The organism is Metabacillus sp. KJ11-3, from assembly GCF_055808295.1.
Genome location: NZ_JBVVRS010000002.1, coordinates 1 through 57,671, shown reverse-complemented (window position 1 = coordinate 57,671; position 57,671 = coordinate 1). Strand labels below are relative to the sequence as shown.

Genomic DNA, 57,671 nt, shown 5'->3' with positions numbered 1-57,671 from the left:
TTTTAGTAATATTTTAGAACCTTCCACTTACTCAAGAGGTTTTTATTAGGAAGAAATGAAAAAACTAAACTGCGAAAGAATTATTCATCAATATGAAGATCCAAAAACAATGATTGTGGAAATTAAGACACAAATAACATATAGAAACAAATTATTTTGATATGATCTGAAGAAGGCTAGTTTCAATTGTAATTTTTAATGAACAATTACTAAAGAGAAGTAGATAACAGGTAGTTCAAGGCAAGGCTATCGCGATATGACGGAGTAGTGGTATACGAACCAAAATGGCTTTTAATTACCGAAAATAAACCAGAAGTTAGAAATATATGGCTAGAGCAGCTCGACCGAATGTAAAGGAAGGAATTGAACTAGAAGAGGAACGCATTAGCCTTACGTGGAAGGGGATAATATCAAGGTTTATAGATTTATTGGAACAAGAAATGCTAAGTACCTTAGAAAAAACCTTTTTTAGAGGACTTCCTTGAGTTCATGGATGTTAATTTCCCGTAATTAAACCCTTATTATAAACTCTCAGTTTGCAAAGATAACAGGCACCTGATGCTAAAGCGTTCTGTAGCAATCATGGAGCAACCATACATAGGGGATATCCTTTATCATAATGGATGGAAGCATTATATTGCTGTTGATAAGAAAAGCAAAACAAATAGCTTTCGGTCAACATTATATAGGGGTAGCAATTGGACCATGCGATGACTGAAAGGTTGGAACAACCGTTTTAATGGTGTAGTTCAAAATTTGGAACATTATTTGAGCTGGTTTCGATTTATAGAAAGCATTAAACATCGTACTGACAGACGCTTCAGTAAGTAAAATGATAGTGGAAAGTTGTCTTTTTCCCACAAATATCACTAACCAAAAGTTAAGATTATCAACGTTTAATAATAATTTAGTAATAAAAGAGTGAGTACATATGGATGTTGAAATTGGTTATTTTCCGAAGCACTATTTTAGCAAGGAGCCCGATGTTGGCGGGATTTCCACTCGCTATTGAAGGGACTGCAAACTATGTCTTTGATATAAGTAACTTTTATCTTCCTGAGTGTGATGAAAACTTCCTGCTTTTATGAATGGAAGATATTAAAGCATTTCCAATTTACTTTTGTACTGAATTTTCTTCACATTGGGAAGAGGATTATGAAACAGCTTGCAAGGAAGCAAATGTTAGTTGTAAATACATGTTCCAACGTCATCGATTATGTGTAGCGGTTACTGAGGTTCAAAATGTAAAGTAATTCCAAGAACTTCTTCCAATCTTCAGATCTATGGGAAGTTCAAATGAAATAGTTTTATGGTCTACAAATAAAGATGTATTTAACGTGGAACAAAGAGAATGGAATGGAAAGGAAAGGACACAGAAACAATAGTGGTTATAATAGAAGCTAACACAAATATCTTTTGGATTGGCTATGACAGGGATAACATTGCAGTTCTCTCAAATAACCTAGAATTCACCGCATATGAAAAGATATGTAGGGCGCTTCCCGACCTTATAAATCCAACTCTGTGCGAATACGGGTGATTATTATGCAAAATGACGAGACCTTTAAACAATGTCTCGTCATTTTGCATAATAACAACAATAAAGTTTAACATAGCCCTTTTTTCAAAACATGTTGTGAATTTTATTATAGGAGGGGTGTGTTGTACGAATGAGCCTAAGTAACGGCCTTTTACTAAAGCATAAATCTCTAAGTAATATCCTTGATGAAATAATCGAGAAAAAGGATTGTAACAATAGGCATAATTTAGATGAAATTATAAATATAAGTAAGCATAATAGCTTTAAAGTCCTTAACTTAAAGGAAGGTAGGTAGTGATTACTTATTTATAGGAGTAAAGGCAGAAAAGTCATATATGTAGGTGAGTCAACTAATTATGGTTTAAAAATCCGTATTCGATAACATATTAGATACCATGATACTGGTACTTAATAAATAACATGATGTATATGGAAGTAAACTATAATGGTTCGCCCAACGAAGTTATTAAATACTTAAAGAAACAACGTAGTATTATCATAACCAGGTCGGTTTGATATTAATATCCAAGCCAAAGTGAAGATGCTTGAAACGCTTGCAATCATGAGTTTTGACCCTAAGTATAACAATATACTTTGAGCATTCTGCTATTATAAATTACGCTTAAATACCGTACCATTCTTTAAAATATTATATAAGCAGAGGACTTCACCAATACTTAAGGTGACATACTCTACAATCACAAGGAAGGATAGGGGATCATGATATAAAATAAATAAGCCCTTATAGAAGAACGAATAAGTCATTAGCATTTAGACATCGTAAACTAAATGACTATGGAATTATGAAAACCTGATTAGTATCCATAGGGGAGTACAGAGTAAAAGTTTTATAAAGTTAATCCTCAAAAGAAAAAGCCAGTATCTACAATATTTGAATTGTAGATACTGGCTTTTCTTATATTAAGAAGTTTGTTGAAAATGGAATAATATCCTCTTCTTTAGGTTTATTATCATCATGATTTTCGTTGCTAATAATTTTTTTGTTATCCATATCATCCTTGGCAGTTTCCTTAGAATCAATCTTTTCAATAGTTTCTACCTTTTTTTCTTTTTCTATATCCTTTGTTAAAGGATTAACAGGAAGTTCTTTTTTTAAATCATTGCTCTTTATTCCACCAGCAACTTCATCATTCTTTAATTGTTCATTTTCATTGGATATCTCTTCAGATTTATCTATAGCAGCTGGAGATTGTTGTTCTTGAAGAGAGTGCTCTTTTGAGTGGTTCACATTTGCTCTTTCATCTTTTATATCCTTTAGATAATGGACCGGCACATTTTTATAATAACTAAATGTTTTATTAAGTTCTTCGCTTATATCCCGTATCCCGTTCTCTGCAATATCTTTTTCAATAAAATATCTTATAGACTCAGAGATTACAGATTGTTTATTAAACCATTCAACAATATGATCAGGTTCATTTTCCTTTAACTTTATACCTATTTGATCGCCAGGTTTTTTTAATTTAGTTCTATGCCTTGGCATGGTATGCCTCCTTTCATAGAGGAAAGGCATAACCATAACAGATTATACCTTTGTTTCTATCTTATCCTTTAGCCACTTCTTTTTTCATGTTATTAAGCAATACTTGAAGCCCCATAGTATTCATAAGTGCTGCATACTCTTCTGGAATCCACAATAACTCTTTACCTAAATCATCAGCCAGTTCTTTTAAAAGAGGGAATAGTGCATCTTTCATTACAATGCTACCGCCACCATAGACCATAAACAGATCTACTTCGTTATCATATGCTTCTAATACTGAACGGAAGTGATCGTAGATAAATTCCGCTTGATTAACCATTGATTCATTAAAAAATTCCACCGCATCTTGGTGGTACTGATGATTTGTATCTTTTAAATACTCACTGAATTTTTGTCTAGTTAATTTAGTTAAACTCGAATGTTTGTCATTAAATTCAACCATTGCTTCCTTAATGGCATGTCCAACACCATTATTACAACCATCAACATGAGTGTGATCTAGATTAAAACCAATCGACACCGGTGTATCGCATGTACCATCACCCACATCAACATGCGCAACTCTTTTGTTTATTAAGTATTGACCAGTAATATCCCTACCGTATGTTTCTTTAAAAAGTCTAAACATTTCACCTTTATGTAATTCACCATCCAGATTATAAATAGCCGAGAAAATTGCAGGTGTACCTTCAGGTGCCACTTTGACAGTTTCAAAATTTATTTTCACTAATACATTCTCAGTATTAATATGAACCGTTACCGTATGAGGACCATCAGTAAAGCGACTTGAAAACTTCTTAGCATTTTCTGGATTCCATTGTTTAACAGGTAAAGCAGTAAGCATATCAACAGTCACATCTAATTCTTGAGGTATCTTTTGGTTCTTGTTGTAAAAATCTTGTACAGCTTTAGCTGCAACTGTACCCAAAGTATTAATAATTGGTAGATCACTATTGTATTTTTTATCTAATGATATATTCATTTCAGTTGCTTGATATTTACTATTTAACGCTCTATTACCAATATAATAGCGTCGATTAAATTTAATGCTAGGCGATTGAACCGTTACATCAATATTAGAGAGTAGGGTTGGAATTAATGACTCACCAGGAACATCCTGTACAAATCCTTTAGATGTAGGTCTTACATAAACGTTTGGTTGTCTAACTAAATCTCCATTGATATATAGAGAATGTTCTGAATTCCCATTATCGTTACTTACTTTCAATTTCATATTCGAAACTTTTGCCATAAATTTTTCCTCCTCAGAAAAGCTTTGGTAATTTTTATTATATAAACAATTATATAAATCTATTATTCTAAGGTCAAGTAAACCGACTTTTTTATATAAACAATTGCATAAATTATTATATAATCTTTTATATAATCGTTTATATAAAAGATTATATAATCGTTTCACTTTAGATCATACTAAGACAAATCCAAATACCCGTTTTAAAAGGAAGTTGAAGATATAAAACTACCTCTCTTTAAATCCTAGAGTCCACCTATTTACTACATTATCTCCTGGTCACTTTTCCATTTTTCCAGATAATAAAGCGGGGGAGAAGGAAACAAAAAACCAAAGCTAATTTTTGAACAATCCCTATCTGTTTCACAAAAATACACCGTGCTGTTATATTACAATTCACACTCGAAAAATTTCAAGAGGAAATCTACGCTTATATAGTACGCTTATATAGTACGGATCTCCGTTCGGGATAAGCGTACTAGGTAAGCGTATAGTATAAGCATATATGTAAACCAATATTCTATAAAAGATGAATCTCTATCATGATCAATATAATATTTGTCTTATTTCCAAAGCGCAATTTAATTGTGGTCATCTGCACTATTAAAGTGTTATTCTATAAACATGAAAAAACAGAAGGTTTTTTTAACATAAGACTTGAAGTTTAATTAGGAGTTTAAAAGCCTGTTACATATATAAGGGAGGATTTAAAAATGCCGAAGGTATTAGGATTTCAACTATCTCCTAAGCAAATAAACGCTCTAGAATTTATGTATATACATAGAGCTGTTACGATGACTCAAATTACCAGAGGTCTCGGCTATAAAAATACATACACTTCATATAAAAACATGTATAACTCAATACTCAAATTAAAGAAGGATAAGCTAGTAGATTCAAACCCTCAGAAAAACACACTAGAACATACATTCTACTTAACGAGTGAAGGTCATGATCTAATGACCAGATATAAAGGCATACATCCAACTAAAAAAGGCACTGGCTTTTTCCACGATCTTGGTTATATTCCTCATGATCTTTACAAATATCCTCAAAAGCAATTTTCTCATTTTAAGCTAATTGTAGATTTGAGTATTGAAGTTCAGGAGTTTAACCGCTTGCCGAGAATGAGCGAAAGGAAAACGAACATACATTCCCTCTCGAAGAGTGAGAGGTTGTCGAACATACGTTTCAAAGTGGCAGAAAGAGGGCTATCGAACATACATTCTTATTCTAGGACACGAAATTTCAGATTACCAAACAACTTCAAAACGGGTTTCCCTGCCTACTCTAGAGTAAATAGTGATGTACACAAGGTTGCCTTCCGAGATAATCTGTATTCTGCTAAAGATTTCAAAGTGAAAGAGAAGAATAAAACAATTAAAGTAAAGTATCGACCAGATGGAGAACTTTTAATTAACGATAAGATTTATTCAGTTGAAATTGACCGTTCGACTGAAAGAAAAAATGCTCTTATAGATAAATTTAAAGGGTATAAACGATACTTCGATTATTTAACGCAAGAAAATCAACCGCTTCCCGCAGCAATTGTTTTCGTTACAGAGGAACGGAATAGGGATTTTGGTTTGGCTATTCGTTGGGAATCAATTAGTAATGCTTTCTTTAGTGGAATAGGAGATTATGCTAATCAAGTGAATCTTAAATTGATAACAATTGATAAAACAAAACAATTTTTATTAAATGAATTATCCAATTCTTTATTTAAGTTAAAGATAGGAATAGAATCGTTAGCATCACGCGGCAATCTCCGATTCGGAAAAACGATTTTACGATATAACGGGCCAATCACTAACAATATGTATGCTGTAAATAAAGATAATCAGTTTTACTATTATTTTGGAAAAGTGGATGGGTTTGAGACTCTTGGTTGGATGAGAGCGGTCGAATTTAAGAAAGACATAGACCATGTGAATATCGAAGAAAATGGAAAAGTGATTGATAACATTGTTCCAGTTCTATTCTTTTCAGATGAATTCTCACAGGTAGCGGGGCAATCCTTATTAGCAAAGAATAAAAAGTTATTTGATAAAACCCTATACTTCAACCTTAAAACATTAGAGTACGATTATATGGATATTCCATAATTGATACACTTATTGACAATAGAGTTTTAAGTTTCTATACTTAAATCAATTAAATAATTAAACTAATAAAACGGAAGCACCGATTTTTGTATATTATTACAAGGATTGGTGTTTCCTTTTTTTGTGAAAAAAGGAGGATTTTGTTTGGAGCAAATCAGTAAATTAAGGGATTTTTGGCTTAACCATGGAGACAGAATTGAGGAATGGACTCGTTTAAAGTTTCACACATATTTCGTAACGGTTCTAATCTCACTTAATACTCTGTTAGGAGTATCCGCTCTTTTGACGTGGCTTAAATTGGGGTTTGGCATCCCCATACCTTTTACTTTTCTCGGTGACATATCTTGGACTAGCTTTAATATTTTATTAAATCTACCGATTATTACTTGGTTTTATTCCACCATTACATATCCAATAAAGAAGGGATATAAAGTTGTTATTGATTGGAGGGCCACAGAGAGAGGAAGAATCCTTTCATTTTTCCTAAATATAAGCTCGACGATATTAATGTTATGGGTAGCGGCTACTAGATATATTCATGAGCATTATGCCGGCCCATTAGAAACCATTTCTTTATCAAAAAAGGAACACCCAGGATTTTTAGTTCATGATTTGAGTTCATTTATTACACTTTTATATATCATACCGCTTATTCTCACACTTATCTTACTTACCATGACATATCGGCACTTTAAGATAAATGAAGAAATATTAAAAAGACAGTTCTTCAGCTGGGAGTTTAAGCCGATTGCTCGTTTTAGTCACTTTCTCGTATATGATAGCTTTGATGTAATAGTAGGTTGGGATAAGACAACAAAAAAACCCCTAGTTTTAAAAGAAGCTGCAAGGTTCATCCATGAATTAGTAGCTGGAGCTACAGGGAGTGGTAAGACTTCTACAACTTTGTTATTAAGGATTGCTCAAGATCTAGTGAAGATTGCTCGTGGTATTCCGGGGGGAATTGTACTTTTGGAACCAAAAGGAGATGCCGTAGATGATGTCCTTAAATTAGCAAAAAAATCAGGTGTACCCGATGAAAAAATACTAGTTATTGACCCTACAAAATCTAACAGTACTAAGTTTAACCCATTTTCAGGACCTTTAGACGCAGCTGCAGCATCCTTTACAGGTACTTTAAATTCTTTAACTGGTGACCAAGACGCCTTCTTCAAAGGTCAACAAGAAGAAACAGCAACTCTTTACACCATGTTAGCAAAATTAGCATTTCCTGAAATTGCTAACATCACGACATTACAAAGAATGTACCAAGATCCTCGTTACCTTGCCAATGTAACCGAGTCTGTTCGTAAAAATCTAGATAGACAAAAATCAAATCCTGATCTATCACCAGAGGATAAAAACTTACTTGAGCGTTATGAACGTGTTGTACGTTATTTCGAAGATGAGGTTTTGGACTATAAAACATATCGTGATAAAGAAGAAATTAGACCACTTACTTATCCAGATGATCACCGCTATGCTGGTAAACAAATAGTTGAAAGTAAAAAAGACAAATATGTTTCAGGAGCTAAAAAGTATCTAAATGATATTGCTATGAATAGTTTGTTATCTGATTTAATGGTTGCTCAAGATGGAGAGAAGGTTCTTGATTTAGATGAATTTCTTAGAACGGGTGGAGTATTGTTAGTTAATACAGCTCTAGGAGATTTAGATGAACTTTCATTACTTTTCGGACAATTTTTCATACGTCAATTTCAGAGTGCAGTGTTTCGCAGACCTAAAGATGGAGAAGAAATTACTGTCGAAGGTAAAAAGACTACTTATAAAAGAATTCCTATTTTTTTCACCATCGATGAATTTCCGCTTTATGTAAACCAATCATTTGAACGTATGTTAACCTTGGGACGTTCTTATAATGTGGGAGCCATTATCGCAATCCAATCGCTAGGACAACTAGATGCTGTTATTCCTGGTTATAGACAAACTATTATGGGTAATGCCTCAACCAAAACTGTTTTCGGAAGAGGACCTACAGAAGATAACAAGATTTTCTCTGAAACATTTTTAGAGGAAGAAACTTATGAAGAATCATTAAATGAAAGTTCTACTCCAGTAACAGTAGAAAATCAAACATGGGGATTACGTCACAACACTCAAAAGATGTTAAAACCAAAGTTTTCACCATCAGATATTGCTTCATTACCTTTTAAACATATGATAGTTCAAATGGTAAATGAGGATAATTCATTAGATGATGCTAGACTTTCTACGGGTGCTTTTGTCTCAGAAGCTAAATTTTTAAAAAAGTACTTCAGAAAAATTGAATTGGCATCAGAAAAAAGTGAAGAACTTGAAATTGGTGAGATTCTAGAAAAGACAAAGTACTCAATAGAATCTTCTGAACATCCCCCAAAAGTTGAGGAGCAAAATCAAACACCTCCCTTTGATGACATTGAGATTATTAGTGAGAGAGAAGCAGAAGATAACACTCTTTACCCACATGATGAAACACACAATTTATTAGAAGGTGATTTCAATGATCAGGTAGATCCTTTAAATGAGACATTTGTTGAACCATTTGATGAAGTAGAGAGCAATACCGAACAGAATTCTAACGATCAAGTAAGTATTGAATTGTTTGAGTTTGACGAGAAGGTAGAAGAGACAGTTTCTGATAAACAAAAAGCTACTGTTAATATTGAGCTAGAGCAGTTTACTTTCGATGAGGAAAAGCCAAAAAGTCAATTAACAATAAACTTTGATTCCTTTCCAGAGAATCTCGATACCGAAAAAGAAACACAACCAAAGAAATTAACTTCTGTATCTAGACTTTCCTATAAAGATAAGAGCAATCAGTCAGTTAATCGAGATGAAGAATCACTGCAAACTGCAAAGAAAGAGATAGCTGCTACTAAACATAACCTAGAGCATAGTATTCCAGACTCAGAGACAGATCAATCAATAAATGAATTAATTAAATATATCTCCGCTGAAGAGAATACTGTTGTTGAAAATAAAGAATCAGGTAGTGAAGCTCAAAATACAAATGAAGAAGTAAACACTAAGAATAGAGACTCTTCAAATGATGTTCTTCCTAAAGGGGTAATGGATATCAAAGAAGAAGTTGTAGATGATTTATAAAAAAGGTTGAGTTTTAAAGATTTTTTCTTTATAGTAAAAGGAAGAACTTTATATCTTACATTTAAAAACAGCGGAAGCACCGCTAATCCATATTGGGTTAGTGGTGCTTTTTTTGTTGTTTTTAACAAAAAATACCAAATTTTGAGGGGTTGTTTATATGTTAGACACTATGGAATATGAAAGACAAAAAGCTACTGCATGGGCAGATATTAAAAACTCACATCGTACAGGTGATGTACTGTATGCTCAAGCAATCGGTATTGAGTATGTACCAGTTGCAGGTAAAAAAGAGGAATGTTTGAAATTAAATTACAACGGAATTTATGGATACCTTCCAATTACTTTTATTGATGACTACGAGTTTAAAGGGCTTCAAAACTTTGTTGGTAAGGTATTTGAATTCTGTGTAGTTCATGTTGATTTAGATTCTCAAATTTTCGCCGCTAATCGTGTGAAAGCTTTAGAGCAATTGGCTAAACGTTTTTGGAAGAGAGCTAAAGTAGGCGAGACTTACAATGCCTTTGTACGCGGGGTTGATAAATTCCATGTATTCTTACTAGTTGATGGTGTGCCGACAAGAATGCACCGTAATGAATTCTCTTATACGTTCTTTGAAGATCTTCGAGAAGAAGTATTTATTGGAGAATCATTCGATGTAGAAATTCTTGAAGTTGTTAAACCACAACCTGATTTAGTAATTGAAGGTGAGGAGCCAACAGAAGAAGAGAAAAAGAAATTAACAGGTTTCCTTTCAGTAAGTAAGAAAACACTTGAAACTGACCCAATGATTTATATAAATGAGTATCAAGAAAAAGCTACATATCTAGGAACTATTACAAAAGTGCACCTAGATTATGGTTTATTCATTCGTTTAGAGCCAAGAGGTATTATTGCTCGTACTGGATTCCCACCAGGTACAGATCATTCGTTACTGAAAGAAGGACAAACAGTTAACTTTAAAATCCAAGAAATTATCCCAACTGAACGTCGTGTCAAAGGTATTATCATTACTCCGCAACAATCAAGAAATAGACAAAGCCAAAATCGGGGAATGAGATATGGCCGATAATCTGTTACAAGTAGATGTAAATGATGTAGGGGATTCGCCATCTTTAAAAAAGATGGCAAGTATCCCAATGGCACAAACAAATCCTTATGACGCTTCGACTAGTCCTAATGACATTTTAGAATTTTTACCACCAGACGGCTCAATGTTTGGCTTGTTTTCTGATCCATATGCAACAATGGTTTATTATCAACCAAAACAAGGTAATCACACAGGGAAGTATTGGTTAAATACCCGCTTAGAAGAACATGCATTTACCGATAATGAATTAGCTTTAATTGATTACCTTTCTATCCATCGAATAGCAACTCGTAATCAAATTCATAAAGTTATCTTTAATGCGAATGACAGACAGGACAAAATTCGTGATTTCATACAAAGATGCCGAAAACATGGTATTATTACAGCCTTTTCATGGAAGACTCCATGTGTTGATGGTAAAAAGAAACCTCTTATTTACGGACTAACAAGAGTAGGATGTGAAGCGGCTGAATTACTATTCCGTAGACAACTTCCTAAAGAGTTTATGTTTCAGCCAATAGAATTCACTAGAACTAGAGGTCCTGAAATGTCAGGTTTCTTCTTTGATTTAGTGACGAATGAACTTTTTTCAGAACTAAAACGTTTAGACCGTGTTATCACTTGGGATCGTAAACCTTCCATCCGTTTAAAAGATAGTACGGTTCACCGCCCTAGTGCAACAGTTGAATTAATCAAAGATCAAGGTGAGTTTTTAACTTTTTGGATTGAAACTCTTCGTATAACAAGAGGATGGCATGAATACGCAGCAAAAGTTTTCAAAAGAACTCAATTAGCTATTGAAAAATTACCATTAGCTTCACAACCTAAAAGGGTGATCGTTATTGTTGATAGTGATTCGCGTATCCCTTACATAGCAAAGATGGCTGAAGAATATATGCCTTCCGTTCAAGTTAGATTTACCACAGATGAACGCTTATTAATGGGATTAAGCCGCGAAACTTTTCTCCTTTACGATAACCAAAATAATCAACTTAAAAAGTCTCCTATCAGTTTCCTTACAGATGAACACGAAGGGATGACCGCTACTGAGTATTTTGAATCACAGAGTTTAGATATAGAGGATGAAGATGAGTTTGAGGAATAATTTAATGCATAAAGAACATATTGAGGAAATCGGCAAAGAGTTTTGGGGGATTTTATCCTTTGAAACCAATTTAAAAGGTCTATATCAGTTTTTAGAATTAGATAAATATAGTATCTCTATTATGACATTTGCAAATTGGGTGATTTTTCCTGAGGAAATGCCACCTGATATACGTAATACAATTAGAGATAAGTTAGTTAATCGAACTCAATCCGCTAATTATGAAGCTATACAATTTATTGATTTAAATGAAGAAGAAGAAAAACTATATCAACACACTAATGAACTTATTCATTTCAAATATTGTAACCGATTTGCAAGTCCACAAAGATTTCATTATCTTTATTTGTTACCAGATGCTGGTTTTATGAGAGTATTACAGCAATTTCAAAAGTATGGATATCTTAATAACGATACGAGTTTCTCTTACTACCTACACTATCAATCACTTAAAAAGGGGGAATAATTAAATGATGCAGCCTATCGAAATGATCTTAGCAAAAGATACTGGGGAAGAAGTAGAAGATGTTGCATTAAGCACTATCTTTGAAGTTGATGGAAAAAGATATGCTCTCCTTCAAATAGAAGAAGATGTTACATTTGTAAGAATAACGTTTGATGAAGAAGGTAACACCTGCTTTCAAGACATCAAAAATGATAAAGAGTTTAAGCAGGTTGAAACGAAATATAAGTCTATTGTAAGTTAAATTACTCGAGCTTAAATATACAACCTGATATGAGTGGTTTTATACGACTACACCTAATGTTCCTTTAGGGTAGTCTTTTTGTTTTTTTAGTTTTTGATTTTTCAATCTTTCTTTGAAACTAGTAATTATGAAGGATATGGAACTTTAGAAAAAGTATATGCCGCTTTACTTAAAAAGAAATTATTAGACTAATTATAAGCATCCTATTTACCGTCATTTTTAGTGATTTGTAGTTTACTAGCCTACTGCTACATGATAATATAAGGTATATTCTATTTTTTACTTATCTAATCTCACCTATGCAGGAGAGACACTTTGTTTAAAAACCACTCAATGAGTGATCGATTTATGTATCTTTTTTATGGATACAAATTCGTACATTCATTGAGTGGTTTTTTTGTGCGCTCAATGACGTTATGTTCATTGGGCGCTTTTTTGCACTCAAAAACTTTTTTAAGGAGGAATTTTAAATGAATATGGTTGGTTTTCAATCAGTTTGGAGTGGATTGGTGAATAAAGAGCCGGTCTTAGAGAATTTGAACGTTCGTGAAAATGCTTTTATTGAGGACCAATTTCAAATTGGAGGAAAGGTTGAGATACATAGACTCGGACCTGTCTTACAAGAAATTGAGCGTCATACAAAAGGCTTTTTACAGAAAGTTGAATGTCGTTTTGAAACTACTATGGGAAATATGCCTATATTAGAGATTCAGAAACTTGGCTTTAACTATGTAAACGGAGCTTTAATTTTTAAGAACACTGATTTTGTTCTCTCTCTTTCTACTATAGAAGATGAGAGTACAACAATTTGGAAGCTGAACCTTCAAATGATAGGTTATTCAGTACCCAATTCTTGTGGAAATGTTTTATCTCGACTTATCTCTTTAGTTAAATATGAGATGGACATCAAAAATCAAAATCGATACCTGGCGGTGGTTTAAATGGAATTGCTGCGAATGATGACCGTTTGGAAGTCTGCAGCTAAGGAGATTGACACCGAGATCATTACTACAATTGCAGGAAATCCATCGATAAGAGAACGAAAAGGGGTATATGGGGATCTCATCACCATTATCTTTGAGAATCTAACTATAGACACTGTACAGACTAAGTTTATTCAAATTAAACGTACTGGTCTTTTACAACAATGTCGTAGCTTGAAGCTTTTCTTTAAAGGACAAGTTCCGGATCTTTCTCATAGAAATATGAAGCAAAAAGGTCCTATTTGGTACTTAGAAGAGGAGAGTGTAAGTATTTGTGCGGTACCTTTTGGACCGAATGAGTGGTGTTTTATGATTGAAAAACGTAGTGGCCATGGAATACCTGTTCATGCCCTTAGTTTTATTCCATTAATGGAGCACCAACTAAAACTGGAGGTTGATGTAGGATGAAAACAAAAATGAGAAAAACTGCGATTCTCGTTGATGAAATGAATGCAATGGTTCAATTTCATCGATTAGGAATAGAAGGAATTAGACCGTGGAGACAATTTTACAAAACGGTAGAAACGTATTTTGCGAGTAACCAAGCTCCAGCAGAATACCATATGTTTGGATGCAACGTTCCAAAAGGCTTAGATGAAGAAAGATTTGAGCTGAGAGAACGTTTTTTTAGTGCCTTATTTCGTGATGGGATTAATGTTCATAAAGGCTTTACTGTCTTGGATCAACAAAATAAGTTAGTGTCTAAAGGGGTTGATGTACTCCTTTCACTAAACTTAGTTGATTTAAGTTTTGAGGGCTATGATGAAATCTTTGTCTTTTCAGCAAATAGTGATATTGTCCCAGCTATTCAACGAGCACGTGAGAATGGAGCGGTTGTAAAAGCAATCCTTTCCTCTAATGTTCCGGCTGGTCGTATGGCTAAAGCTGTTGATGAAATCATTCGTTTAGAAGATATTATTCGTTTAATTCCGTCGAAGCATCTGCCAAGACGTGAAATAAAATCAAAAACTAATTTTAAGGAGAGTGCGTAAGCATGGCAACACCAAAATGGGCAATGGACAAAGCAAATAGTTTAGTGAAGGAAGCGAAAACTCGATATGAACAGGCTAAGAAACAAATTCCTGCTGAATATCACGAATTTATCGTATTACTTCCTCAAAATGTGAAAATCGGTAATAAAGTTGAAATTGATCAACATGCTCAAGGATTAGGAATGTGGGCAACTGAAAAAGGAACTTATGTACCTGTGTCTTATCCTTATATGGCTGTTAATGGTCGTGTGAAAATGGCACGTGATGACCACAGAAAGCATGAAAAACTAATGCATTTTCATGAACCTGTCATTTCAGAAAATGGTTCTTTTTTGAAAATAACCATTGAATCTGACATGTTGGGCAAGGCTACTGGTAGCTCTATTATCCGTACAGGTGATAAAGCTTCAGGAGCTGAGAAAGATAATCCATTAGAAGTAGCTGAAACAAGTGCTATTGGTAGAGCTTTAGGCTTTCTAGGCTATGGCTTAATCGGAACAGGTATTGCTAGTGCTGAGGAAATGATTGATGAAGATAACCATAGTGATGAACCAGGTTCTTATAATGGTGATTCCTCTGGATCAGGAAGTGATAAAGGAAACAGCAGCAATGCTCCTCAACCACACCGCATTAAAGTTACTGCTTTACCTTCTTTTAACCAAGATGGTACAAGTAGCTTTAAAGCGCTCACGACATCAATGGATGAAATTACAGTAATTGTACCTAAAATACACAACACATTCATGAAGTCATTAAAAGTTGAGACGGTACTTAACCTTACTGGTTGGCTGAATAATAATAAATTAAGAATTGCTAATAACTCCGAAATGAAACGCGAAGAGTTTGGTGCAGCTTAATAAAATTCCATAATGGAAGAGTGAGTCGGTACAGATATGTATCGGCTCTTTTTTTATGAAAACTATTAATTTTTTTAAGGAGTGTTTTAATAATGGCTAAATATAAAACAACAAAACTACCAGAATCAACAAGAAAGATGTTCGAGAAGAAAATTGCTGATCAAGTGGAATCTGTCGAATCCTTAACATCTTCTATATCCTACCCGGTATATCGTATTAAGTTTAAAGGTGTTGAGCCTTTTGCTTATATTATTTCGGAAGATCCTGGGAAAAATACTGCAAAGTTAATTCACTATTGTGAAACAAATGAAAAGGGTAGTCAATGTTCTCATTTAGGAGCAGGCTGTGCTATTGGTTATAAATTAGGTCTTGATGTGAACAAACTTAGTTTTGGCAATAATTTAGCTGAAATTGAAGCTATAACAGCGTCTTTTCCAAAAGAATCGAAACATTATTCAAGTATGAATAGTCTATTCGATTTATTAGAGCCAGTAGATGAAGAAGAGGAAAGCACAACTTCCGCTCCAACTACTGCATCTCCAACTACACCTAAAAAGCCAACTCCAGTTCCAACAAAACGTAACTGGAAAAGCGGGTGGAATGAGATTAAGGATTATTTATCAGGCGAGGGATTATCGAATCGTCTCATTGCATTAATCCAAAATAAACGTGTAGCCATCCATGATACTGTTTCTCTTCGTCCTATGACCGTTGAACCAAAGAAACCTTCTTTCCCTTATAGTGGAGAGATGCTTGGTAGAGCCATTCGTCATGTATTAAGCGGTAAAGACCTTATCCTTATTGGTGGAAAAGGTACCGGCAAAGATACAATGATTGCGACATTAAGTTGGATCTTTGGATTGCCTATGAGTATTTATGTAGGGAATAAAGATGAAACAAAGGAGAGCCTTGTTGGTGAACCAGCATTCCGTAATGGTGAGAGTACGTTTGACCCTTCGGAATTTGCTAAAACTATCGAGTTCGGTGGGATAGTCAACATGGCAGAAGTGAACATGCTTGTTGGTGATGTTACATCTATTCTTCACTCAGTAGCAGATGAAAATCGTGTATTAGCTTCTCCTATTGGAGCTATTCATCGAAATGAGCATTCTGTCATTATCGGAAGTATGAATGTAGGGGAAGGATACGTGGGCGTTAAAGAGCTGAACGAAGCCTTTAAGGACCGCTTCGCTATCCTTCGTTTACCATACACCGCTGATTTCAAAAAGATGCTTTCTAGCAAGACAGGTCTAACAGATACTTATGCGTTAGAATTTCTTGAAAAGGTAAAGAAAGCTATCGAAAAGCTCATTTCAGAGGAATCTCAAGGGATGGCTGCTAATACTCTAAGAGGTTATATCGATGCCGCGAATTACTTCAATGAATATGGTGTGACATTTGATACCAAAGTTGAGGTAATCGAGGATTATGTGGTGAACAAAATTGAGGACCTTGATGAATATATGTCAGCACGACATATGATCCGCATTGAAGCATGGAAAGACTTCCCTGTTTCAGCTGAGGAAGAAGAATATGAAAAGGGAGAGATGTAAGATGACGACTAAGTTATCTATTCGCCAAGAAAAGATTAAACAACGAGAAGGAGACCGTTTAAAACGGTCTCTTCGTTCGTTATTCGGGGGAATTGACTTTGGTTTCTTTTGGACTAATGATCAAACCTCTTATACAAATGGTAAGGATATATGGGTTAAATATGATATTCAAACCCCTGCACATCGACCATTTACACCTGAAGAATGTCGTGTGCTGCGTAAATCTCATGGTATTCATGAACGAGGGCATATTGAATTTGATTATTTAGAAGATTATATACAGTGGCAAAAAGATAATGTCTCTACTAAGTTAGAAGATTGGAAAGATAATAAACTCTATCCTGCTAAATGGCTAAAGTTCTTTGGAAATATGTCACTAGATGGAAGGATGGAGAATTTCGTCGTTCTAAAACTACCGTCATATAAGGATTACGTGGATTTTAGCAACTATGAGTGGCGTTTTGGAATCAGAGGTAAGAGTATTGGAGAAAATCCAGTTGTAGATTTCCAAGATTGTTATTCATCTAGAGTATTAGGTATGACAGACCTGGATGATTGGTTACCTGAAGCTGTTGAATTAGTAGAGTCTGTTCAAGAGAAGATTGATGAACTTCGCTTTGCTGGATCAACAAAAGAGTGCCTAATCATTGTTTCAGATATTATGAAAGAAGTTTGGCCACAGCTTATCGAATGGATGGATCTTAACAACATGGAAAAAGATACACCTCCATCAGATTATAGTGGTGATTCCCATGAAGAAGGGCAACAATGGGGCGAACAAAATGAAACATCTGAGAACTCTCAAAGGGTATTAGTTGCTGTAAAAGTAGCTAAGAAAAGTGACAAAGAGTCATCTAAAAAAGGAAATACTGAAGAAGGGAAGGATTCTCCATCTGATTCTACTGTAAAAGAAGATGATTCAAGTGATGAAACAACAAACCAGCCCACAAATTCAGAGTCGGGCGAGCGAGACTCATCATCAAGCGATAATACAGAAGATGATATACAGAGTAAACAACCTGACTTTTCTCATATTATCAAAATTGAAGAAAAGCAAATGAACAAAGATGAAAAAGCGATAGATGAAGAAGTACAAGATTTTGCTTCTCGTACCGAGTCAGTTGAAATTGAAATACCTGATAAGAAAAAAAGATTGAATGAGAAGGTAGTTGTGAAACCTTATCGTAGAAAAGATACCAATCAATACCTTTCATCTTTAAGCGATGTTAAGCGATTAATTAAACCCACTTCTAAGGCTTTAAGAGAGCTTTTAGAAGGGGAACAGGACTCTGTTAGACGAAATGTACGTAGCGGGCGTTTTATGCCTAATCGAGCATGGAAGGCCGTTCATTGTAACGACAATAATGTCTTTCAAAAAAATCGTAAAGGTACGCCTAAGAGCAATGCATTTGTTGCTTTACAAGCCGATATAAGCGGTTCTACATACTCTCAGTTGGAATCCGGCACATTAGTTATTCAGGAGATCCAAAAGGCTATGCAGCTGCTTCTAGAAGCTTGTGTGGAGGCAGGAGTACCGTCAACCGCGCATGCATTTACTGAGTCCGATGATACTATTATTTATCCAATTAAACCAAATCCTCACCGTTATGGTGATGAAGAGAAAGGATACCTCGGTGCTCTTGTTCCTGAATATGGGAATAGGGATACGTTAGCTTTGCAATGGTCTGTTGATCAAATTGCTATGCGAAATGAAGATATTCGTTTAATAATTATGCTATCTGATGGTTTACCTATTTTTGAGCCTGAAGAAAACCCTCAAACGATTCGTAATATGGTGGAAAAAGCGGAGAAACAAGGGATTGACGTCCTTTGTCTTTTCGTGGGGGATCCACAGCAGCATGTTATGAATGTAGTTAAAGAAATGTATCCAGGCCGCGCTATTTTTGCTGATCGGAACATTGCTAGAGAGTTACAGAAGCATGTTAAACGAATTATTCGTTTACGACGTAAATAAAGATTAGACCTCCATATTAGTATGGAGGTCTCAGATTGTTGAGAAAGTACGTGTTTTTTTTAACACGTGCTTTTTTATGTTATTTAATGTTCACTATTGGACAGTAATTATAGGTTATTTTATAAAGAAAAGGTTCGTCATACACCTATGCTAGATTCGCTAGGTGTGTGGCGATCTTTTTCATATTCTGACAGGCTGCGGTGAGTAATACTTGCTCACTCGCATTCTGTAATCCCCGTAACCGGCAATAGCGAAGCCCATGCAGTTCTTTTGAATCTGCAAAGCTTCGCTCTACTTTTTCTTTTCTAAATTTATAAAGTTTCTTTCCTGATTCAGAAAGACGATTGAGTCGAACCTGATCTTTATGGTCCTCCCAAACATGTCGTGTAACGACTTTTTGTGTATTCTTAGATCTTGTGCAATCTTTTAGTAAAGGACAGTTTGCACATTTTTTAGGATCAGACTTATACTCGCGGTATCCTTCTCTTGTCGTTGTACGATAAATCAATTCTTCTTTGTTTGGGCAGATATATACATCACGTTCTTGATCATAATCAAACTTCCATTTTGGGAATAGACCTTTTGTAGGGTGATACCTCCTATGTGCAATAACACCAAATATCTTACGATCATTAAGCCCTTTACATATAGGGTTCGTTAAATAACCAGAATCAAGACCTACTGCTTCAACATTAAAGCTAAACCGTTCAACTTGTCTATCCAATCGTGATAGGTATGGAACAGAATCATGAACATTTCCAGGAGTAACATACGCATCGGTTATAATATTAAATTTCATATCGGTCGTTCTATGGTCAAGATAACAGAACATTTCCTGCTTATTATCTCGAGACATAAACCCGCAATCGGGATCAGTTGTACTTTGACGGATTTTCTTAGTTTCTTTCACCTCCTCTTTTTCCTTTAGAGGCTTTTTTCCATGAAGCTTCCTATCTTCATCAATAGCATTATTTAAATCATCAATATATTCCCGAGTTTCCACTTCAACATCGATACGTGTAAATTTATGTTTATTTGCATTGGCCTTTAAGTGAGTAGAGTCTGAGAATAGAACCCTTCCACCTACCATCTTATGTTTAATAGCTTGAAAGACAATTTCATCAAAAATCTCCTGAAAGATATTTGTATCTTTAAAACGAGTACGACGATTCCAACTAATAGTTGAATGATCAGGAACTGGATCAGTAAGCCTTAACCCCAAAAACCATCGATAAGCAATGTTCATTTGAATTTCTCGTTTTAGTTGGCGTTCTGAACGAATCCCGTAAAAATAACCGATAAACATCATTTTAAAAAGCATAATAGGATCGGAAGGACGGCCATTATTTTCGGAATATAAATGACGAACCCTTTCATTAATAAAAGAAAAATCTATGTATTTATCTACCTTTCTCAAAAGGTGGTCTTGAGGTACTAATTCTTCAATCATTACAAATTCAGCTTCATTTTGTAATTCTCTTTTAGGTCTAAACATTTTATTCACCGTCCAATGATTAATTACTTATATTATAACATATTAACGCGGTGAATAATTAAAGTTATTAGAGATAAATAAAGGCTGTCGAGGGTTTCTCGACAGCCTGAGACCTCCATATTAGTATGGAGGTCTTTTTGTATATATCACTATTAAACACTAATGTATTGTTGCTGTATGGAATTCTTGATTACTGTCATGATACCCAACATAATCAAAGTCCCTCCCAAATTCCTCTCTACTTACAACAATTTCAGATTGAACTTCATCATTTAGACCCTATAAATATCCCATCTACTTAAAGCATCTTTACCATATAATAGATCCATATTCTTGTCCTCTACTTTTCTGTTATCATAATACTTTGAGATAATACTTTCAAAGAAAAAACGTTCTAAAAAATAATTAATTAAAATCCTCAATGAGTAAACCAGTTATTCGTTTGCGGAATTATCCCAATTTCTTATGTGTACCTTCTAAGGATAAATCGAGAAAAGGATATGGAGGAAGATGAGTAACCAGCTATTATAAAGGAATATAAGCATCAATGATATCAATAGTGATTAAACAAGTTCAGTTCAATTGGCAGTATAAATCCCTTTTATTAATCTGTACGATTTATGGAGGATAGTTTATAATCTTTTTTTATTTTATCTCTGCAAACACATATGTTTCACCATCATTTTCTTTGTAGAACACAACAACATTTGTTAATGCAATTGGTACTTATTAGGTAAGTGAAGTGAGCTTTAAAATAATAGTATTTTTGGAAACATTTGTTTTTTGACAAGTGTTTGCTTCTACACTATATTTATTTAGATGTATATAGCATAATTTAAGGAGACCTCATTTAAATGAAAAAGAAAATCATCTTAGCGATTACAGCAGTTGTTGTTATTTTAATTGTAGGTTTAGTATTTTGGATTAATGATTCTAACAAAAAATCAGAAGAGTTTGTTGCTTTTAGAGAGCTTTTAGATGAAGAATACTTTCCTATCTTAAATGAATCAGGTGACTATTTTGATACTTTAATTGAACACGAAAATGATATTGGTACCTACTTTGTTGAGGAAGGCTTTGATGTCAATTTAGATCTTCAAAATCGATTAAAAGAAGCTAATGATATCATTATAAAGACAGATGTAAAATACGAGGATACTCATGCGCTGAAGCAAAATATATTAACAACTATTTCTGATTTGGAAGACCTTCTTGATACGCTTTATACTATGTCCCCATCGGAATATGAAAATGAAGAAATAGAAGTCTTTTATGATATGTTGTCTTTAGGTGCAAATGACTTATCAAAACAGGTAGATGAAATGAACGAGATATTAGGGGAATACTACGAGTAAACAATATTGAAAAAATAGTATCATAATGAAAGTATCACAATGAATTACTAAGTAAATTAAAACCCTCATTTTTTTGAATGAGGGTTTTAATTTTTTCGTTGAGTTTAAGTACGACATAAGTCCTTCTATTTTTAAAAATACATTCTCACACCCTGTCATTCTAAGTAAAAAGAATTATCAAGGGGAGGGATGGTCATAACCACTTTATGTCGTTGAATAGAATCACAAACAATAACACTTACATCTTTTGCTAAAGCTTTATTTGTAACCGCCCAATTGTTGTTGAGCTAGAGATACTAATCGTTTTGTAATTTCTCCACCAACGGAACCATTTGCTCTAGATGTTGTTTCTGCTCCAAGCTGCACCCCAAATTCAGAAGCGATTTCTAACTTCATTTGATTGATTGCTTCTTGTGCTCCATTTACAACTAAATGATTGCTATTGTTATTTCTAACCATTTGTAACACCTCCTTGTTATAATCTGTTGTTATAAAACCTTTAAAGGTAGTATGTAAATGTTCTTTGTTTCTTATGCATTATTTTTTAAAAAAACTGCTTTATTTATTGTCTAAATTTCTTTGAAAAGGAAATAATAGATTAACAGAATGAAGCGAGCGCTACATCTTGTTAATATATTCAATATAAGCTCCTTTATAAAAATAAACAGGAGTGAGATAAATGATAACTAATGTTGAAAAAGATTTGATCACGACAACAGTTTCAAGTAATAGAGAGAAGGGAGACATTGAATATATTTCTGCTAAGATGGTTATTTTTAGATCGATTGATGATGCTGATGAAACTGAGATACCAATAGGTCACTTAAAATGTACAATATTTAACGCACAACGATACTCTTCTGATGAAATAATAATTCAATGTGACGGCGTTACAGATGATGTCTATGAAACTATCCATTCTGTAAGGATTTTTTCAGATGAATTCATGAGTCTAGAATTCGAAGAAAGTGATGATAAAGATTTTTTTGAAGATATGTTCGAAGGAAACACTTATCATGATAATACAGTCAATGTGTTTGGTGTGATTGCTCTTATATCAGATGTGAAGATACAAGAGGAGTATCGGAATCTAGGTATCGGAACAAAATTAATATCAGAATTCATTAATTACAGCAAGATTGCCGGTATAGATTTCCTTATGCTAAAGCCGTATCCCACAGAACAAGAACACTTGAAATTAGCAGAAAACTCAAGGGAACTTGATAATAATAAATTAAAATATGAAGTCGATAGGTTAGTGAAATTCTATAGTCAATTCGGATTCACCCAAACTATTGGAATGACCTCAGATGGTGTGTATCTTGCATTGGATAATAGATAAGAATTTTGTTGAACTATATAACAAAGAATGACAATAAAAATGGCATGTAAACTGATACATACTAGTCTACATGCCTTTTTCTTATGGTTAAGGATTATTATATTCAATTAAACGTAACGATTAAATTTTTTTATTTAGTTTAAAACTTCCACTTTCTTTTGCATTGCACTTATAATTTCATCCCGAAGCGGCATTTCATGATAGATGGAGTAGGACCACTTTGCATTATTAAGATGTTCTTGACGATCAAAGTGTTCAGTCAAACGATTTCTAGATCCTATAGGGGGAGCTATTCTTTGTAACTCGGCCATCGTAGATAATCTTTTATGAGCTAACAATACATCCTGTGAACACTCATTAACCTTCATAAAATGCATTTCTAACTTAGCCCTTACATCATTCCATTCTTCCTTTTTAGACGTTCTAAAATAGGTGTTCTCCCAATGCTGCAAAGAGTGACAATGAATACAAAGCAAGGATAACCCGCTAAGGTTTATAATTAAATTCTCTTCATCAATAGACCATTCCTCATGAACATGAAGTCTAGTTAACACATCAGATGTGTAACCACATACTGAGCATTGATTTTGACTCTGTTTCAACACTTCAGTTCTAACTTTTCCCCATAATCCCTGACTAATTATTTTTCGTACTGATTTGTGTTGAACATAACTTGGAAGTCTGTTACCTATTTTTAGTTTTAGATTTGCTACTCTTAGTTTATATTCTTCAATGTTCTTTAATTTAGTGGGCTTGCTTTTGTATATTACACAACCCAACGTTCTCAAATCTTTTTTTAACGTTGTTTCTTTTATTCCAAACTTCTCAGCTACATTTGGAATTTCATTTTCAGGAATGACCCCAAATGTAGCACTAGTCATATAGTGTTCTATTATATAATTCTTTCGATCTACATCCATATCATAGAATCCCCCTTTTTTTATGAAAATTTTACCACATCGTAGATAATTTTCTATTTCCGTATGCTAATATTTAAAGATAAATATAAAAAATATATTAATGGTAGGAGGAATTTCAATGACTGCATCACCAGAACTTTTATCTAAGTTAAATACAGAGCAATTGCTTATGCGAGTAATAAGGTACCATAAACTAGTAAATTTAGGAGCACCCGTTCATTTAAGATCCAATGAATTAGTTTTAATCTTACAATCAATATGTAATGCTATATCTGATATGCCTGATTATGCTGGTGCGACTGATTCAACACATGAAAATGTACGTTTTAAAGATTTTATAGATGAAGAACATGTGTTGAAATACTCTAAGTACCATGAAAATTTTTTCAAAGATGCAACAGAAGAAACCCTTAATGTCCATAGATACAAAGTTAATGAAAGTTTATTAAGTCGCCTAGATGAATTAAATGATCTTGCTGAAATCCTAAAAAAGGAAGAAGAATTAGAGGTTTTACATAAAAAGTCAGGAATTTCTAACTTAGAGCAATACAAATTAGAAAAAGAAATGAAAAAGGATTTAAAAGAGTGGGGGTTTATACCTGAAGATTAAGGTTATATGTTTGTATATCTAACACAGTGCTATTAGAAAGAAATTCCTTTTTATAATTAATGGAGGAATTTAGTTGTTTTTAATAAGTATATTAGTAGGGAAGACTACTCTAATTAATCTTTTACAAGAAAATAAAATTAAAAAATTGAGGAACCTCATAAATAGTATTGAGGTTCCTCTTCTATTATTTAATTTTGACCTTAACCAGCTTAGATCCAGTCTTTTTATTTGCTTTAATCATCGCCTTAACAAAATCTTTTTTTATTTGTTTTTCATTCTCGTTTTTTGCCATCTTATACAATCCTTCCTCTTTCATCTTGTGGTACCCATTATGGACAAAAGAATCCTGTAATATTCAATTTTAAGTTCTATTTTAGGACTAGCTTTGTATATTTATAGAAAATGGAAAAATGACCATGAGAAAGGAGAGAAAAACATGGATAATTTGAACCCTCTCTTTCAGAATTTATCTCAACCCTTACCAAAGATGAAGAAAAGACAAAATCCTAATCCCAGCTTAGATCAAACAAGAAAGAGGGCAGAACGCTCGGATAAGACCAAAAACTGCAAATTCCCTGTAGATTCTGAGTTTCACATAAAGCTCCGCACCTGGAGTAAACAGGCTGCTGTCCCTTATCAAAAGAAATATAATAAACCATTATCTCAAACCAAATTCAACACATTACTGCTTCGCTATCTCTTAAAGAATCAACACTTAGTAGATTGGAATATTCCTTATAAAGATTCGAAGAGGTATATGCATACCAATTTATTAAAAAGGGAGTATATAGACTTAGGAGGCCCGTATGGGATTGCTATAGAGAAAGGTTATTCCGAACGAAAAACTGTCTACATAATAATGAAAGCAGCCTTAAAATGGCTAGAGAAAGGAGGGGATATAAATGAAATCCTATAGCAAATTGAACTTATTACAAAATAAGCTTACAGGACGTGATGAACCGAAGTCTTTACTGGAATACTTTTTTACTTCCAAATATTCTTACGTCACGTTTACAGTACCTTACTATGATTATATACGTGGCGAAGTATTCATTGATGATCTTAGGGATGTTATGGGGAAAGAGGTCCCACTACTGTTTGATTTAAGTGGTTTAATTAATTTACTCTATGAAGATTTTCTAACTCAAATTAAAAAGGGAACAAATTTAGAGTCTATGGCTAATTTTCTCGTTAATAGCAAGTCAAGATATATAAACCCTCCAATGATTGAGAAGCGGGTCATCAAAGAAGTAAATACTAACCTATTTTCCTTAGAAACTGTTGAAGATGAGGTTGAGGAAGTTAAAGATGATGAACCTTATAAAAAAGCAGAAATTACAATCCGTTTAAAATCATCTGCTATTCTAAGAGGAGAGGTATTCTTACACGATCTTTCTGATTATATGAGTGATGATTTTCTAAATATAGAAGAGTTGTTTACGGTCCTTTACTTAGATTTCATTAATAAAATAAGAGAAAATGGTAATACATTAACCGTTATGAAAGCAATATCAAAGCGAATTAATTCATAACCCATAGGGGGAACTTCCATTTTTCACTTTACAGTCTCTTGACCTGATTGAGAATCTGTAAGATAATATAAAAAACTTCATTATGTGAATTTAGTTCGGAAGAACCGGACACATGGGGACGCTACCCGTGTGTCCTTTTTTAATATATTAATCATATATCTTGTTTTTTCCTAAAATACCCTTAGAAATGAAAAAAACCTCTGCCGAGGGCAAAGGTTTTTTCGAAACCAGATAAATATTAAGTTACTTTTATTATAAGTTTCCATAATCTTTAGGTCAAGTATTAGATTAAAGAAAAAATGGATTTACTGGATTTTTTTGTTATGTTAAAATGAAATTTGAAACCAGAGCACTAGATTGGGAGAAATTTGTCCATTATATATGGAAATAGTCCTATCTTCTAGTCTTTTAGTAGTACTTAGGTCTCTGTTTTCAGTGAACATAAGTACTTTTTTCATTTTCAAAAGGAATTTCATTAAGAAATTTCAGTCAATAAAATGAAATAGACAACGTAAAAAGCCGATCGCGCCAACGATCGACTGTAAGGTTAAAGTTGTTGTCCATCAAAACGCCAATTTTGATAGACAGTAAAGTATGTTACTGCCAAGTTTGAAATTCCCCATATTAATTAGCGCCAACTGATTAATATGAAATACAAATAAATAACACAAACCTTCGAAAAAAATAGACATTCGAGGGCGTCTTTCTTATTGCCTTTTATTGTTTTGTTAATCATATTATACCTTTTTTACATAGATGGCGCAACGGATTCACAACAGTTTATAGAAATTTCAATAGGGAAATCTAGACAATTTTTGACACAGAAAGTGAGGGAAGCAAAATGCGAACATCAAAAGCTCGAATTAGCGGGAAAAAGTTTTTTCAAGATGGACTAACTAAATTAAAAGTGCTGCATGATTTGAAGCCACTTCCTGCTTCTGCTATTGCGACGTATATGCTTTTCCACTTAGAATGTGATGATCTTGGCCGTATTCGTGCGAACACCTTTTCACTCTCAAAACTGTCTGAACCTACTAAAATTCCATATACCACTATTCATACAGGTAGAAATGTTCTTTTTGAACGTGATCTTCTACGAGAAGTCATTATTGGAAATGAACCTTACTATGAGATTGTTGGCTATAATGAATGGAATTCCCCTGAAATTAATGCTCAATTAGGAAACAATAGCAGCCTTAACTATTTCAAAATTCCATTTAAGCTCTTTACCAGCCCATCATTAAAAGCACTTGTATCAAGTAGAGATGCATCTGGGTTAATAATGCTGCTAGATTTATTTAATACATTCACTAGAGGAATGAATATGTATGGTAGTGAGGATACTACTCGTACTATGAAGACATTGAAAGAGAAAATGAAGAAAACCGCTAAAAGTATTCGGGATTGGGTGGTACTTGTAAAAGATTTATTCATCTTTGAAGCTGAAGAGACTACAGAAAGAAAGCCAGATTTTTCACGTTTAACCACTCGAAAGAAGAACAACCCTATACAAATTGTTATTAAGAAGTTTTCAATAAAAATGAATCCAGATTTAGTCTATGAACTTGAGGATACTTATAACACTGAAATGATAGAGTCTTCCGTACGTAAGGAAGTAGCGTTTAAACTACCAGCTGAGAATATCAAACATTCATCGAAAGATCTTAAAGATATTGTTCGAGTGTTTAAAGAGGAAGTCATAAGCTCATTGAAATACTACAATGACTCCATTCTTACACGTAATCAGATTATGTTACATGTATTCAACACTACATTTGATCAGTTGATAGAATACTATAAGGATAAAAAAATGAACGATCCGAAACAGCAAATTAAATCTCTTGGTGCATTTATGCGAAATGGATTACTTAAAAAATTGCATCACCTTGCAACAACACCAAATAGATTCTCTGGAACACTCCATGATGCTGTTGTTTCATATCATCATGAAAAGAAAGAGTATCCGAAATTTTATCATCCTAAGTATGCCTCAAAAAATTAATTGTCTTACAAGCCCTGTTTAAAAACTATGGTTTTACAGGGCTAATTGCTATGGTGTTTTTTTATACAGACACACTTCTTATCTAGCAAACTAACTATAAACCCTTCTAGGTTGTTAAAAATTCATCAACCTAGAAGGGTTTTACTTTTATTTCCATTACGAGTACTCTCTTGTGGATTTGTGAGTAATTGGTTTAATGTCTTGTACTAATCGTGAATATTTTAATTTAAGGTATCTTAATACATGCATAATTCATGTAATTTACTTGTGTTTTTGTTGAAAATTCGTTTCTTTAATTTCTTAAAGTAGGGTTAACCTCTAGAACCACAAGGCTTTTCCGCTCCTATTAGTTCGCCTATATTATTTAATAATGATTATTTATTGTTTTTAATGGTTTTTATATTGCTATACCGTGAATTTTTTTACTGCTATTTATAGTATTTGTACAAATAAACTGCTTAATTTAAGTAACAGCTATTTGGTTCTAGTTGATAGATCTGAACAAATTGACAAAATAAAAAATATTTTTTGTAGAAATAACTGAAAGGAGGGATGATATATTTTGGTATATTGTTGAAACACTAATGATGATGACTGAATTACTTCAACAACATCGTAATTAGTTTTTCCTCTTTAAAAGAGTAGTAGATAAATTTTTATAATATGCTATACTGTTCTTATATTTATTAATTGTTTATTTTATCCACCCATGCGGGAGGATCTTATTGAGTCAGAAAACACTCCTTGAGTGATCGAATGTATCTTTTTTGTGCAAAGATACAATTCTTTCGATTGTTCAAGGAGTGTTTTTTTTATTATTATGCACTCAAAACCTATTTGCTTTTTTAAGGAGGAAGTAATTTATGCATCAACAAACTAACCGTAAACGAATTAGTCGGGAGACCATTGATGCAGTCAATGCCGTACCAATTTTGGATTTAGCCAATGCTCTTGGTGATAATCCTAAAAGAGTGGGAAAGCAGTATGCAGTGTTCTGTCCTAATCCAAATCATGGAGAAAGGACACCTGACACCTACATCGAGGCTAACAAGAATATTTTTAAATGTTTCGGTGGTGGTGGTTGCGGTGCCGGTGGTCCTTCATCGTTTACCTATTATTATTGGCATGAATATGGAAGAGCATACGACAAAAATAACAAAGAGGATAAAAAGAATTTTCCACTTGTTATTGAGAAGATTGCCAATCTTATGGGAATCACCATTAAGTATGAGGATGGTTCTACGGTTAAATCAAGTGGAGCAGCTTCTTATAAGCCACGCTACACCCAACCAAAAGAATTGGAGCCACAGTCAGTAGATATTTGCGATAAAGTTTATCGTGCATTTCTATCACTATGTCCAGTTCAAAAAGAACATTTTATGGAATGGGTACAAGAACGTAAATACTCCAAAGAGGATGTTATGACATTGGGATTACGATCTGTTCCTTCTGCTGAGGAAGTGTTTAATATCCTGGCGCAACTAGTGAATAAGGGTTATCCATTAGAACGTGTGCCTGGCTTCGTCCAAAGGTTGTATCCTGAATCCATCGCTTCTCAATATCCTCAAGAATTAGTCTCTGAAGATAAGCAAAAACGGGGATTCTGGGTTTGGACAGTAGCAGGTAGCAAGGGATATTTCATTCCAGTTCGAGATCGTCAAGGGCGTATTGTTCGATTGCGTGTTAGACGTGATGAAGGAAAGCCAAAATACATTTGGTTTTCATCATTCGATAATACAGCGATTGAAACAGAGAAATTTAAATTACGACGTTATGGTGTTTCAAGTGGAGCCCCTTTAAATGTCGTTCCTCCCGTATCTCAAATTCGTAGTTGGAATACTGGGACCGATATTTCAGACGTGTTCAATGTCAATGTAATCATTGGAACGGAAGGGGAGCATAAGAGCCAAGTCTCTGCCAATAAGCTACTAGCAACAGTAATTGGAGTGCCTGGTGTCGGCAATTTCAAGGACATCATTCCACTTTTGAAAGATTGGGGAACCAAGAAATTTATACTTGCTTACGACATGGATACCTTAAAACGTGAAGATGAAAGTAAAAAATCAAAAGACAAGCAACAAAAGCTTTTTGATAAACTTACTGAATTTGCGAAGGATGTAATGAAGCTGGGCATTGATGTGTATCTCTGGACTTGGGATATTCGCGATGGGAAAGGTTTGGATGACTTACTACTAGCAAATAAGCTGCCAATGGAGGTAAACCTACGCACAGGTGAGCGAAAATTGGTAGACTTGAATAAGCTACATCAAGTTGCTTAGTAGGAGGAAGTATCATGCAAATATATTCAGCTACAGGAAGGTTAACCAAAGATCCTAACCTTACATACAAAAATGACTTGGCTAAATGTGAAATGGTCATAGCAGTCGAGGATCGTATGGCAAGAAGGACTGATTTTATTCCACTTGTTGTTTGGAGAGATACAGCTGTTAATTGTGCCAATTATCTAGTGAAAGGACAAGAAATTTCTATCATTGGGAAGTGGCGATCAAGTAATTACCAGCGCGGTGGAATGAATTTAACTAGTTTCGAAGTTGAGGTATACGAAGTGAAATTTGGACAAGCGCCTAAGGCTAAATAATAAAAATTAAAAACTTTTTAGGAGTGTGGTTCTGTTGTTGAATCGAGTTGTATTAGTGGGAAGATTAACTAAAGATCCTGATTTGAGGTATACGCCAAGTGGAGTAGCGGTTGCTACGTTTACACTTGCAGTCAATCGGACATTTACCAATCAACAGGGAGAAAGAGAAGCTGATTTTCTTAACTGTGTAATTTGGCGTAAACAGGCCGAAAATGTAGCAAACTTCCTTAAAAAAGGTAGTCTTGCAGGGGTTGATGGACGACTACAGTCGCGCTCTTTTGAAGATCAGACTGGAAAGCGTGTTTATGTAACAGAAGTTGTTACAGAAAGCGTTCAGTTCCTTGAGCCTAGGGGATCACAAAACAACAATTCGAATGATCTGGGTTTTGATAGAAATTCAAATTCACAAGGTAATCAAGGTGGTTCGATTTTTAACCAGGACCCATTTGCGAACTCTGGTAAACCAGTAGATATCGCTGACGATGATCTCCCATTTTAAAGAGGGTAATTATTAAAAAATCATATATAAGAGATTTCAATCTATTATACACTGTAATGTCTATGAGATGAAACCTTTTTTTCCCAATCGACAGGGGCTAGTATTAACCACTCCTGTCGATCTTGGGAGTGGAAAAGGAGAAGATTGCGATGAAGCAAGATACAAACATTGTCAAGATGATGGAATTATCTACAGCTCATATCAGTGAAGATACGAGGGTTTGGATAGTGGGAAATATTAATGAACCGAACCCTTTAATCATTTATGAGAAGGAAGTTTACGGATGGTATATCCCACTTACATTAACTGATATTAATCCTGAAGATCTAAAGCGGGTACCTAGTGATCTATTAAACATCCTACGAATTGCGGAACAAAAGGATTGTCAATGGATAATGTTAGATGGTGATGGACCAATTGTAGGGTATTTGCCTCAATATGACTGGTAATTTATCAAAAAACTAAAAACTTTTTAAGGAGTGTTTTATTATGTTAAAAATCAATGTAAAGAAAGATGTATTAGTGAAAACTGTTCAGGATGTTGCTTATGTGATTGATTCTAAACCAAACTTACCTATTTTATCAGGACTAAAAATTTCAACAGTTAGTGATGGAATCAGACTTGTTGGTACAGATAATGATATGACTATCGTGCGAACAATTCCTTTACAGGAGAAAGATAAGGAGATTGCAAGTGTTAAAGAAGAGGGCAGCATTGTTTTAAATGCTAAGTTTCTTCTAGACATTGTTAAGAAAGCTCCGAAAGAGGATATCTCAATTGAAGTTGGAAAAAACTTGGTGACAAAAGTTCAATCAGGTAAATCGTCGTTTAAATTGAACGGATTTGATGCTGAGGACTTTCCAAAGTTACCACAGATAGATGGGGAAGCAGATTTTAGTGTAGCAGTAGGGGAACTTAAAGCCTTAATTGGTCAAACAAGTTTTGCTGCTTCTACCTCTGAAACAAGACCTATCTTAACAGGGGTAAATATCACTTTAGATAAAGGGGTAAAAGCAGTAGCAACTGATAGTCATCGACTTGCATTAAAGACAATGGCTATTAGCACAGGCGATGAAGCAAGGAATATCACTATTCCTGCTAAATCGCTTACTGAACTGTCAAAGGTATTAGTAGATCAAGAAGAAATGGTAGACGTAAAAATTACGGATACCCAAATTCTTTTCCAATCTCATAATTTATTTTTCTATTCTCGATTATTAGATGGGAATTTTCCTGATATCTCCCGGTTAATACCTGAGAGTTTTAAGACAAATCTTCTTTTAAATAAAAAGGAGTTAAAAGGTGCTCTTGACCGCTGCTCTTTATTAATAACAGAAAAAGTAAAGGTTGTTAATCTTCAGGTAACAGATAACAAAGCAATGTTAACTGTTACTCACCCAGAAATAGGGACTGTAGAAGAGTTCATAGAGGATGTAAAAATTGAAGGGGAGGATATTAAAATTGCCTTCAGTACTAAATTTGCTCTTGATGCTTTAAATTCAATCGGAACAAACAAAGTGAAGATTGATTTTGTCGGGGCACTTAGACCATTCCTTATTCGAGCTGATAATGATGATGCTCTTACTCAATTAGTTTTACCTGTAAGGGTTCAATAAAAGTCTTTTAGACTTCATGCAAAAAAGCTGTTACTCCTTGACAGCTTTTTTTGTTTAACTTACTACATTTTCATTCTTCTTTTTGTTCAATATACATTATTACTTCATCAAGTAGTTTTTCTGAATAAGCACTACGTTTTATTCTTAATTCCTTTACATCTTTATACTAAACACAACATATCTAACCTACTGAAACTCTGCTAGTGCCCCTGCAAATGTACTCTCACCACAATTTTATCAATAGAATGGATATCCTTTATTAACTTTTGATCAATTTATATCATTTCCTAATTTGTGTGTTGATTTAAAATAAAATCTGATAATTTGTAAAGTTAAAACCTGTAATGATATACAGGAATTTATTGTTCCGCAAACGGGCCAGATTGTTTAACAATAACTTATTATAAATTGTTATTGATTGTTCTTTAACTTATGGGCTGTTTATTCCGTATTACGCAATTCAAAGTTATTCATAGCTTAGTTTAGGAGTAATTCTTTGAACAAAACAAGTATTTTTCTTAAGAAATTAAACTGATTCATCTTTCGTCATTATATATAGAAGTGATTACCTGAAATCTTTATTTAGAATAGGGGTATGTTTCATCTTAGTTAGTGGCTGTTCATCAATAGGAATAAATCAGTCTTTATCAGAAGAAGCATGGGGACTCATATACGGATATATTATTCAGACGGATAACCCCTTTATATCGTACATTGAATTTTTATCCAACTTTCAGTTGTTTTCAATATCCTTATTGGATACAAAAAATAATTGTACTTGTTATGTAATATTCAACCTTTATATGGAATCTGCCTCAAGAAGGGTCTTTGTTGTGACTATAGAAATCCCAAAATAATAATTCCATGGAAAAAACAGGTACATGATATAATGAAATTTGGTAAATAACCCCATCTTGTAATTGTGTAATTAAAGTTCAATCTAACTTAATTTCTTCTAGAGAGTAAAAAGGAAAATGATCTGTTGGAGAAAGGATGTGTAAAAATGGATAATATCATTGAATTACAAAATGTAACAAAAGTATTCAAAAGCAAAAGGATCCTAGAGGGGGTAAACATCAGTATTCCTTCGAACCAGGTTACAGCCATTGTTGGAAAGAACGGATCAGGGAAGAGTACATTATTGAAAATGATTGGTGGATTAATGAAACCTGATAGTGGCCAAATCCTTTTTCCGATCGGAGAGACACTACGAATTGGTTACGTACCTGAGCTAACCCCTGCAGTTATTCCCTTTACCCCTGTCGAGTATCTGACACATATGGGAATGATACGGAGATTACCGAAGAAGAAGCTGGAGCAACGAATTAACACCTTACTAGAAATGTTTCAAATGGAAGATGACAGGGACATAAGAATCATTCACTTTTCAAAAGGGATGAAACAAAAAATAATTATCATGCAGGCGATGTTGACGGAAACAGACCTGTTAATCATGGATGAACCTCTATCTGGCCTTGATCCGAAGGCACAAAGAGAACTAGAGGGAGTATTGATTTCCTTAAAGCGCCGAGAGATTAATGTCATTTTAAGTTGTCACGAGACCAGATTACTAGAAAGGGTTGTAGACCAAATACTTGTCATTAGTCAAAGTAAAATCACACAGAAAAATGGACAGCATGCACTAGGTAAGTTGAAAAACAGGTTGGTAATTGAACTGTTAAATCCAGTATTATTGGATTCTTATAGAGATAGAGTAACAATTGAGAGTGAAATGAAAATAGGCTCTGGTTTAAGGTTAATAGAATTGACTGTTAGTCATGAACAAACAGATCAAATTATTAGAGAATTTCTAGAGATGGGAGCTTCAATCAAGCTCTTAACACCTTTTAATGAGTTAGAAAACGAGTTTTCCCAACAGTTTGAAAGGAAGAGGAATTCAAATTGAGGGGCTTGGTTGTATATCAGTTTGCTACATATATTCGTTCACATAGGTATATTCCACCAGTTTCAGTCTTTATTATGATGCTGGTCATCAATTACACATACGTTCCTAATCCTATTCTGGATAGCTACTCATTTACGTCTATCCTTTTATTTTTTGTAATTGGTTGGGTGACAATTTCCATCTTTCACTCGGAGGATGAAGGGCAAAAACAAATCACCATCATGCATGCCAAAAATATAAGGGAATATTACCTCGCTCTCGTGATAAATTGTACCTTAGTTGCGTTCTTCCTTAGTGTTTTGGCTGTTGCGTACCCTGTTATTTTTCAAGCTTTTACTCCAGGGTTACATCCAGTACATATTGTAAAGGGATTTTTAGCTCATTTTTGTCTCGCCTTCATATCTATTGCGTTATCCATCTTTTTCACAAGAGAACTTGTTAAAAACCATATAAACTCATGGTGGGGTGTGATTAGTATTTTAATTGGTTCCTTGGTTAGTGCAGTGATGACGGAAGCAGATGTTATAAATATAACGGTATTACACTGGATTCTACCACCTCTTCATTACTCCTTTGAAATTATGAGTGTAGAAGATCAAATTATATCCATCAATACAGAGATTTACGGATATTTCGGATGGATCTTTATCTACAGTATGATTTTGATTACCCTTTTTTTAATGATTGTCCAGAAAAAAGAGGTTCTCTAAATGAGGAATTTCTAACGTTCAAACAGTTCATTTCTTCTACAATCAAGCGCTTATCTTGAATACGGAAGTTGAAATGATAAAATAGTATTCTGATTATTATGAAGTTTTTCAGGGGGGAAAGTGATGAAGAGTTTAATGTTAGCAATATTGGGTGCAATAGTAACTTGTTTGGTAATGAGTTTATTCACACAAGACTTAGAGATTAATTATTTGGTTCCACTTATCATAGGTATTGTAATTGGTTATGGGATAGGAAAAAGAGAAAATGCATCTACAAATTGAACTTTTATTCTATTAAATAGTGATCTTCACCAATATAAGCGCTTTAGTTTAATAAATGAAAACTACTTAGAGGTGATCAAGGTGTTTGGTAATAAACCAAAATGCAGTTATTGTAAAAAAGAAATAAAAGAAGATGATATTGTACTTGTAAAAATGCGTTACCCGAAAAGGAAAGGTTTTACTGAGATTAAAGCATATTTAAATAACGAGGGTAAATTTATTTGTGAAGAATGTTTCGATGATAAATTTAAATAATCTGACAAAAGGAACTTACTAAAAGGTAAGAAACTTCTTCAGCAATATAAGCGCTATTCATGAATAAGGATAACGCTTCTGTTATGTTAAGCATTAAATTTTGAAGTTAATTAGATTTATTTGAAGAACTTTTATTCGTGTATGGGTGGTGAATGTATGGAATACATACCAATTGATCTAAAGGAACATAGAGATTATGTAATCCAATTTAGAAAAGATTCTTTTATTGTTAGCTTTGGATCTGATAATGATTTTGGAAATGAAGAAGATTATCTGGACTGGTTAAAACAACAGTCGAAGAGGTACCCAGAGGGTTTTGTATTAGCTGTAGAAAATCATCAGCCTATTGGTCAACTTGAACTAACGTTGAAAGAATATGATGGAAAGCAAATTGGTTATGTTAACTTATATTATCTAATTCCTGAAAAACGAGGTATGGGGTATGGTACTTTACTTCACAACTATGCACTTAAATTCTTTAATAATAATGGAGTGAATGAATATCATCTAAGGGTTTCACCAAGTAACTATAACGCAATTTCTTTTTATCTAAAGAACGGTATGAAGAAAATAAAATCTGAAATGAACGGAAAAGTCTTGAGGCTTTCAGGAACTCTTACTTGATAACAATTTCTTGATATTACTACGTCCAATCTTCAACAATAGAAGCGCTATTCTTGAATAAGGATAGCGCTGATTTTAATTCTAAGGGCAAGTCAAATATATAAAATCTTCAAACCTAGAGTTGGATGTAGAATGTGAAGGATTCAACTTAAATTATCGGGGGTTGAATTATATGTTGTAACAATTTTGGATAATTATGTTAAAATTTAAAGGTATTAAGGAGACATAAATAGGTGTTTCTTATGGGGGATATTTATGACACATAACAAATGGAAGTTTGGTTGCTTTTCTATTTTATTCGGATATTTGTACGGGCTACTGTATCTTGGTTACATCCTTTTTATTATTCTTGCACAGTCTTCGTATAGTATTATTAGTATCCCTGCTATTCTCCTACCATTTATTTTATTTCTATTAACTATACTAATTATATGGAAACGAGTCGATATAAAAAATGATAGAAAAGCAAAGGAGAACTTCAACTTTATAATTATTATGGGTACTATACCTTTTTTCATCTGTGTGGTTATGTTAGGGATCAATGAATATAAAACGAACTTCACAACAGAAAAATGGGTTAAAAATATGTCAGAAAGAGTGTACATGGTTGATGATTTAATAAGTACGTATGATTTAAAAGGAAAGACTAAAAGCGAAGTTATGACATTACTAGGTCCACCAACTGACACAGAATATTTTAAAAGTGAAAAAAATATTGTTTATTATCTTGGAAATGAAAGAGGGATTATTTCTATTGATAGTGAATGGTTAGTAATTGATTTTGACAACAGTGAAAAAGTACAGGATTATGATGTGCGTACAGATTAGTAGGTTATTTTCTTCCACTACTGGCTGCAAGTTTGAATGGCTATCTTCCGCAATCGTAGCGCTGTTGTTGAAAAATAAAAAGTATCCTTAGATATGGAGAAGAAGTAATATGGTGGCAATAATAAATATAGAAAAACAACATATAAATGTGTGTAAACAATAATTAGGAGGCAATATGGATCTTTTATTAAAATTCATTGTTTATATTATTTTTATAGTTGGCTCACTATATTTTTATTTTGGTAGAAATAATCCAGCCGAAAAAACTAAAAGAAAAAACATAGGTATAATTATGTTTATCAGTTTCTTATTATTAAGTTATTATTACTGGTTTGAAATATAATAAGGAATACTTATTTTAGATTTTTCATGAATCTTCAACAATCAAAGCGCGATTGTTCAACAGAGGCAGTCCCTATTGTGCTAACGTAAGCGAGTAATGAAATAAAAAGAGATAAAGAGATAAAAAATTATCAAATGACAAATGTATAAAAATGAAGACCTCCGATATAGAGGTCTTTCCAAAAAGGCATTTTGGCTTATATTGAATAGTTCATCCAACTTCCAAGAGAACCACCCATCTTTTCATAAAATCTTTGGGCACGGTAATTATCAGTTGCAGTTACCCACCCCATATGTGCATACTCATTTTCTTTTGTATATTTTTCGCATTGTTTAAACAGTTCTTGGGCTACCCCTGTCCCTCTTGCAATCTCAACTACAAATAGATCATTCATTACAGTTATTTTATCAGCTTTCGTTGTACTAAAACTAAAATATAATGTTGCAAAGCCGAGAAGTTTACCATCTAGTTCAGCTACGAATTGAATCCCTCTATTCTCTTCAAGTAACGTGTCAATTAAATTATGTATGTTTTTAATAGGTGGTTTAGGTCTTTTATAAAAATCAACGATATACTGATACATTAAATCGGTCAATTGGTTCATGTCATCTTCTTCTACACATCTGATTATTAAGGACATTATTAATTTCCTCTCCCTTTATTATTTAATACTTATTGAATAAATTTACATTAAAATGTAAAATTATTCAATAATACGATTAGTTTTAATTTTTAGTTACCGAACTAACAGGTGCGATGTTGCGGAAAGGCATCGGAGTATCCGTTTTAATTAAGGGGTGATAGATATGAATTTAGTCATATTGGAAACTTTATTCTCTGTTGTGAAATTACCATCAACAGAAGAGATACCATCTTGGGCAGGCAAAGGCGAATTCTTTTCAATTACACGTACAAACGAAGAACTCTCTATTGTATGTCCTACCTCTAATGTTCCTTGTAGTAATCTAAAGGACGTGGAACATGATTGGAAATGTATCAAAGTAGAGGGTGTATTAGATTTTAGTTTAACAGGAATATTATCTTCATTAGCTAATCCATTGGCGAAAAACAATATAAGCATTTTTGCTATTTCTACTTTTAATACAGATTACTTGTTGATTAAAGTGCATTCCGTAGAAAAAACAAAATCAGTATTAGAGAATGCTGGTCATACATTTATCTAGTATTAAAAAGATACTATACTCAACTAACGGTGGCTCTAGTTTAATAATGATCTTCCGCAATAGAAGCGCCCTTCTTGAATAGGATGTGCGCCTATTTCTATTTTAACTGTTTAATAACTATATTGGAGGAACAATGATTGACTCATACTGGTATAAAAATTTTAGATTTTGATGAGCAATGGATAAAGGAGTTTAAATCCATAAAACAGGTAATTAGTAAGTCATTAGGCAATTTAATTATTGATATTGAACATGTTGGAAGTACTTCGATCAAAGGGTTAGGGGCAAAGCCAATCCTAGATATAGATATTGTAATTGAAAATTATGATGTCTTCACAAATGTAATTCGTGCACTTGAAAAGCTAGGGTATTTTCACCAAGAAGAATGGAGTTTTGAAGGCAGAGAAGCATTTGGTAGAAAAGATATATATTCTCCTTGGGATGAATACGGTACAAGATGGATGGAGCATCATCTTTATGTTTGTAACAAAGATAGTAAAGAACTTAAAAAGCATATAGCATTTAGAGATTACCTTCGTAATAACCACGAAGCAGTTACTGAGTATGAAAAGATTAAAAGGAATTTAGCAGAGACTGTGCATGACCGAACTTCCTATACTTTAGGTAAGACAGAATTTATAAATAACATATTAGATAAAACTATGAATTAACAATCAAATATACGTTATTCAACAATCAAGCGCTTTTCTGGAATAAGGAAAGGCGCTTATTTTCAGTTTAGGACCATATTATCGACAAACAAGAATGCAAACCATGTTAAAATGATTTTTAATAAAAGTAAGTAGTATTATTATAGTTTTTTTGGGGGATAGTGATGAGCTTATATTTCTATAACTATTCAAAAGTGCTTAAAAAAACTTTATGTTAGTCATTATGGCATTATTTTTATTAGCATTAACATTCTTTATATGGGCTGGTGTTCCATTTTTTATAATTGGGAGTGCAGTAGCAGAATTAACCTCTAATTTGATGATTATCCATCTCTGTATTTCACTTTCAGGAGGGTTTTTGTTTTCTCTGTTTTTTGTACCAATCAATTTAGAAGTTGCAATAAATATAGCTAAGATAAAGCAATGTAGTGTATTAGATTCTTTTATAAGGATAGAAGTTATTTGGTTATTAATATGTTCTCTAATATTTGAAATAATTTTAAACATTGTTATTAAATTATAGGTTTAATAGTTGAATAACGATCTTCAGCAAACAAGCGCTTATCTTGAATAAAGGTAAATGTTTTTTCGTGTTAAGAGTCAAATAGTGAATCAAGGGATATTGAAACTTTTTCTATATTTTCTCGTATCTTTATGTAAATAAATTAAAGATTGATTTTTAATTAGAAAAGAGGTTTTAAATCAATGAATAGCAATATTATTTTGGGGATAGTATTATTAGCGCTGAGTTTGTTTCTTAAACCGTTATTGGCGATTGTGGGGCTGGATGAAAGGTTGTTCGGATTGCACTTGCAGGGTGAAACTGTGTTTTCATTGAGTCCATTCTTAGTTCGGATTATTCTGGCAGTAATTGGGATTATCATACTTATAATCGGCGGTATGCAAGTTGCAAAGCAGAAGAATAAATAGTTGAAAGGATGAGGATAACTCTACAAGTATTCTAGAAAGCGAGAATATTATATGATATAATTTACCTATACTTTTTTTACTTTTTGTATTTTCCTAGGCAGGGAAATAATTTTGATTTTTTAACACGCTTTTCTTAAAGCGAACAACTACTTAAATGGCTGCAGTATGCAGTTTTGTTGTTTTCTTTAAGAGATGCGTGTTTTTTTGTGCTCTCAAAAACAAAACACTTTTTTAAGGAGGAAGAAATTCTATGAATCAATTAGTAGATTTTTTAACCTGGAGTGAAGCTAAACAGGCTGCTTCAGAAGGGAAAGAGGTTTATTTGCATCATGAAGGGAGATTAGTTCCGCTAAGAGTAGCAACCACTTCAGATGAATTACAGTGGAATCGTTTTTTAGAAAGTAATCTTACCTTATCTGACATTGTTCAAGGAAAATATTACTTAAATAAAGAAATTGGAATGATTGAATCATGAGCTATGCAGCTGTTAATAAGTTATCAGCAGAGGCACGTGATAACGCATTTTATGAGTTTAACTCAGAAGAAGAAGCAAAACACTTTGAATTACCATTTTCAGGTCTTAAATCAAACGATAAAGTGGTCATCAATGGTTGTAAAAAAATATGGACTGTTTGCTCAATTCATAGCAATAACCGCTTTTATTTGTGCAAAAAATTTCATGTTCAAGGTACTGTCACCATAAAAGATGCTAATGGGTTCTATGCATCCATTAGACGCGAGGATATAGAGCGGATCATCAAAGATGACAAAGATGAAGAGTTGTTCCGAAATAATGGGCAACTCTCTTTATTTTAATTTAAAAAGAGGGAATATTATATGAAATTTACTACAAAGGAATTGTCTTTTCGATCCTGCTAAAGCAGGTTTTAAGCAGTCGTCAATTGCTTTCTCTGAGTGACACCAGGGACAGTGTGAGTACGGAAATACTTGTACTGATATAAAAGAATGAGGTTAGGAGTTAACCTGTCATGATGAACAGGTTGAGGGAGCTTGTCACTCCCAACACACGACCTCTTTCTTTCCTTTTCGTCCGTTTGCGATAACGAGCGAAAAGGGAAAAGACAATGACACAATCAGAAGTAGTACGTATTTTAAAAGAGCAAATTGAAAAGGAGAAGAACTCTAGTCAATCTGTTTCACATCCATTTCTTACTTACAAGAGAAACAAGGTGAGTGTGGTTTCACTATTTTGCGGAGCCGGCGGTTTAGACCTTGGCCTTGAGTGGGCTGGAATGGAGACAGGAGCTAATTCTCAAATTGATTTTTACAATAGATCATCTTATTTAAAACATAAAGACGATAACATATTTCATACAGTTTATGCCTTGGATAATGCGAAAGAAGCAATTGCTACTTATCAAAGGCATTTTACAGATACCGTTAGCCAAGTGATTGATATTCGGAAGTTATATCATTTTCCATATGCGGATTTATACACATTCGGATTTCCATGCCCCGGGTTTTCAAGCGCCGGACCAAGATTAGTGGATGATGAACGCAACTTTCTTTACATTCATTGTTGTAGGGCATTACTTGAGGCTCAACCAAAGATGTTTGTTGCAGAAAATGTTCCAGGCATGCTCTCACTAGCTGGTGGAGAGGCATTCAGACAAATCACAGAAGATTTTTCTGCTGCAGGATACCGCGTGTATACTCATGTGTTAGATTCACAGGACTATGGAGTGCCACAGCTCCGCTCTCGTGTTATTCTTGTTGGTGTTCGACATGATCTAGATTATGTATATCAACAACCAGTAAAGACACATGGATTAGGAAAAGCTCGATATGTGACACTCCAAGATGCAATCTGGGATCTACAACATGATCCGGGTATGTATTACGAAGGAAGCTATTCGAGTCAATACATGAGCCGTAATCGAAAGAAGTCATGGGAAGATCAATCGTTCACCATTCAAGCATCTGCTCGTCAAGCACCAATGCATCCAGCTGGTGACTCTATGATAAAAGTACATAGAGAAAAATGGACTTTTGCTCATGGAGAAGAATATGAACGTCGCCTTTCAGTTCGTGAAGCGGCACGTATTCAGACATTTCCTGATTGGTTTTCATTTTCTTATGGAAATGAAGATGTTTCCCATAATACAAAGGTAGATAAGATTTTTAAACAAGTGGGGAATGCTGTGCCAGTGAAACTAGCCAAGCATATCATTCAACCAATTGCTGAATATCTATATAGCATCAATGATCTAGAGAATGACCTTACACAAGAAGAGTTTTATGCCCAACTTGTATAACGGTAAGGTCTGAATTAAATATAATCACAATTTGAAGGAGAATATAGATGAGCGTAATCATAAATGAAATGTATTTAATCCATGATTGGCTTTATGAGAGCAAGAATGAAGCTATAAGGCATGTAGATGGAAAGGATCAAGTTACTAAAGTCTTTGTATTGTTGCATGAAGAAGATAACAATAAAGAGATCTATAGCCCTAATGCGATTATGTTGTTTAACACTCGAAAAGAAGCAGAGGAAGAAAAAAGCAAATGGAAGAATGATATACATTTTTCTTATTGGGAATTAAAAATTGATAAATATAAATCAAGAAAGATAGACGTATTCCACATTAGATGGGATACGTTTTTTCTTTTTTAATAGAAAGAGGTTATTTTAATGAGATCAAATAATATTGAATTAAGTCAAGAACAGCAAGTACAAATAGTAGAAATAATGGGACATCCATTATTTACTCCATTCCCTACTTCAGTAGAAGATTCATATAATTTCGGTAATTAACGCTAATAATCAGGTAATCGTTGAAACGCCTTGGATTCTTTGTATGACTGGAATAAGGTGTTTTTTTATTTGGTTAAGAAACGAACGGAAAGTGCGATTAACGCTACTCAAGAGAAATTCCACCTGATAACATACTTACTAATCCACCGTTTAATGCAAAAATATCACAGCATGAGCGGGAAGTACTCAATGATATTAAACGAAGAAACAAAGAGTTCTTAGAGTCGAGAGAAAGTAAGAAGCGTCTAATGTTATTTCAACAGATTGAAAAAGATGTTGAAGCTAAAATTGAGGTTGCTCAAACGGATTCCAACAGCAATAGGGTTGATAAGGACCAATTGATGTTCGTTCTTTGATAACAAAAACTTAGGAGATAAACAATGTAATCTAGCTTCAGAATTAAATAGGAATATAGTAAAGACATTGTATGTACTAGAGTAAATGGGATTTTGTCGCAACTGCTACGATATATTTTGTTGATTTATGTAACATTTAAGAATCTAATATCAGTGGCGAATCCCTTTTAAAGTAATGTAAAATAAAGTAATAACTCCATTTAAAAAGGGTGGGAGATTATGAATAAAGAATTTGTGATTGAACAAATTAAAGAGTCTAAAGGATTCTTAAAAGAAAAGTATGGTATTGAAGAAATAGGGATTTTTGGTTCATATGCTCGAAATGAACAAATAGAATCAAGTGATATAGATATATTGATTGAATTAGGAAAACCTATTGGTCTTGAATTCATGGATATTAAATATTATTTAGAAGAAAAATTAGGATTGACTGTTGATTTGGTCACTAAAAATGCTCTTAAGCCTCAGCTTCGGGATAGAATACTCGATGAGGTTATCTACCAATGAAAAGAGACTATATGCTGTTTATCGAAGATATACTTGAATCTATTAATAAAATTGAAAAGTACACAAAAGGTTTATCATTTGAGGGGTTTGAACAGTCCAATCTGATTATCGACGCGGTAATTAGGAATTTGGAGGTTATTGGAGAAGCGGCAAACAAGATACCGGAAAGTATAAGAAAAGATCATTCTGAAATTCCGTGGAGAAAAATGATCGATTTTCGAAATATATTAATTCATGAGTATTTTGGAGTTGATTTATCTATTGTCTGGATAGTTGCTACACAAAATATTATTGAATTAAAGCCACACTTTGAAAATTTAAGAAATAATTAGATTCGTGGATAGGGAATAAAAAAAGAAAGGCCAAATTTTGGTCTTTCTTTTGTTTATATTATCTACTCACAAAAGATTTACTTCATTTGCTTAATAGACACCCGTATATCAAACTCCTTGCCTTAGTTTTTATTATTATATAAAAAAACAACAGACTTACCAAAACAGCCTACTGAAAAAAGAATAGATAAAGTACTCCTAACCTTTTCTAATTCTGGTATAATAATCTCATATTTTAATTATTTGTTGTATTTCCACGCATGCGCGAGGAAAATTTAGAATTTACTTTAAATGCACTCTATGAAGTGACCAAAGTCTGCCTATCGGTAGATATTCCTTAATTGGTCCTTTCATAGTGTGCATTTTTTTATGTCTAAAAACTAGGAATTATTAATTTTATTTAGGAGAGTGTTTTTAATGGTTACAACAAACAATTCATTTAAAAAGGTAGTATTAGCAGGTATTATCGCTTTAATTTTTCCGATGTTAATAATTTTTAGTTTTTCATCAGATGTACCAAATGAAAAATTTGTAGCAAAAGCCGTAAGTTTTGACGGATATTTATTAAATGTAGAAACAACTAATGGAGATACTGTTTCAACTGTTCTTCATAACATTTATATTACTGATACTCAAAAATCTTGGAATGCATTTAACAATATTTTGCTTAATGCGTTAGTAGAAGTAGAAGTATATGGTGTAGATGAAGAGGGACGATATCTTGTTGAGCTTAACGTAGATGGATATGATTTTGACAAGTTCGTTTTAGAGGAAGGGTATGCAGTAATTAATCCCTAATGGTCATAAGACTAAATTTTCAAAAGGACAGGTTATCAATTTTTTGTTGTGATCTGTCCTATTTTAAAAAAATAATGAATGCACTTTATCAAGTGACTGAACTGCTGAAATGGTAGAAAAACTAATTGGTCACTTGTAGGGTGCATTTTTTTGTGCCTGAAAACCCAAGAAATTAGGAGTAATGACAATTCACGAAAGGAGGTGAGTGAGAGTATGAATTTTGGAAACATGGAATTATTCGATATCTTATGGAGATTGTGTTGGGCATTTCTGGTTGGTGGTACGGCACGTTTTTTGCGTTACTGGAACCAAACCGATAAAGTCGAACGAAAAAAAGTAGTTAAAGAGTTTATTAGTGGTGGTTTTACTGGTATATTAGCAATTTCTATTTTTAATAGTGATGGAAATCCTTTTGAGATTTTTGCAATTTCCGCAACCACTGGCGTGTCGGGCGTGGCTTGGCTACTTTCAAAGAGTGACCTGACTGCTGAAAGAGAAAAGGAATTATTAAACAAAAATAAAGCCGACTATGAAGAGACTCAGAGATTTAATGATTCAAATAGTAATAGATTAAAAGAGATGGAAAATGATATTAATAAACACCTTGAACAGTTAAGGAAAGAACAGGAACGTTTACAAGGTAAACATGACAATAAGTAATGAAAATGCCATTTTGTGGTATAATGGTAAAAAAGGAAGGAAGAGGGGTCTAACATGAGAAAAATGTTTGACTTGCTTAACACGGTAGAAAAACAAAGAATTAAGGAAATTCAAAAAGCCATTCTTAATGCTAAATCGGATAAGGAAAGAATTTCTCTTAAATTAGAATTCTATGAGATTTATCAAGGTGCTGTAAAACGTGCCCAAGTTTCACAAATCATTGACGAAAGCACGAATGAACAATCAGCAGCTTTGTCTGCTTATTAAAAACCAGTATGCAAATGTATTTTGCATACTGGTTTTTTTCTGTATACACGGTTGGATAAAGTTATTTATAATGCTGTAAATAGATTCGTTTCCATCCACTCTGCAAATTCATATGCCGCTGTTTGATCCCCGATTTTTTTTCCAAACCTTTTTAAACTCTTCTTAATGAATTTCGACATATTAGAATCAATTTTCAACTCTAGCAGATGCTTAGGTAAATCTGTTGAAGGTTCAATCCCCATGGATAGCCACTCTTTGTATGGTTTCTTTTCACCAAAATAAAAAGTATTTATATCACAGACAGATGATAATAACAGTCTTTTGCTATCATCTGTTAAAAAATATAGAACATGAGGATAGCGATTAATTAATTTTTCGGACCACTTTCTGATTTCATCAATTTCAAATACTTCCCGAGGATCATCATTGTACCCATCGAATAACATTGACACTGAAGCACGATAGAGTACGCCCTTGCTCTCCAACATTCTCATAAAGTCGTCTGCGTACTCTAAGGTACCCTCTATTATTGTTTCTTTTGTTACGTTGTAAATGATATGAGTCCTTTCGTCATCCATGTTCATAGGCATCCTTAATCTATTTTGTTCAATTAAAACTATTGGTTCTGTAGGATTATGTGTAGTAGTACTTTTATCCATTCGTAACACTTCCTTAATGTCATCTTATAATAAAATTTTACCATCACAATTAAATTATGAAAAAAATGGACGGGTTACATCATTTATAAGAATCTAGGTATATTTCATACTCCAAATATGATAATATATGAAGTATAAATATTTACTTTTATCTAGTTTCACCTATGAAGGAGAAACAACTGATTATTTAAAATGCGCTTTTCTGAAAGTGATCAACAATAAATTCTGCTTTTATGCAGTTTGTTGATAGTTTTCGGAAGGGCGTTTTTTGCTTTTCAAAACTATAAATCTTTTTAAGGAGGAATTCCATTGTTTATTAAAACTGAGTATGACAATGGCATTGCAACATATGTTGCAACTACAAATGAAAATGAAAGGCTGGCAAGCATTAGTATTCGGGATGGGAAATATCCGAACTACAGTGTTATTCCGGTTATTACAGAGTTAAAAGGAGCCCAAATTGGACTCCTTTTTTTGTTGGATTGGATGATATCAAAAGTTAAATCTCCAGTGAAATCAGACGTAAGAAACATTCTTTTGCTTGAATATGGGTTTACTCCGTACCGCTCAAGTCTTGTTTGGGACCTTAGTTTAACAGATGAATCTAAGGTTGTGATGACGGCGTGACAACCGTTCATTTACCAAAAGAGGAAGAACAGAAGAATGTCATGGATGTTAAAGAACAGAAATGGAGTTATTCAAGACTTTCTATGTTTGGGGATTGTGAACGAATGTATTTTTACAAATACATTTTAGGACTTCCTTATCCTTCTAACCCACCTATGCAAGTAGGTAAAGTCTTTCACACCGCTATTGAATTAATGATTAGAGAGGGCTATGCACCATCTGACGCTTTATATTATTCAATCGGAGTAAATGGAGGACTACCCGAAGGTGAGAAGGCCTATTACGTCCAGAGCATGTTGAAGAGAGCGTATGATCGACTACCGCAGCTTGAATATGTTGAGATATCCTCTGAAATGCATTTAGAGGTAAAAACAACAAAAGGAATTGTTCATGGATATGTAGATGTGATTATCGATGATCCTGCGAGTGATGTTATCGAGATTTGGGATTTTAAAACTAGCTGGTACTCATACCCTGCTAACACACATATTCAACTTGCTTTATACGGTTGGTTGTATAAACAAATTAGAGGATATGTAGGTAGTGTTTTCAAAGGCCGTCTAGTTTTCCCAAGACTCGATTCACAAGAAGATAGTGAAATTGTATTCACTGAAGAGAAGCTAAACGAAGCTAAGAATTGGCTCGTTAGACAAATCTTGAAAATTGAGTCAAAGGATCCTTCTAATATGGAGGATTGGGCTATGTGTAAGAATCGCAAAAAATGTGATTACTGTCCTTTTGCAGCTCGTTGTGCAAGTGGATTGTTAGCTAATCTACCAGGAACAGGTGAGCCTAAATCAAAAGAGGAAGCTTCTTCAATCGGTGAGTACATCTTAGCTCAAGAGACTGCTATTAAGAAGATGAAAAGCGGGATGAAAAAGTATGTAGAAGAAAATGGTTCTGTTCCGGTTGGTACAGGAGCATGGCTTATTGATCCTGGTAAACAAAATCCTAAATGTGAAGATGTTGAGTCTCTTATTGATTATGCTCAAAGAAACAAACTTGACGTGAAAGAAGCTGTAAATGCAAATGCCAAAACACTTGAAAAGTGGCTTGCTGAAGATACAACAGGTGAGTTAAAGCAGCTAATTTCTTACGGTAATGGACGAAAGTCGTTTAAATACGTCACTTAAGGAGAGGATTTCAAATGCTAAAACACTTGTATGACTTAGAAAAGAGAACACTAAAACTTAATTTAGGTGAGGAAGTAGTCAAGGATATCGAATTTGATCTGATTGTAGATTCAGTAACTATCATTGTTCCAGCTACAGGTGATCGAATGGTAATGAATAAATATTTTTGCCATATGAATGCTCTTGATCTACCTTATCGCAATGAAGACAACGGATCTAAATTTATTACCTTAGAGGAAATTACTAGATACGTATTATCTAACCTTAATCTTTCGAATTTTGAAGTTAGATTTGAGAGTGCTAGATTTGGTGCCGTTTTTAATTACGGTAATTACGAAGAGGGTAAATGGACTTTGCATGCAATTACTAATGGTTATTCATGATGTCCTATTATTACAAAAACTTATTATTAGTGAGTAAAAGACCTAAATAGCGATAAAATAAGGAGTGATTTATATGTACTTAGTTTGTTGGAATCACGATTGCGGACAAACTTACATTGTTAAAAACTTTAAACCTACCGATAGAAATATAAATTGTGAAAAATGTGGAGGAACACTGATATCAAACAGTGGGAAGGTTCAATTAAGTGGAGTGTCAAACGTTTTTAAAACACTTGACCCACAGAAATTAAAAGAATCTAAAAGAAAGTTTGAAATGGAATTAAATTAATGCTCAGTTAACTTATAACGTGAATCTGGAAAGTACAAATTAATGGTTTTGTCTGTCTTTGTAGCAATAATGCGAGGAGAGATAACGTTAATATTGGAAATATATTGGCTATTAAACTAGTCGAGTTAAAAAAGGGTATGATGCTATTATTTCGCATTGTACCTTTTTTAATTTTTAATCTATGAGAAAGAATTATGTTGTTTTTTAATTGAATTGATATTTTTGCAATATCACTTTAGCCTCCATGAGGATGGTAGAGCTTAATTACTATTTAACCAAAATGGGAAATGTTGATTAAAATTAACGAGGAGTGTTCTAAATGAATCAAGAAAAGTTTTTTTCATTAGTGCCTAAAGAAATGGTAATAGAGGAAGATATAAATAAAAAAATCGAAGAGCAAAGAGAGATTATTGAAAATGGCAAATCATTCGTATCTAATTTGTCAATTAACCTTATTGTACGCAAAAATTTGGCTGACCTCGACATTGATGAAAGGCTAAATTTATTTGATAATTTAAGATCTAGTTTAATCATCAATGAACATGGTATGTTTTTCTATGATCTCGATATAGAAAGTTTTGGTTTTATATTAGAAGAAAAGTTCAACTTAGATAATATGTATGAACTTGATAATCTATATATTGAGAATCTTTTGAACGGCAGGGATATCACGAAGGAAGAAGTCTTTCTTTATGAAGGCAGAACGATGATTTTTAAAGACATTCTCGAACAATTTGTATTCTCAAGTGGAATGCCTTCTGGTGAGGATCTTTTATTGTTGTTATCAGTAAAAAAAGCGTTGCTAGGAACTTTCCTAGCAGAGAAAAATGTTGAATCTTTACTAAATGGTCAAAAGGAAATTTATGATATATCAATTTTGATATAAAAATAAGAAAGAGTTTACGAGTTTGAAAATTGAATTCTTATAAGTAAGCAGAGATTTCCATTACGCATTATGAATTGTTTTAATTAGCAAACGCTGCGAAGAGATATGCTAATTTTTCAGAATAATTGAATGAGACACTTGTTATTATTCAGTTCTATTATTAAATAAACGTCATTAGATACGAAATAAGGAGAGAATTTTTGTGGAGAAAAGATTAGAGGAAATAAAGCTAAAGCATTATTCAGAAACCTTTGGCAGTGAGTTTGGTGTAGGCGAATTTGATGTGGATTGGCTTATCAAACAAGCTGAAATAGTCGAAGAAATAAAGCAAGAAATAAAAGGGCGTTGGAGCACAGATACAGTTTTTGTAAATCATTTATATCAAATTATTAATAAATGATTTATGTAGACTAATAGACTAATGAAATAGTCGAGATAAGAGGTATGATGCAGCTTTTCTGCATTATACCTTTTTTATTTTTAAGGAGTGTGAGTAACATTGAAAACTTATAAAGGGAGAGCTATAGTACCAGGGCAAAAAGTGGAAGTCTATCGAAACCTAAATGTTAGTGGCCATTACTCTGTGCGAGATGCGAAAAGTAAATTGGTATTAGGGCATGCTGAATCAGTTTTACTAAAAAATTGTCGTTATGTAGTAAGTAAAAAAGGACGAGAAAATGTAAATAAAACCAAACGTCGTACTGTACATGCTCATGTTGTGGGTGAATTAATATCAATTAATATAGAGCAGCCAGAAACCATTCAAAAGATTGTTTATTATAATCCATATAAAACCGAATCCTTTGTATTATTATCTGATATTGAGAGTGTAGTAGAGTGTAGTAATTTTTGCTATGCAAAGGGAAAGTACGTTTATATTTAATACGGAAATGTAAAGGTACTTTCCAAGTACCTGCCGACTTTGAAACTAAGAAAGAAAAGAGGGTGCAAAAATGAAATATTGGATGCCTTGTATCTTAGTTTGTATACTTGCAGCTTTACCAGTCCTAATCTATTTTATAGGAGATAACTAACGGAATAGCAAACATACAAAAAACCCATGTAGTTTCCGCTACATGGGATTTTGTTTAAAAAAGTTTGGAAAAGATTACAAGTCGAATCCGATCTGCTTTCAAAACCAAAAACTTTTTTAAGGAGTAAATAAAAATTAACATGATTCATTGTTCTTGTCAAACCTTAGAAGGTAATAATAGTAAACTCTTTATTTAAGAGGGAATATTCGTTTTTGTATAGAACGGACTCGAACTTTTATCTAGTTTACAATTAGAAAAAATCATATGAAAATGAGTTCATAAAGAATTCTATAAAAATTACAATCATCGGAATGAATTAATTTTGATGGTGGTGATAAGCAGTAGTAATATTAGAGAGGTGTAAATTTTGACTGAGTATACACGTATAAAACAAGAAATCAATGAAACTTTACAACACTTTTCCAGAATACTTCAAATCCATTCCCCAAAATTACATTTTTCGTCAAATAAAAATTTTGGTGGACAGTACTATAAAAATAAGGTAACTATTAACCAGCCAATCATCGAAAATTGGGATAATGAACGTAAAGTGTGCGAATTCCTCCTTGCACATGAGCTTGTGCACGCAAAATATGATGAATCTGCAATTTCCGAAGGGTTAAAGAGCGTTTTATTTCCAAGTGTGTCCGTTAAATTGGCTTTTAGTGAACTAAGAGCAAATACCATGGCTTACGAGATTACAGGAAGCAATGAATTAGATTTAAAACATTATTTCAGTAATTTTTATCCATACCCTATAATCCCATATTTCGCATCTTCTGGGGGTATTTGAAAGGAAATCAATATATAGAGTTTATTCTGCTACACCCAAAATGGACGACTCAAACAATTGAAGATGTACCTAGTTTTTTAAAACGTTATTCTCTATGGTACAGGCTCGTTCCTAAAGGGACCTATTTAAGGATCCAACGAAAATTCTCTATTATATAAGTGATTTTTACAATCTGAGGGTTGTTTGTTCAATTGAACACAAGGAATTAATTTATTTCAAAAAATAGTATAGATTTTTAAATCTTGAAGTTACTAAAAAAAAGCCCCGCTAGTACATTTGTATACATAGTGGGGTTTCCTATATTTAAAGACGAGGTTAAATTTAAAATTACCACCTTCTTTATTTCCTTGCAAAAAACCAACGTCAATTAGACTGTTTCCTCTTTGCCTTAAATTCTACAATATTACCATTGCCTTTATTTTTGGGCTTTTGAGGTTTTGTAGCTTCATGGGCTGCCCAACCTTTTACTTTTTCTTGATAGTGAGCCTCCATATCATCTACCCATTTTGGCAACCCTTCATACGGATATGGATAAGGAGCTAAAGCAAGGCTGTCAAAGATTGTAATCTTTTCTGGAACAAACCCACTTCTATATAAAAGAGTATAGCGTTGTCTCTTTTCCCGTTCAGCTTCCCAAGCTGATAGAAGCGTTTCTCCTTTATGCTGGTCAGGAAAAAGCTCTCTCCATAGGATACGAGGCTCTGGTTCCCCGAATGTGTTTCCAAGTACTTGATCTAAGTTTCTGTATGACATTTCATAATAAGCATGAATCTTCAGTGCAACATAAAGACTAAAGTACAGGACCGCTGGAATAGTGAACCGTTCCCATCCGTTTATCCAGGAGGATAAATCCATTAATGAAACCTTAGCAAACCATATAAAAACTATTAAAAATACCATGATGGTCTTGCTAATATCTTTTAATCCGACAATTTTCCATTGAGGTTCACGTTCTTGTGGATTTTGGTTATGATACTCAGCATTTATAAACACTCGATCACGGAAGTAGTTAACCACCATTTGATAAAAGCGATTTTCGATCTCTTTGCCCATTTGCATTGATACGCTTTGAGGAGGATTGATTAAATAAAAGAACAAAACAGGCGGTGCATAAGGTGTATCAGACCACCTTGCAATCTCAAATTTAAAACGATTTCGTCTTATTAGCTCCATTGTTTCATATTTAACTTCTACAATGCTTTTCGTAATGACATAACTCACACCAGCAATTAACAGCCAATCCCACCATTCATAAATGAATTCATAAGTTGAATGTAGAAATTCATTATATAAGTCAAAAACAGGTATTTTAGATAGTTTCTGTACAATCCATGAAACTGGGTAAAGAACTGCAATCCAAAGTAATAAACGTTTTACTTTACTCATTCTCTCACTCTCCTATTAGGTAATTAAAAAATGCATTCATCTGAATGGTTTTTGTAAAAATACAAAAAAATCCATTCAAATGAATGCATTAATAGACAAAAAATAATTTCCTCCCGCATGGGTGGAATACAAAAAAAGAAAATTTATACCAATATCATACCATGATTAGGAAATAAGATATACCAAAACTTATATGAGAATGGTATAATTCTACTATACTACTTTACTATTTAACTCAACCCTACGCAGTGGATGAGAAAACGATTTAATTTTAAAAAGCTCAATTTGAGTTACCGATTTAAGTATGCACTTTTATTGGTGATTGAGATTGGGCTTCTTTGCGTCCAGAAACTTTTTAAGGAGGGTTTTTGATGAAACCAAACTCAGGTTACACAAGGAAGGGATTTAGTAAGTCTGGTTTTGGATGTTGTGCTCTTTGGCAATTTTGCCAACAAGGAAAAACTACTTGTTATTATGACAAAACAGATCCAGAAGCAAAGGAATATTGTCAATCTTATTTGAGGCATCATAGGCAGCCAGCCATTATTGCTCAAGTAGAAGATAAGGTAAGTCCGATTGAGGTAGTGGAAGAAACTCTTAATCTATATTCTGAGGAACCTGTGAAGGAACAGAAAGAAGAAAAACGTAGTGAACCATTACAATTACAACTTTTTTGAGGAGAGAAATTACATGCAAATGTCATTATTTGATTCAGTACTTAATGATACTGAAAAAGAAACGGTTGAATCTGCAGCATTAATTGTTGATGGTAACAATCTATTAAATCGAGCCTATTATGCAACAGCCTTAGACCCTAATAACCTTATGAAGTCTCCAGATGGTCAATATACAAATGGAGTCAATATGTTTTTAAAGATGTTATTCAGGTATAAAACAGAGCTAGATATTTCTCATTTAGCTGTGGTTTTTGATAAGGGTAGAGGATTTAGAAAAGACATATTCCCTGAATACAAGGGAACAAGAGGAGGCCAACCAGATGAATTGAAGGTGCAATTTCCTCTTTTAGAAAAGGTCTTAAATCAAATAGGAGTTCCAATCTATTTTGATGAAGTCTACGAAGCAGATGATTTAATAGCATCAATGGCTATGAAACTACAGACAGATATGAAGGTATATACGTTATCAAATGACAAAGATCTTTTACAGATTGTTTCAGATAACATAATTCAGGTCTGTCGAAAAGGTAAGGACGATATTTTCTATGATGAAAATCGCTTTAAAGAAGATTTTAATGGATTGTTTCCAAAGCAAATCATTGATTTTAAGGCTTTATGTGGTGATACATCTGACAATATCCCAGGGATACCGGGAATTGGTGATAAGGGAGCTATGAAAATGCTGCTTAAATTAAGTACTGCAGAGTCAGTAATTGAGCAGGTTCCTAGTTTATCAGAATTTAGTCGATACAAGAAAAAGGTAGAGGAAGGTAAAGAACTTGGATTACTTTCTAAAAAACTAGCAACTCTTGTTACGGATATACCTGTAATCAATTATGCAAACGATATAGAGGTTAGAGTGAGTCTCGAGGAAATTCTTAATTGTTGTAAAGAATTAGGTCTTACACGATTAATGAATGAAATCAATCAAGGAAAATATATACTTTAGCAAAACGTGTATATATTTGTCAATAATTAAAGTATTTCTTTTATCGTATGCTGTTTAGTATAATGATAGAAGATAAATATGTATTGTTTGAGCAGTGAGGGGATTTTATGACTAAACTTAGTGACTACTGGTTAGTAGTAGTAGATAAAGTAACAGGGGAATTTCTAAATACCCAAGTTACAGATGTTTCAGGGAAATCAGTTGATGATGTTATGGATAGATTTCAAGAAAAGAACACTCGTTATACCGCGGTAGATTGTGGTGAAGGTGTAGAAAATCGCCCAATAACTATTCGGGAATTACCCTACATTAGTTAATAATAAAGTATAAATACTCGTCTAGAGTGATGAAGAACATTTTTTCATCCATCTAGCACGAGTGTTTTTTTTATGGAGGAAAAACCAATGAACTTTAAAAGAGTTTGGAAAGAACTAGAAGGTTATGGAGAGCCGAGTATGATGAGTGAAAAGTTATTTGAAATATATCAGATGGTCGTTTTTTCATCAGCTGAAAACTTTGGGGATATCCGAGAGTTTGTGGAAAATACCGATGAAAATGCTTTAGAGCAAGCCTTTTATGAAATAGCCTTTACGCCTTCAATGGAAGAGGGAGAAGATGCTTATGAAGGTGAGCCTAAAGATCGTTATCATTTATATTCTAATGACTTCAGAGAAATTTGTATAATGAGCGATTTCCAAGGACGAATTTGGAATAAATCTAAACCTAAAAAGAAACGTTTTTTTTAAGGAGTGAAATATATGTCTTTTTTATCTGATATGGATAAATCAACATTTACAACTGCCATTGACCGAATAATTATGGCAAAGATTTTATGGAATAGAAGAAGGGTTTATCCTAGCGATAAAACACCTTTCTATACAAATGAACCGTTCATGGAAGATTGCTTATGGTTTCTACTCCATATGATCGAATTAGGAACTGGCTGGGAAGTCATTGATGTGGATACCGAAGATCCGAGGGGATTTATATATGGATATATGAAAATACCTGAACTAAGGGAATTATTTCAATATCAATCTAATTTTAAGAAAGAGCATTCAGATAAATTTGACTATCTCATAGGTAGGTATTTGAATGATTATTTTGATGATGATTATGGAATGTTTGACGCCTCTATGACGGTTTGTACGGATGGCATGATTAGAATAAAATCAGAAATGATTTATGGTCGTTTAAGAGGCTTACTAACAGAAATGTTGGATCTTCATGACCAGTTAAAGCAATTACTAAAAGCAGTGAGAAAATATAATGCTAAGGAAGGTGTAGCGTAATGTCAATGGTTGTAACTATTAAAGATGATAAACATGTTGAAATTCAAAAATTTGAAGGTGAATTGCCAGTAGGTAAGCGTAAAGTTTTTATTGATGACTTTATTAGGTCTATGCTGGGATTTATGGAAAATCAAGAGCTTCTCTCCTATTTATTCGAAAAGGATTATATAGAAGTGATTAAAGATTACATGGAAGAAGAAGGAGATATTAAAGTCTTCACTCAAATTATGGAGGTAGTCATAAAAAGAGTTGAGCGAGAGTCAGAATCACTTGAATCAAATAATCTCTATGTTGAATTGTTAACTCAACTTATCAATAAAGTTGATATTCAAAAGATAGATAATTCTTGGTTGAAACAGATTCTAAAATCAGCTTTTAACAATATTAATCAGATGGATTCGGATGTTATCGAGTATCAAGACTTACTAAAAATACTTCTAAATAAAGCAAATGTTAATCCTGAGTTATCTACTCCAGTATTATCAAAAATACTAGACGTAGCTGCTAAAAAGGTACAAATATCTGAGAATAAAGAAGAGTTAAAGGCGTTATTTTTGTCAATCGCAGACAAATCAGAAGTAGATTGGGTAGAAAAGGTTTTAGCTAAAAATACTCCTAATCGACTTGTTTACAAGGGTTTTATGCCAAAGAATGTGCTTTATTATCATAAAACCTTCTCTGATGAAATGATTGTAATTGATATACCTAAACGTCAATTTGATGTGAAGTTTCACGATGTGAAGTATGAAAAGGTTGGTCATCCTAGGATGCTCTTTGCTTTTAGAGTGGCTGATAATAAAATTCGATCACTTAAAATTGCGTGTGTAAAAGATAAAATCATTAATGAGGAAACAAAATTATATCTGTATCCTTATTCTAATGTTTTTGCTGATCATGGTGTTTGTTGGACTTATAGTCAATATGATATAGACAGCTTAGAAAAGTTGCAGCATATACCGTATATCTTCTTAAACACTCCAAATAACAGTCATGTAAATGGCAGAACTAGAGAGTTATTTGAAGCTAATTGTGAAAAAGAGTTCAACAATGAGGATCTTCAGACTTCGGGCTATACGTTTGCTCAGTTAGTTGGATTAAATCAATAATAATAGGTAAGGATTGATATTGATGTTTACAATAAACTGTAATAGTTGTGGTAGATAATCTAAAGTGAAATTGGTGCGTAAAGAAACTTTTTTTCATGTATATACAGAAATTGAATTAAAAGGCAGTGTAGAGGTTTCTGCAGGAGATGACTACATTAGTACTGTATACTGTCTAGGTTGTAATAGTGAATTGGAAGCTACAGTAGATCTAAAATAAGTTGATTGAGATTGATAGACTTGTAATAAAGACATTGTGGCTTATATTAATCATTAATGGAGAAGGAATAGAGTT

65 protein-coding genes and 1 pseudogene are annotated in these 57,671 nt (G+C 33.4%); 58 read left to right on the top strand and 8 right to left on the bottom strand.

Translation table 11 applies throughout. The features are described from left to right. Nucleotides 1–714 precede the first annotated feature (714 nt). A pseudogene (locus tag AC0L8O_RS25795) lies at nucleotides 715–925 on the top strand (IS1595 family transposase); the annotation flags it as partial. 1,531 nt (nucleotides 926–2,456) lie between these two features. On the opposite strand, the gene AC0L8O_RS25790 reads toward AC0L8O_RS25795, so the two are convergent. Both AC0L8O_RS25790 and AC0L8O_RS25785 read right to left on the bottom strand, forming a co-directional pair. After that, on the bottom strand, nucleotides 2,457–3,044 hold the full coding sequence (locus AC0L8O_RS25790) for a hypothetical protein (protein WP_473449332.1): 588 nt from the start codon (nucleotides 3,042–3,044) through the stop codon (nucleotides 2,457–2,459). Between the two features lie 61 nt (nucleotides 3,045–3,105). Next, nucleotides 3,106–4,296 (bottom strand): ParM/StbA family protein, encoded by a 1,191-nt coding sequence (locus AC0L8O_RS25785; protein ID WP_473449330.1) that lies wholly within the window; start codon nucleotides 4,294–4,296, stop codon nucleotides 3,106–3,108. Between the two features lie 713 nt (nucleotides 4,297–5,009). Here AC0L8O_RS25785 and AC0L8O_RS25780 point away from each other — a divergent pair. The 12 genes from AC0L8O_RS25780 (at nucleotide 5,010) to AC0L8O_RS25725 (ending at nucleotide 18,762) form a co-directional block, all read left to right on the top strand. Further along, nucleotides 5,010–6,401 (top strand): hypothetical protein, encoded by a 1,392-nt coding sequence (locus AC0L8O_RS25780; protein WP_473449328.1) that lies wholly within the window; start codon nucleotides 5,010–5,012, stop codon nucleotides 6,399–6,401. 144 nt (nucleotides 6,402–6,545) lie between these two features. Continuing rightward, nucleotides 6,546–9,503 carry a type IV secretory system conjugative DNA transfer family protein gene (locus AC0L8O_RS25775; protein WP_473449326.1) on the top strand — a complete coding sequence of 986 codons (2,958 nt, stop codon included), beginning with the start codon at nucleotides 6,546–6,548 and terminating at the stop codon, nucleotides 9,501–9,503. 157 nt (nucleotides 9,504–9,660) lie between these two features. Continuing rightward, nucleotides 9,661–10,572 (top strand): 30S ribosomal protein S1, encoded by a 912-nt coding sequence (locus AC0L8O_RS25770; RefSeq protein WP_473449323.1) that lies wholly within the window; start codon nucleotides 9,661–9,663, stop codon nucleotides 10,570–10,572. Further along, a complete protein-coding gene (locus tag AC0L8O_RS25765; RefSeq protein WP_473449322.1) occupies nucleotides 10,562–11,695 on the top strand; it encodes a replication-relaxation family protein in 1,134 nt (377 codons plus the stop codon). The genes AC0L8O_RS25770 and AC0L8O_RS25765 overlap by 11 nt, the downstream gene beginning before the upstream one ends. Continuing rightward, nucleotides 11,685–12,161, top strand: a complete 477-nt coding sequence (locus AC0L8O_RS25760; RefSeq protein WP_473449783.1) for a hypothetical protein — start codon at nucleotides 11,685–11,687, stop codon at nucleotides 12,159–12,161. The genes AC0L8O_RS25765 and AC0L8O_RS25760 overlap by 11 nt, the downstream gene beginning before the upstream one ends. Before the next feature lie 4 nt (nucleotides 12,162–12,165). Beyond that, nucleotides 12,166–12,402: a DUF1292 domain-containing protein gene (locus AC0L8O_RS25755; protein WP_473449320.1), complete on the top strand. Its 237-nt coding sequence runs from the start codon at nucleotides 12,166–12,168 to the stop codon at nucleotides 12,400–12,402. Nucleotides 12,403–12,872: 470 nt separating this feature from the next. Next, nucleotides 12,873–13,343 (top strand): hypothetical protein, encoded by a 471-nt coding sequence (locus tag AC0L8O_RS25750; protein ID WP_473449318.1) that lies wholly within the window; start codon nucleotides 12,873–12,875, stop codon nucleotides 13,341–13,343. Next, complete coding sequence (locus AC0L8O_RS25745; protein ID WP_473449316.1) at nucleotides 13,344–13,793, top strand: hypothetical protein; 450 nt, start codon at nucleotides 13,344–13,346, stop codon at nucleotides 13,791–13,793. Then, nucleotides 13,790–14,377 (top strand): NYN domain-containing protein, encoded by a 588-nt coding sequence (locus AC0L8O_RS25740; protein ID WP_473449314.1) that lies wholly within the window; start codon nucleotides 13,790–13,792, stop codon nucleotides 14,375–14,377. The genes AC0L8O_RS25745 and AC0L8O_RS25740 overlap by 4 nt, the downstream gene beginning before the upstream one ends. A 2-nt stretch (nucleotides 14,378–14,379) precedes the next feature. Then, nucleotides 14,380–15,234 carry a hypothetical protein gene (locus tag AC0L8O_RS25735; protein WP_473449312.1) on the top strand — a complete coding sequence of 285 codons (855 nt, stop codon included), beginning with the start codon at nucleotides 14,380–14,382 and terminating at the stop codon, nucleotides 15,232–15,234. A 92-nt stretch (nucleotides 15,235–15,326) separates the two neighbouring features. Beyond that, on the top strand, nucleotides 15,327–16,787 hold the full coding sequence (locus AC0L8O_RS25730) for an AAA family ATPase (protein WP_473449309.1): 1,461 nt from the start codon (nucleotides 15,327–15,329) through the stop codon (nucleotides 16,785–16,787). A 1-nt stretch (nucleotide 16,788) separates the two neighbouring features. Next, nucleotides 16,789–18,762: a vWA domain-containing protein gene (locus tag AC0L8O_RS25725; RefSeq protein WP_473449307.1), complete on the top strand. Its 1,974-nt coding sequence runs from the start codon at nucleotides 16,789–16,791 to the stop codon at nucleotides 18,760–18,762. Nucleotides 18,763–18,907: 145 nt separating this feature from the next. Here the strand turns inward: AC0L8O_RS25725 and AC0L8O_RS25720 are convergent, their stop codons facing one another. Then, the gene (locus AC0L8O_RS25720; protein WP_473449305.1) at nucleotides 18,908–20,257 is read right to left on the bottom strand and encodes an IS1182 family transposase; all 1,350 of its coding nucleotides are present in this window, start codon (nucleotides 20,255–20,257) and stop codon (nucleotides 18,908–18,910) included. Nucleotides 20,258–21,111: 854 nt separating this feature from the next. Between AC0L8O_RS25720 and AC0L8O_RS25715 the strand changes: the two genes are divergently transcribed. Beyond that, complete coding sequence (locus AC0L8O_RS25715) at nucleotides 21,112–21,612, top strand: hypothetical protein (protein WP_473449304.1); 501 nt, start codon at nucleotides 21,112–21,114, stop codon at nucleotides 21,610–21,612. 258 nt (nucleotides 21,613–21,870) lie between these two features. Here the strand turns inward: AC0L8O_RS25715 and AC0L8O_RS25710 are convergent, their stop codons facing one another. Further along, nucleotides 21,871–22,071, bottom strand: a complete 201-nt coding sequence (locus AC0L8O_RS25710; protein WP_473449302.1) for a small, acid-soluble spore protein, alpha/beta type — start codon at nucleotides 22,069–22,071, stop codon at nucleotides 21,871–21,873. Nucleotides 22,072–22,291: 220 nt separating this feature from the next. Between AC0L8O_RS25710 and AC0L8O_RS25705 the strand changes: the two genes are divergently transcribed. Beyond that, nucleotides 22,292–22,954, top strand: a complete 663-nt coding sequence (locus tag AC0L8O_RS25705; protein WP_473449300.1) for a GNAT family N-acetyltransferase — start codon at nucleotides 22,292–22,294, stop codon at nucleotides 22,952–22,954. A gap of 134 nt (nucleotides 22,955–23,088) precedes the next feature. Here AC0L8O_RS25705 and AC0L8O_RS25700 read toward each other — a convergent pair whose 3' ends face one another. Beyond that, the gene (locus AC0L8O_RS25700; RefSeq protein ID WP_473449299.1) at nucleotides 23,089–23,874 is read right to left on the bottom strand and encodes a hypothetical protein; all 786 of its coding nucleotides are present in this window, start codon (nucleotides 23,872–23,874) and stop codon (nucleotides 23,089–23,091) included. A 118-nt stretch (nucleotides 23,875–23,992) separates the two neighbouring features. On the opposite strand from AC0L8O_RS25700, the gene AC0L8O_RS25695 reads away from it, so the two are divergent. From AC0L8O_RS25695 to AC0L8O_RS25625, 15 genes are all read left to right on the top strand, one after another. Then, complete coding sequence (locus AC0L8O_RS25695; RefSeq protein ID WP_473449297.1) at nucleotides 23,993–24,484, top strand: hypothetical protein; 492 nt, start codon at nucleotides 23,993–23,995, stop codon at nucleotides 24,482–24,484. 436 nt (nucleotides 24,485–24,920) lie between these two features. Continuing rightward, nucleotides 24,921–25,400 (top strand): hypothetical protein, encoded by a 480-nt coding sequence (locus tag AC0L8O_RS25690; RefSeq protein ID WP_473449294.1) that lies wholly within the window; start codon nucleotides 24,921–24,923, stop codon nucleotides 25,398–25,400. Next, a complete protein-coding gene (locus tag AC0L8O_RS25685; protein WP_473449292.1) occupies nucleotides 25,387–26,016 on the top strand; it encodes a hypothetical protein in 630 nt (209 codons plus the stop codon). Before AC0L8O_RS25690 ends, AC0L8O_RS25685 begins: the two co-directional genes overlap by 14 nt. Nucleotides 26,017–26,857: 841 nt before the next feature. Next, nucleotides 26,858–28,018 carry a hypothetical protein gene (locus tag AC0L8O_RS25680; protein WP_473449288.1) on the top strand — a complete coding sequence of 387 codons (1,161 nt, stop codon included), beginning with the start codon at nucleotides 26,858–26,860 and terminating at the stop codon, nucleotides 28,016–28,018. An 863-nt stretch (nucleotides 28,019–28,881) separates the two neighbouring features. After that, a complete protein-coding gene (locus AC0L8O_RS25675) occupies nucleotides 28,882–30,297 on the top strand; it encodes a CHC2 zinc finger domain-containing protein (protein ID WP_473449286.1) in 1,416 nt (471 codons plus the stop codon). A 14-nt stretch (nucleotides 30,298–30,311) separates the two neighbouring features. After that, complete coding sequence (locus tag AC0L8O_RS25670) at nucleotides 30,312–30,617, top strand: single-stranded DNA-binding protein (protein ID WP_473449284.1); 306 nt, start codon at nucleotides 30,312–30,314, stop codon at nucleotides 30,615–30,617. Between the two features lie 34 nt (nucleotides 30,618–30,651). Then, on the top strand, nucleotides 30,652–31,116 hold the full coding sequence (ssb, locus tag AC0L8O_RS25665; protein WP_473449282.1) for a single-stranded DNA-binding protein: 465 nt from the start codon (nucleotides 30,652–30,654) through the stop codon (nucleotides 31,114–31,116). A 149-nt stretch (nucleotides 31,117–31,265) separates the two neighbouring features. Continuing rightward, nucleotides 31,266–31,565 (top strand): DUF5983 family protein, encoded by a 300-nt coding sequence (locus AC0L8O_RS25660; protein ID WP_473449279.1) that lies wholly within the window; start codon nucleotides 31,266–31,268, stop codon nucleotides 31,563–31,565. Between the two features lie 40 nt (nucleotides 31,566–31,605). Next, the gene (gene dnaN / locus AC0L8O_RS25655) at nucleotides 31,606–32,733 is read left to right on the top strand and encodes a DNA polymerase III subunit beta (protein ID WP_473449276.1); all 1,128 of its coding nucleotides are present in this window, start codon (nucleotides 31,606–31,608) and stop codon (nucleotides 32,731–32,733) included. A gap of 1,003 nt (nucleotides 32,734–33,736) precedes the next feature. Continuing rightward, nucleotides 33,737–34,639, top strand: coding sequence for an ABC transporter ATP-binding protein (locus tag AC0L8O_RS25650; protein WP_473449273.1), 903 nt, complete (start codon nucleotides 33,737–33,739; stop codon nucleotides 34,637–34,639). Continuing rightward, the gene (locus AC0L8O_RS25645; protein ID WP_473449270.1) at nucleotides 34,636–35,349 is read left to right on the top strand and encodes an ABC transporter permease; all 714 of its coding nucleotides are present in this window, start codon (nucleotides 34,636–34,638) and stop codon (nucleotides 35,347–35,349) included. The genes AC0L8O_RS25650 and AC0L8O_RS25645 overlap by 4 nt, the downstream gene beginning before the upstream one ends. A 123-nt stretch (nucleotides 35,350–35,472) precedes the next feature. Further along, the gene (locus AC0L8O_RS25640) at nucleotides 35,473–35,631 is read left to right on the top strand and encodes a hypothetical protein (protein ID WP_473449267.1); all 159 of its coding nucleotides are present in this window, start codon (nucleotides 35,473–35,475) and stop codon (nucleotides 35,629–35,631) included. Between the two features lie 81 nt (nucleotides 35,632–35,712). Next, the gene (locus AC0L8O_RS25635; RefSeq protein WP_473449264.1) at nucleotides 35,713–35,886 is read left to right on the top strand and encodes a Fe3+ hydroxamate ABC transporter substrate-binding protein; all 174 of its coding nucleotides are present in this window, start codon (nucleotides 35,713–35,715) and stop codon (nucleotides 35,884–35,886) included. Nucleotides 35,887–36,042: 156 nt separating this feature from the next. Then, nucleotides 36,043–36,510 carry a GNAT family N-acetyltransferase gene (locus AC0L8O_RS25630; RefSeq protein WP_473449262.1) on the top strand — a complete coding sequence of 156 codons (468 nt, stop codon included), beginning with the start codon at nucleotides 36,043–36,045 and terminating at the stop codon, nucleotides 36,508–36,510. Nucleotides 36,511–36,765: 255 nt separating this feature from the next. Further along, a complete protein-coding gene (locus tag AC0L8O_RS25625) occupies nucleotides 36,766–37,338 on the top strand; it encodes a hypothetical protein (protein WP_473449259.1) in 573 nt (190 codons plus the stop codon). 539 nt (nucleotides 37,339–37,877) lie between these two features. Here the strand turns inward: AC0L8O_RS25625 and AC0L8O_RS25620 are convergent. Further along, complete coding sequence (locus AC0L8O_RS25620; RefSeq protein WP_473449257.1) at nucleotides 37,878–38,321, bottom strand: GNAT family N-acetyltransferase; 444 nt, start codon at nucleotides 38,319–38,321, stop codon at nucleotides 37,878–37,880. A 166-nt stretch (nucleotides 38,322–38,487) separates the two neighbouring features. Between AC0L8O_RS25620 and AC0L8O_RS25615 the strand changes: the two genes are divergently transcribed. The 13 genes from AC0L8O_RS25615 to AC0L8O_RS25555 all read left to right on the top strand — a co-directional run bounded on the left by AC0L8O_RS25615 (nucleotide 38,488) and on the right by AC0L8O_RS25555 (nucleotide 46,165). Then, nucleotides 38,488–38,865 (top strand): ACT domain-containing protein, encoded by a 378-nt coding sequence (locus AC0L8O_RS25615; protein WP_473449255.1) that lies wholly within the window; start codon nucleotides 38,488–38,490, stop codon nucleotides 38,863–38,865. 137 nt (nucleotides 38,866–39,002) lie between these two features. After that, nucleotides 39,003–39,536: a GrpB family protein gene (locus AC0L8O_RS25610; RefSeq protein ID WP_473449253.1), complete on the top strand. Its 534-nt coding sequence runs from the start codon at nucleotides 39,003–39,005 to the stop codon at nucleotides 39,534–39,536. A 705-nt stretch (nucleotides 39,537–40,241) separates the two neighbouring features. After that, entirely contained in the window at nucleotides 40,242–40,466 is a 225-nt protein-coding gene (locus AC0L8O_RS25605) for a hypothetical protein (protein ID WP_473449250.1), read from the top strand. Nucleotides 40,467–40,716: 250 nt separating this feature from the next. Continuing rightward, complete coding sequence (locus AC0L8O_RS25600) at nucleotides 40,717–40,941, top strand: hypothetical protein (protein WP_473449248.1); 225 nt, start codon at nucleotides 40,717–40,719, stop codon at nucleotides 40,939–40,941. Further along, a complete protein-coding gene (locus AC0L8O_RS25595; RefSeq protein WP_473449246.1) occupies nucleotides 40,938–41,282 on the top strand; it encodes a hypothetical protein in 345 nt (114 codons plus the stop codon). The genes AC0L8O_RS25600 and AC0L8O_RS25595 overlap by 4 nt, the downstream gene beginning before the upstream one ends. A 269-nt stretch (nucleotides 41,283–41,551) precedes the next feature. After that, nucleotides 41,552–42,742 (top strand): DNA cytosine methyltransferase, encoded by a 1,191-nt coding sequence (locus AC0L8O_RS25590; protein ID WP_473449245.1) that lies wholly within the window; start codon nucleotides 41,552–41,554, stop codon nucleotides 42,740–42,742. 47 nt (nucleotides 42,743–42,789) lie between these two features. Then, entirely contained in the window at nucleotides 42,790–43,104 is a 315-nt protein-coding gene (locus AC0L8O_RS25585) for a hypothetical protein (RefSeq protein WP_473449243.1), read from the top strand. Nucleotides 43,105–43,122: 18 nt separating this feature from the next. Next, the gene (locus AC0L8O_RS25580) at nucleotides 43,123–43,245 is read left to right on the top strand and encodes a hypothetical protein (RefSeq protein WP_473449240.1); all 123 of its coding nucleotides are present in this window, start codon (nucleotides 43,123–43,125) and stop codon (nucleotides 43,243–43,245) included. Nucleotides 43,246–43,820: 575 nt separating this feature from the next. Beyond that, on the top strand, nucleotides 43,821–44,108 hold the full coding sequence (locus AC0L8O_RS25575; RefSeq protein WP_473449237.1) for a nucleotidyltransferase family protein: 288 nt from the start codon (nucleotides 43,821–43,823) through the stop codon (nucleotides 44,106–44,108). Continuing rightward, complete coding sequence (locus AC0L8O_RS25570; protein ID WP_473449235.1) at nucleotides 44,105–44,440, top strand: HepT-like ribonuclease domain-containing protein; 336 nt, start codon at nucleotides 44,105–44,107, stop codon at nucleotides 44,438–44,440. Before AC0L8O_RS25575 ends, AC0L8O_RS25570 begins: the two co-directional genes overlap by 4 nt. A 417-nt stretch (nucleotides 44,441–44,857) precedes the next feature. Further along, a complete protein-coding gene (locus AC0L8O_RS25565) occupies nucleotides 44,858–45,238 on the top strand; it encodes a hypothetical protein (RefSeq protein WP_473449233.1) in 381 nt (126 codons plus the stop codon). Nucleotides 45,239–45,451: 213 nt separating this feature from the next. After that, complete coding sequence (locus tag AC0L8O_RS25560) at nucleotides 45,452–45,898, top strand: phage holin family protein (protein WP_473449231.1); 447 nt, start codon at nucleotides 45,452–45,454, stop codon at nucleotides 45,896–45,898. A 54-nt stretch (nucleotides 45,899–45,952) separates the two neighbouring features. Next, complete coding sequence (locus AC0L8O_RS25555) at nucleotides 45,953–46,165, top strand: hypothetical protein (RefSeq protein ID WP_473449229.1); 213 nt, start codon at nucleotides 45,953–45,955, stop codon at nucleotides 46,163–46,165. Nucleotides 46,166–46,230: 65 nt separating this feature from the next. Here the strand turns inward: AC0L8O_RS25555 and AC0L8O_RS25550 are convergent, their stop codons facing one another. Beyond that, nucleotides 46,231–46,824: a hypothetical protein gene (locus AC0L8O_RS25550; protein ID WP_473449227.1), complete on the bottom strand. Its 594-nt coding sequence runs from the start codon at nucleotides 46,822–46,824 to the stop codon at nucleotides 46,231–46,233. Nucleotides 46,825–47,133: 309 nt separating this feature from the next. Between AC0L8O_RS25550 and AC0L8O_RS25545 the strand changes: the two genes are divergently transcribed. From AC0L8O_RS25545 to AC0L8O_RS25510, 8 genes are all read left to right on the top strand, one after another. Next, entirely contained in the window at nucleotides 47,134–47,451 is a 318-nt protein-coding gene (locus tag AC0L8O_RS25545) for a hypothetical protein (protein WP_473449224.1), read from the top strand. Further along, on the top strand, nucleotides 47,448–48,584 hold the full coding sequence (locus AC0L8O_RS25540; protein WP_473449222.1) for a PD-(D/E)XK nuclease family protein: 1,137 nt from the start codon (nucleotides 47,448–47,450) through the stop codon (nucleotides 48,582–48,584). Before AC0L8O_RS25545 ends, AC0L8O_RS25540 begins: the two co-directional genes overlap by 4 nt. 14 nt (nucleotides 48,585–48,598) lie before the next feature. After that, nucleotides 48,599–48,967: a hypothetical protein gene (locus tag AC0L8O_RS25535; RefSeq protein ID WP_473449221.1), complete on the top strand. Its 369-nt coding sequence runs from the start codon at nucleotides 48,599–48,601 to the stop codon at nucleotides 48,965–48,967. Between the two features lie 73 nt (nucleotides 48,968–49,040). Beyond that, nucleotides 49,041–49,256 (top strand): hypothetical protein, encoded by a 216-nt coding sequence (locus AC0L8O_RS25530; protein ID WP_473449219.1) that lies wholly within the window; start codon nucleotides 49,041–49,043, stop codon nucleotides 49,254–49,256. A gap of 319 nt (nucleotides 49,257–49,575) precedes the next feature. After that, nucleotides 49,576–50,142, top strand: coding sequence for a hypothetical protein (locus tag AC0L8O_RS25525; protein ID WP_473449216.1), 567 nt, complete (start codon nucleotides 49,576–49,578; stop codon nucleotides 50,140–50,142). 202 nt (nucleotides 50,143–50,344) lie between these two features. Next, entirely contained in the window at nucleotides 50,345–50,542 is a 198-nt protein-coding gene (locus AC0L8O_RS25520) for a hypothetical protein (protein ID WP_473449214.1), read from the top strand. A gap of 99 nt (nucleotides 50,543–50,641) precedes the next feature. Next, the gene (locus tag AC0L8O_RS25515) at nucleotides 50,642–51,025 is read left to right on the top strand and encodes a hypothetical protein (RefSeq protein WP_473449212.1); all 384 of its coding nucleotides are present in this window, start codon (nucleotides 50,642–50,644) and stop codon (nucleotides 51,023–51,025) included. A 518-nt stretch (nucleotides 51,026–51,543) separates the two neighbouring features. After that, the gene (locus tag AC0L8O_RS25510; RefSeq protein ID WP_473449210.1) at nucleotides 51,544–51,969 is read left to right on the top strand and encodes a hypothetical protein; all 426 of its coding nucleotides are present in this window, start codon (nucleotides 51,544–51,546) and stop codon (nucleotides 51,967–51,969) included. A 363-nt stretch (nucleotides 51,970–52,332) separates the two neighbouring features. Here AC0L8O_RS25510 and AC0L8O_RS25505 read toward each other — a convergent pair whose 3' ends face one another. Then, the gene (locus AC0L8O_RS25505) at nucleotides 52,333–53,355 is read right to left on the bottom strand and encodes a hypothetical protein (RefSeq protein WP_473449207.1); all 1,023 of its coding nucleotides are present in this window, start codon (nucleotides 53,353–53,355) and stop codon (nucleotides 52,333–52,335) included. Nucleotides 53,356–53,726: 371 nt separating this feature from the next. On the opposite strand from AC0L8O_RS25505, the gene AC0L8O_RS25500 reads away from it, so the two are divergent. The 7 genes from AC0L8O_RS25500 (at nucleotide 53,727) to AC0L8O_RS25470 (ending at nucleotide 57,596) form a co-directional block, all read left to right on the top strand. Further along, the gene (locus tag AC0L8O_RS25500) at nucleotides 53,727–54,032 is read left to right on the top strand and encodes a hypothetical protein (protein ID WP_473449204.1); all 306 of its coding nucleotides are present in this window, start codon (nucleotides 53,727–53,729) and stop codon (nucleotides 54,030–54,032) included. A 13-nt stretch (nucleotides 54,033–54,045) separates the two neighbouring features. Next, nucleotides 54,046–54,981: a 5'-3' exonuclease gene (locus tag AC0L8O_RS25495; protein WP_473449201.1), complete on the top strand. Its 936-nt coding sequence runs from the start codon at nucleotides 54,046–54,048 to the stop codon at nucleotides 54,979–54,981. 107 nt (nucleotides 54,982–55,088) lie between these two features. Next, nucleotides 55,089–55,298 (top strand): hypothetical protein, encoded by a 210-nt coding sequence (locus tag AC0L8O_RS25490; RefSeq protein WP_473449199.1) that lies wholly within the window; start codon nucleotides 55,089–55,091, stop codon nucleotides 55,296–55,298. 87 nt (nucleotides 55,299–55,385) lie between these two features. Further along, on the top strand, nucleotides 55,386–55,727 hold the full coding sequence (locus AC0L8O_RS25485; RefSeq protein ID WP_473449196.1) for a hypothetical protein: 342 nt from the start codon (nucleotides 55,386–55,388) through the stop codon (nucleotides 55,725–55,727). Nucleotides 55,728–55,739: 12 nt separating this feature from the next. Beyond that, a complete protein-coding gene (locus tag AC0L8O_RS25480) occupies nucleotides 55,740–56,273 on the top strand; it encodes a hypothetical protein (RefSeq protein WP_473449193.1) in 534 nt (177 codons plus the stop codon). After that, entirely contained in the window at nucleotides 56,273–57,379 is a 1,107-nt protein-coding gene (locus AC0L8O_RS25475; RefSeq protein WP_473449191.1) for a hypothetical protein, read from the top strand. The genes AC0L8O_RS25480 and AC0L8O_RS25475 overlap by 1 nt, the downstream gene beginning before the upstream one ends. Nucleotides 57,380–57,452: 73 nt before the next feature. After that, the gene (locus AC0L8O_RS25470) at nucleotides 57,453–57,596 is read left to right on the top strand and encodes a hypothetical protein (protein ID WP_473449189.1); all 144 of its coding nucleotides are present in this window, start codon (nucleotides 57,453–57,455) and stop codon (nucleotides 57,594–57,596) included. Nucleotides 57,597–57,671 lie beyond the last annotated feature (75 nt).

Coding starts and splice junctions, on each gene's coding strand:
- AC0L8O_RS25790 (WP_473449332.1), bottom strand. CDS start 3,044: ATGCCAAGGCATAGAACTAAATTAAAAAAACCTGGCGATCAAATAGGT.
- AC0L8O_RS25785 (WP_473449330.1), bottom strand. CDS start 4,296: ATGGCAAAAGTTTCGAATATGAAATTGAAAGTAAGTAACGATAATGGG.
- AC0L8O_RS25780 (WP_473449328.1), top strand. CDS start 5,010: ATGCCGAAGGTATTAGGATTTCAACTATCTCCTAAGCAAATAAACGCT.
- AC0L8O_RS25770 (WP_473449323.1), top strand. CDS start 9,661: ATGTTAGACACTATGGAATATGAAAGACAAAAAGCTACTGCATGGGCA.
- AC0L8O_RS25765 (WP_473449322.1), top strand. CDS start 10,562: ATGGCCGATAATCTGTTACAAGTAGATGTAAATGATGTAGGGGATTCG.
- AC0L8O_RS25755 (WP_473449320.1), top strand. CDS start 12,166: ATGATGCAGCCTATCGAAATGATCTTAGCAAAAGATACTGGGGAAGAA.
- AC0L8O_RS25750 (WP_473449318.1), top strand. CDS start 12,873: ATGAATATGGTTGGTTTTCAATCAGTTTGGAGTGGATTGGTGAATAAA.
- AC0L8O_RS25745 (WP_473449316.1), top strand. CDS start 13,344: ATGGAATTGCTGCGAATGATGACCGTTTGGAAGTCTGCAGCTAAGGAG.
- AC0L8O_RS25740 (WP_473449314.1), top strand. CDS start 13,790: ATGAAAACAAAAATGAGAAAAACTGCGATTCTCGTTGATGAAATGAAT.
- AC0L8O_RS25735 (WP_473449312.1), top strand. CDS start 14,380: ATGGCAACACCAAAATGGGCAATGGACAAAGCAAATAGTTTAGTGAAG.
- AC0L8O_RS25730 (WP_473449309.1), top strand. CDS start 15,327: ATGGCTAAATATAAAACAACAAAACTACCAGAATCAACAAGAAAGATG.
- AC0L8O_RS25725 (WP_473449307.1), top strand. CDS start 16,789: ATGACGACTAAGTTATCTATTCGCCAAGAAAAGATTAAACAACGAGAA.
- AC0L8O_RS25720 (WP_473449305.1), bottom strand. CDS start 20,257: ATGTTTAGACCTAAAAGAGAATTACAAAATGAAGCTGAATTTGTAATG.
- AC0L8O_RS25715 (WP_473449304.1), top strand. CDS start 21,112: ATGAAAAAGAAAATCATCTTAGCGATTACAGCAGTTGTTGTTATTTTA.
- AC0L8O_RS25710 (WP_473449302.1), bottom strand. CDS start 22,071: ATGGTTAGAAATAACAATAGCAATCATTTAGTTGTAAATGGAGCACAA.
- AC0L8O_RS25705 (WP_473449300.1), top strand. CDS start 22,292: ATGATAACTAATGTTGAAAAAGATTTGATCACGACAACAGTTTCAAGT.
- AC0L8O_RS25700 (WP_473449299.1), bottom strand. CDS start 23,874: ATGGATGTAGATCGAAAGAATTATATAATAGAACACTATATGACTAGT.
- AC0L8O_RS25695 (WP_473449297.1), top strand. CDS start 23,993: ATGACTGCATCACCAGAACTTTTATCTAAGTTAAATACAGAGCAATTG.
- AC0L8O_RS25690 (WP_473449294.1), top strand. CDS start 24,921: ATGGATAATTTGAACCCTCTCTTTCAGAATTTATCTCAACCCTTACCA.
- AC0L8O_RS25685 (WP_473449292.1), top strand. CDS start 25,387: ATGAAATCCTATAGCAAATTGAACTTATTACAAAATAAGCTTACAGGA.
- AC0L8O_RS25680 (WP_473449288.1), top strand. CDS start 26,858: ATGCGAACATCAAAAGCTCGAATTAGCGGGAAAAAGTTTTTTCAAGAT.
- AC0L8O_RS25675 (WP_473449286.1), top strand. CDS start 28,882: ATGCATCAACAAACTAACCGTAAACGAATTAGTCGGGAGACCATTGAT.
- AC0L8O_RS25670 (WP_473449284.1), top strand. CDS start 30,312: ATGCAAATATATTCAGCTACAGGAAGGTTAACCAAAGATCCTAACCTT.
- AC0L8O_RS25660 (WP_473449279.1), top strand. CDS start 31,266: ATGAAGCAAGATACAAACATTGTCAAGATGATGGAATTATCTACAGCT.
- dnaN (WP_473449276.1), top strand. CDS start 31,606: ATGTTAAAAATCAATGTAAAGAAAGATGTATTAGTGAAAACTGTTCAG.
- AC0L8O_RS25650 (WP_473449273.1), top strand. CDS start 33,737: ATGGATAATATCATTGAATTACAAAATGTAACAAAAGTATTCAAAAGC.
- AC0L8O_RS25640 (WP_473449267.1), top strand. CDS start 35,473: ATGAAGAGTTTAATGTTAGCAATATTGGGTGCAATAGTAACTTGTTTG.
- AC0L8O_RS25630 (WP_473449262.1), top strand. CDS start 36,043: ATGGAATACATACCAATTGATCTAAAGGAACATAGAGATTATGTAATC.
- AC0L8O_RS25625 (WP_473449259.1), top strand. CDS start 36,766: ATGACACATAACAAATGGAAGTTTGGTTGCTTTTCTATTTTATTCGGA.
- AC0L8O_RS25620 (WP_473449257.1), bottom strand. CDS start 38,321: ATGTCCTTAATAATCAGATGTGTAGAAGAAGATGACATGAACCAATTG.
- AC0L8O_RS25615 (WP_473449255.1), top strand. CDS start 38,488: ATGAATTTAGTCATATTGGAAACTTTATTCTCTGTTGTGAAATTACCA.
- AC0L8O_RS25605 (WP_473449250.1), top strand. CDS start 40,242: ATGAATAGCAATATTATTTTGGGGATAGTATTATTAGCGCTGAGTTTG.
- AC0L8O_RS25600 (WP_473449248.1), top strand. CDS start 40,717: ATGAATCAATTAGTAGATTTTTTAACCTGGAGTGAAGCTAAACAGGCT.
- AC0L8O_RS25595 (WP_473449246.1), top strand. CDS start 40,938: ATGAGCTATGCAGCTGTTAATAAGTTATCAGCAGAGGCACGTGATAAC.
- AC0L8O_RS25590 (WP_473449245.1), top strand. CDS start 41,552: ATGACACAATCAGAAGTAGTACGTATTTTAAAAGAGCAAATTGAAAAG.
- AC0L8O_RS25585 (WP_473449243.1), top strand. CDS start 42,790: ATGAGCGTAATCATAAATGAAATGTATTTAATCCATGATTGGCTTTAT.
- AC0L8O_RS25580 (WP_473449240.1), top strand. CDS start 43,123: ATGAGATCAAATAATATTGAATTAAGTCAAGAACAGCAAGTACAAATA.
- AC0L8O_RS25575 (WP_473449237.1), top strand. CDS start 43,821: ATGAATAAAGAATTTGTGATTGAACAAATTAAAGAGTCTAAAGGATTC.
- AC0L8O_RS25570 (WP_473449235.1), top strand. CDS start 44,105: ATGAAAAGAGACTATATGCTGTTTATCGAAGATATACTTGAATCTATT.
- AC0L8O_RS25565 (WP_473449233.1), top strand. CDS start 44,858: ATGGTTACAACAAACAATTCATTTAAAAAGGTAGTATTAGCAGGTATT.
- AC0L8O_RS25560 (WP_473449231.1), top strand. CDS start 45,452: ATGAATTTTGGAAACATGGAATTATTCGATATCTTATGGAGATTGTGT.
- AC0L8O_RS25555 (WP_473449229.1), top strand. CDS start 45,953: ATGAGAAAAATGTTTGACTTGCTTAACACGGTAGAAAAACAAAGAATT.
- AC0L8O_RS25550 (WP_473449227.1), bottom strand. CDS start 46,824: ATGGATAAAAGTACTACTACACATAATCCTACAGAACCAATAGTTTTA.
- AC0L8O_RS25535 (WP_473449221.1), top strand. CDS start 48,599: ATGCTAAAACACTTGTATGACTTAGAAAAGAGAACACTAAAACTTAAT.
- AC0L8O_RS25530 (WP_473449219.1), top strand. CDS start 49,041: ATGTACTTAGTTTGTTGGAATCACGATTGCGGACAAACTTACATTGTT.
- AC0L8O_RS25525 (WP_473449216.1), top strand. CDS start 49,576: ATGAATCAAGAAAAGTTTTTTTCATTAGTGCCTAAAGAAATGGTAATA.
- AC0L8O_RS25505 (WP_473449207.1), bottom strand. CDS start 53,355: ATGAGTAAAGTAAAACGTTTATTACTTTGGATTGCAGTTCTTTACCCA.
- AC0L8O_RS25500 (WP_473449204.1), top strand. CDS start 53,727: ATGAAACCAAACTCAGGTTACACAAGGAAGGGATTTAGTAAGTCTGGT.
- AC0L8O_RS25495 (WP_473449201.1), top strand. CDS start 54,046: ATGCAAATGTCATTATTTGATTCAGTACTTAATGATACTGAAAAAGAA.
- AC0L8O_RS25490 (WP_473449199.1), top strand. CDS start 55,089: ATGACTAAACTTAGTGACTACTGGTTAGTAGTAGTAGATAAAGTAACA.
- AC0L8O_RS25485 (WP_473449196.1), top strand. CDS start 55,386: ATGAACTTTAAAAGAGTTTGGAAAGAACTAGAAGGTTATGGAGAGCCG.
- AC0L8O_RS25480 (WP_473449193.1), top strand. CDS start 55,740: ATGTCTTTTTTATCTGATATGGATAAATCAACATTTACAACTGCCATT.
- AC0L8O_RS25475 (WP_473449191.1), top strand. CDS start 56,273: ATGTCAATGGTTGTAACTATTAAAGATGATAAACATGTTGAAATTCAA.